This is a genomic window from Corynebacterium silvaticum, assembly GCF_002162115.2.
GTDB classification, from domain to species: Bacteria; Actinomycetota; Actinomycetes; order Mycobacteriales; family Mycobacteriaceae; genus Corynebacterium; species Corynebacterium silvaticum.
This window is the reverse complement of sequence record NZ_CP021417.2, coordinates 1843531-1901201: the sequence shown is the minus strand read 5'-3', so window position 1 is coordinate 1901201 and position 57671 is coordinate 1843531. Positions and strand designations below refer to the sequence as shown.

At 55.9% G+C, this 57671-nt stretch carries 48 protein-coding genes and 9 pseudogenes (2 of these 57 only partly in view); 35 read left to right on the top strand and 22 right to left on the bottom strand.

Features of this window, described 5'->3' with window-relative positions:
- Nucleotides 1-438: pseudogene (locus tag CBE74_RS21370) on the top strand (ABC transporter permease subunit); it begins 1302 nt to the left of the window's first position.
- Here CBE74_RS21370 and CBE74_RS21365 read toward each other — a convergent pair.
- From CBE74_RS21365 to CBE74_RS24840, 3 genes and pseudogenes are all read right to left on the bottom strand, one after another.
- Nucleotides 439-1134 carry an ABC transporter ATP-binding protein gene (locus tag CBE74_RS21365; protein WP_225870398.1) on the bottom strand — a complete coding sequence of 232 codons (696 nt, stop codon included), beginning with the start codon at nucleotides 1132-1134 and terminating at the stop codon, nucleotides 439-441.
- A 21-nt stretch (nucleotides 1135-1155) separates the two neighbouring features.
- Nucleotides 1156-1767, bottom strand: a complete 612-nt coding sequence (locus CBE74_RS21360) for an FtsX-like permease family protein (protein ID WP_225870269.1) — start codon at nucleotides 1765-1767, stop codon at nucleotides 1156-1158.
- Between the two features lie 273 nt (nucleotides 1768-2040).
- Nucleotides 2041-2556: pseudogene (locus CBE74_RS24840) on the bottom strand (FtsX-like permease family protein); the annotation flags it as partial.
- A gap of 477 nt (nucleotides 2557-3033) precedes the next feature.
- On the opposite strand from CBE74_RS24840, the pseudogene CBE74_RS21340 reads away from it, so the two are divergent.
- Nucleotides 3034-4355: pseudogene (locus CBE74_RS21340) on the top strand (YeeE/YedE thiosulfate transporter family protein).
- Here CBE74_RS21340 and CBE74_RS21335 read toward each other — a convergent pair.
- Nucleotides 4352-5050, bottom strand: a complete 699-nt coding sequence (locus tag CBE74_RS21335; protein ID WP_087454375.1) for a YggS family pyridoxal phosphate-dependent enzyme — start codon at nucleotides 5048-5050, stop codon at nucleotides 4352-4354. The pseudogene CBE74_RS21340 and the gene CBE74_RS21335 overlap by 4 nt on opposite strands.
- A 9-nt stretch (nucleotides 5051-5059) precedes the next feature.
- A complete protein-coding gene (locus tag CBE74_RS21330) occupies nucleotides 5060-5206 on the bottom strand; it encodes a hypothetical protein (RefSeq protein WP_166741038.1) in 147 nt (48 codons plus the stop codon).
- On the opposite strand from CBE74_RS21330, the pseudogene CBE74_RS21325 reads away from it, so the two are divergent.
- Both CBE74_RS21325 and CBE74_RS21320 read left to right on the top strand, forming a co-directional pair.
- Nucleotides 5196-6464 (top strand): annotated as a pseudogene (locus CBE74_RS21325) (alpha/beta fold hydrolase). The gene CBE74_RS21330 and the pseudogene CBE74_RS21325 sit on opposite strands and share 11 nt — an antisense overlap.
- 29 nt (nucleotides 6465-6493) lie before the next feature.
- A complete protein-coding gene (locus tag CBE74_RS21320; protein WP_256219704.1) occupies nucleotides 6494-6628 on the top strand; it encodes a hypothetical protein in 135 nt (44 codons plus the stop codon).
- On the opposite strand, the gene CBE74_RS21315 is transcribed toward CBE74_RS21320, so the two are convergent.
- Genes CBE74_RS21315 through CBE74_RS21300 form a run of 4 tightly spaced genes read right to left on the bottom strand, consistent with a single transcriptional unit; the run spans nucleotide 6620 to nucleotide 11397 of the window.
- Nucleotides 6620-8053, bottom strand: a complete 1434-nt coding sequence (locus CBE74_RS21315; protein WP_087454374.1) for an ATP-binding cassette domain-containing protein — start codon at nucleotides 8051-8053, stop codon at nucleotides 6620-6622. The genes CBE74_RS21320 and CBE74_RS21315 overlap by 9 nt on opposite strands.
- On the bottom strand, nucleotides 8050-8901 hold the full coding sequence (locus CBE74_RS21310; protein WP_087454373.1) for an ABC transporter permease: 852 nt from the start codon (nucleotides 8899-8901) through the stop codon (nucleotides 8050-8052). Before CBE74_RS21310 ends, CBE74_RS21315 begins: the two co-directional genes overlap by 4 nt.
- Before the next feature lie 4 nt (nucleotides 8902-8905).
- The gene (locus CBE74_RS21305; protein ID WP_087454372.1) at nucleotides 8906-9856 is read right to left on the bottom strand and encodes an ABC transporter permease; all 951 of its coding nucleotides are present in this window, start codon (nucleotides 9854-9856) and stop codon (nucleotides 8906-8908) included.
- A complete protein-coding gene (locus tag CBE74_RS21300) occupies nucleotides 9856-11397 on the bottom strand; it encodes an ABC transporter substrate-binding protein (protein WP_087454922.1) in 1542 nt (513 codons plus the stop codon). Before CBE74_RS21300 ends, CBE74_RS21305 begins: the two co-directional genes overlap by 1 nt.
- 90 nt (nucleotides 11398-11487) lie before the next feature.
- On the opposite strand from CBE74_RS21300, the gene CBE74_RS21295 reads away from it, so the two are divergent.
- The 3 genes and pseudogenes from CBE74_RS21295 (at nucleotide 11488) to CBE74_RS21285 (ending at nucleotide 14849) form a co-directional block, all read left to right on the top strand.
- Nucleotides 11488-12408, top strand: a complete 921-nt coding sequence (locus tag CBE74_RS21295; RefSeq protein ID WP_087454371.1) for an AEC family transporter — start codon at nucleotides 11488-11490, stop codon at nucleotides 12406-12408.
- A gap of 15 nt (nucleotides 12409-12423) precedes the next feature.
- Complete coding sequence (locus tag CBE74_RS21290) at nucleotides 12424-12972, top strand: hypothetical protein (protein WP_087454370.1); 549 nt, start codon at nucleotides 12424-12426, stop codon at nucleotides 12970-12972.
- 252 nt (nucleotides 12973-13224) lie between these two features.
- A pseudogene (locus CBE74_RS21285) lies at nucleotides 13225-14849 on the top strand (BCCT family transporter).
- Here CBE74_RS21285 and CBE74_RS24635 read toward each other — a convergent pair.
- The 4 genes and pseudogenes from CBE74_RS24635 to CBE74_RS21260 form a co-directional block, all read right to left on the bottom strand.
- Nucleotides 14830-16018, bottom strand: a pseudogene (locus CBE74_RS24635) (HNH endonuclease signature motif containing protein). The pseudogenes CBE74_RS21285 and CBE74_RS24635 overlap by 20 nt on opposite strands.
- Nucleotides 16019-16143: 125 nt before the next feature.
- Nucleotides 16144-17130, bottom strand: coding sequence for an LLM class flavin-dependent oxidoreductase (locus CBE74_RS21270; protein WP_087454369.1), 987 nt, complete (start codon nucleotides 17128-17130; stop codon nucleotides 16144-16146).
- Nucleotides 17131-17137: 7 nt separating this feature from the next.
- Nucleotides 17138-18457, bottom strand: a complete 1320-nt coding sequence (brnQ, locus tag CBE74_RS21265; RefSeq protein WP_087454368.1) for a branched-chain amino acid transport system II carrier protein — start codon at nucleotides 18455-18457, stop codon at nucleotides 17138-17140.
- A 136-nt stretch (nucleotides 18458-18593) separates the two neighbouring features.
- Nucleotides 18594-20441, bottom strand: a complete 1848-nt coding sequence (locus tag CBE74_RS21260) for an ABC transporter ATP-binding protein (protein ID WP_087454367.1) — start codon at nucleotides 20439-20441, stop codon at nucleotides 18594-18596.
- 123 nt (nucleotides 20442-20564) lie between these two features.
- On the opposite strand from CBE74_RS21260, the gene CBE74_RS21255 reads away from it, so the two are divergent.
- The 4 genes and pseudogenes from CBE74_RS21255 to idi all read left to right on the top strand — a co-directional run bounded on the left by CBE74_RS21255 (nucleotide 20565) and on the right by idi (nucleotide 24183).
- Entirely contained in the window at nucleotides 20565-21071 is a 507-nt protein-coding gene (locus CBE74_RS21255; protein ID WP_087454366.1) for a hypothetical protein, read from the top strand.
- Nucleotides 21072-21373: 302 nt separating this feature from the next.
- On the top strand, nucleotides 21374-22048 hold the full coding sequence (locus tag CBE74_RS21250; RefSeq protein WP_087454365.1) for a DUF3558 family protein: 675 nt from the start codon (nucleotides 21374-21376) through the stop codon (nucleotides 22046-22048).
- 3 nt (nucleotides 22049-22051) lie between these two features.
- Nucleotides 22052-23596 (top strand): annotated as a pseudogene (locus tag CBE74_RS21245) (hypothetical protein).
- A 33-nt stretch (nucleotides 23597-23629) separates the two neighbouring features.
- Nucleotides 23630-24183: pseudogene (gene idi, locus CBE74_RS21240) on the top strand (isopentenyl-diphosphate Delta-isomerase).
- Nucleotides 24184-24320: 137 nt separating this feature from the next.
- Here the strand turns inward: idi and CBE74_RS21235 are convergent.
- Nucleotides 24321-25592 carry a carboxylesterase family protein gene (locus CBE74_RS21235; RefSeq protein ID WP_087454364.1) on the bottom strand — a complete coding sequence of 424 codons (1272 nt, stop codon included), beginning with the start codon at nucleotides 25590-25592 and terminating at the stop codon, nucleotides 24321-24323.
- Nucleotides 25593-25624: 32 nt separating this feature from the next.
- On the opposite strand from CBE74_RS21235, the gene CBE74_RS21230 reads away from it, so the two are divergent.
- The 3 genes from CBE74_RS21230 to CBE74_RS21220 are packed head-to-tail and all read left to right on the top strand — an operon-like array spanning nucleotide 25625 to nucleotide 28110.
- Nucleotides 25625-27709, top strand: coding sequence for a M3 family metallopeptidase (locus CBE74_RS21230; RefSeq protein WP_087454363.1), 2085 nt, complete (start codon nucleotides 25625-25627; stop codon nucleotides 27707-27709).
- Entirely contained in the window at nucleotides 27709-27927 is a 219-nt protein-coding gene (locus tag CBE74_RS21225; protein ID WP_087454362.1) for a hypothetical protein, read from the top strand. The genes CBE74_RS21230 and CBE74_RS21225 overlap by 1 nt, the downstream gene beginning before the upstream one ends.
- 42 nt (nucleotides 27928-27969) lie before the next feature.
- A complete protein-coding gene (locus CBE74_RS21220) occupies nucleotides 27970-28110 on the top strand; it encodes a hypothetical protein (RefSeq protein ID WP_087454361.1) in 141 nt (46 codons plus the stop codon).
- 55 nt (nucleotides 28111-28165) lie between these two features.
- On the opposite strand, the gene malQ is transcribed toward CBE74_RS21220, so the two are convergent.
- Complete coding sequence (gene malQ / locus CBE74_RS21215) at nucleotides 28166-30352, bottom strand: 4-alpha-glucanotransferase (protein ID WP_087454360.1); 2187 nt, start codon at nucleotides 30350-30352, stop codon at nucleotides 28166-28168.
- 227 nt (nucleotides 30353-30579) lie between these two features.
- Here malQ and CBE74_RS21210 point away from each other — a divergent pair, with 227 nt between their 5' ends.
- Nucleotides 30580-32415, top strand: coding sequence for an AMP-dependent synthetase/ligase (locus CBE74_RS21210; RefSeq protein ID WP_087454359.1), 1836 nt, complete (start codon nucleotides 30580-30582; stop codon nucleotides 32413-32415).
- On the opposite strand, the gene CBE74_RS21205 is transcribed toward CBE74_RS21210, so the two are convergent.
- Complete coding sequence (locus CBE74_RS21205; RefSeq protein WP_134315978.1) at nucleotides 32412-32669, bottom strand: hypothetical protein; 258 nt, start codon at nucleotides 32667-32669, stop codon at nucleotides 32412-32414. The two genes, CBE74_RS21210 and CBE74_RS21205, sit on opposite strands and share 4 nt — an antisense overlap.
- A gap of 96 nt (nucleotides 32670-32765) precedes the next feature.
- On the opposite strand from CBE74_RS21205, the gene CBE74_RS21200 reads away from it, so the two are divergent.
- The 13 genes and pseudogenes from CBE74_RS21200 to CBE74_RS21140 all read left to right on the top strand — a co-directional run bounded on the left by CBE74_RS21200 (nucleotide 32766) and on the right by CBE74_RS21140 (nucleotide 45375).
- The gene (locus CBE74_RS21200; protein ID WP_087454357.1) at nucleotides 32766-33446 is read left to right on the top strand and encodes a hypothetical protein; all 681 of its coding nucleotides are present in this window, start codon (nucleotides 32766-32768) and stop codon (nucleotides 33444-33446) included.
- Between the two features lie 3 nt (nucleotides 33447-33449).
- A complete protein-coding gene (gene hemW, locus CBE74_RS21195; RefSeq protein ID WP_087454356.1) occupies nucleotides 33450-34604 on the top strand; it encodes a radical SAM family heme chaperone HemW in 1155 nt (384 codons plus the stop codon).
- 72 nt (nucleotides 34605-34676) lie between these two features.
- Nucleotides 34677-35723, top strand: coding sequence for a heat-inducible transcriptional repressor HrcA (hrcA, locus tag CBE74_RS21190; RefSeq protein ID WP_087454355.1), 1047 nt, complete (start codon nucleotides 34677-34679; stop codon nucleotides 35721-35723).
- Nucleotides 35724-35955: 232 nt separating this feature from the next.
- Nucleotides 35956-37092, top strand: a complete 1137-nt coding sequence (gene dnaJ, locus CBE74_RS21185; RefSeq protein WP_087454354.1) for a molecular chaperone DnaJ — start codon at nucleotides 35956-35958, stop codon at nucleotides 37090-37092.
- Nucleotides 37093-37109: 17 nt separating this feature from the next.
- A pseudogene (locus CBE74_RS21180) lies at nucleotides 37110-37868 on the top strand (16S rRNA (uracil(1498)-N(3))-methyltransferase).
- 47 nt (nucleotides 37869-37915) lie between these two features.
- Nucleotides 37916-38953 carry a PhoH family protein gene (locus CBE74_RS21175; RefSeq protein WP_087454353.1) on the top strand — a complete coding sequence of 346 codons (1038 nt, stop codon included), beginning with the start codon at nucleotides 37916-37918 and terminating at the stop codon, nucleotides 38951-38953.
- A 1-nt stretch (nucleotide 38954) separates the two neighbouring features.
- Nucleotides 38955-39545: an rRNA maturation RNase YbeY gene (ybeY, locus tag CBE74_RS21170; RefSeq protein WP_087454352.1), complete on the top strand. Its 591-nt coding sequence runs from the start codon at nucleotides 38955-38957 to the stop codon at nucleotides 39543-39545.
- Nucleotides 39542-40867 (top strand): hemolysin family protein, encoded by a 1326-nt coding sequence (locus tag CBE74_RS21165; RefSeq protein WP_087454351.1) that lies wholly within the window; start codon nucleotides 39542-39544, stop codon nucleotides 40865-40867. Before ybeY ends, CBE74_RS21165 begins: the two co-directional genes overlap by 4 nt.
- Nucleotides 40868-40926: 59 nt before the next feature.
- Entirely contained in the window at nucleotides 40927-41778 is an 852-nt protein-coding gene (gene pdxY, locus CBE74_RS21160) for a pyridoxal kinase PdxY (protein WP_087454921.1), read from the top strand.
- A 97-nt stretch (nucleotides 41779-41875) separates the two neighbouring features.
- Nucleotides 41876-42793: a GTPase Era gene (era, locus tag CBE74_RS21155; protein WP_087454350.1), complete on the top strand. Its 918-nt coding sequence runs from the start codon at nucleotides 41876-41878 to the stop codon at nucleotides 42791-42793.
- Nucleotides 42793-43521, top strand: a complete 729-nt coding sequence (gene recO / locus CBE74_RS21150; RefSeq protein WP_087454349.1) for a DNA repair protein RecO — start codon at nucleotides 42793-42795, stop codon at nucleotides 43519-43521. Before era ends, recO begins: the two co-directional genes overlap by 1 nt.
- Before the next feature lie 85 nt (nucleotides 43522-43606).
- Nucleotides 43607-44278: an isoprenyl transferase gene (locus CBE74_RS21145; protein ID WP_225870412.1), complete on the top strand. Its 672-nt coding sequence runs from the start codon at nucleotides 43607-43609 to the stop codon at nucleotides 44276-44278.
- Entirely contained in the window at nucleotides 44275-45375 is a 1101-nt protein-coding gene (locus tag CBE74_RS21140) for a VIT1/CCC1 transporter family protein (protein WP_087454347.1), read from the top strand. The genes CBE74_RS21145 and CBE74_RS21140 overlap by 4 nt, the downstream gene beginning before the upstream one ends.
- Before the next feature lie 44 nt (nucleotides 45376-45419).
- Here the strand turns inward: CBE74_RS21140 and CBE74_RS21135 are convergent, their stop codons facing one another.
- A complete protein-coding gene (locus tag CBE74_RS21135) occupies nucleotides 45420-45845 on the bottom strand; it encodes a Fur family transcriptional regulator (protein WP_087454346.1) in 426 nt (141 codons plus the stop codon).
- Nucleotides 45846-46124: 279 nt separating this feature from the next.
- Nucleotides 46125-46526, bottom strand: coding sequence for an ArsR/SmtB family transcription factor (locus CBE74_RS21130; RefSeq protein ID WP_087454345.1), 402 nt, complete (start codon nucleotides 46524-46526; stop codon nucleotides 46125-46127).
- Nucleotides 46527-46995: 469 nt separating this feature from the next.
- Here CBE74_RS21130 and CBE74_RS21125 point away from each other — a divergent pair, with 469 nt between their 5' ends.
- Together CBE74_RS21125 and CBE74_RS21120 are read left to right on the top strand one after the other, a co-directional pair.
- Nucleotides 46996-48381, top strand: a complete 1386-nt coding sequence (locus CBE74_RS21125) for a glycine--tRNA ligase (protein WP_087454344.1) — start codon at nucleotides 46996-46998, stop codon at nucleotides 48379-48381.
- A 49-nt stretch (nucleotides 48382-48430) separates the two neighbouring features.
- The gene (locus tag CBE74_RS21120) at nucleotides 48431-48958 is read left to right on the top strand and encodes a hypothetical protein (protein WP_087454343.1); all 528 of its coding nucleotides are present in this window, start codon (nucleotides 48431-48433) and stop codon (nucleotides 48956-48958) included.
- Between the two features lie 32 nt (nucleotides 48959-48990).
- On the opposite strand, the gene CBE74_RS21115 is transcribed toward CBE74_RS21120, so the two are convergent.
- Nucleotides 48991-49155, bottom strand: coding sequence for a hypothetical protein (locus CBE74_RS21115; protein WP_225870050.1), 165 nt, complete (start codon nucleotides 49153-49155; stop codon nucleotides 48991-48993).
- On the opposite strand from CBE74_RS21115, the gene CBE74_RS21110 reads away from it, so the two are divergent.
- Nucleotides 49154-49408 (top strand): hypothetical protein, encoded by a 255-nt coding sequence (locus CBE74_RS21110; protein ID WP_225870051.1) that lies wholly within the window; start codon nucleotides 49154-49156, stop codon nucleotides 49406-49408. The two genes, CBE74_RS21115 and CBE74_RS21110, sit on opposite strands and share 2 nt — an antisense overlap.
- Before the next feature lie 47 nt (nucleotides 49409-49455).
- Here CBE74_RS21110 and CBE74_RS21105 read toward each other — a convergent pair whose 3' ends face one another.
- Nucleotides 49456-51525, bottom strand: coding sequence for a TPM domain-containing protein (locus CBE74_RS21105; RefSeq protein ID WP_087454342.1), 2070 nt, complete (start codon nucleotides 51523-51525; stop codon nucleotides 49456-49458).
- 179 nt (nucleotides 51526-51704) lie between these two features.
- Between CBE74_RS21105 and CBE74_RS21100 the strand changes: the two genes are divergently transcribed.
- Entirely contained in the window at nucleotides 51705-52472 is a 768-nt protein-coding gene (locus CBE74_RS21100; protein ID WP_087454341.1) for a YdcF family protein, read from the top strand.
- A gap of 40 nt (nucleotides 52473-52512) precedes the next feature.
- Nucleotides 52513-53787, top strand: coding sequence for a deoxyguanosinetriphosphate triphosphohydrolase (locus tag CBE74_RS21095; protein WP_087454340.1), 1275 nt, complete (start codon nucleotides 52513-52515; stop codon nucleotides 53785-53787).
- Here the strand turns inward: CBE74_RS21095 and CBE74_RS21090 are convergent.
- Nucleotides 53784-54041, bottom strand: coding sequence for a hypothetical protein (locus CBE74_RS21090; RefSeq protein WP_087454339.1), 258 nt, complete (start codon nucleotides 54039-54041; stop codon nucleotides 53784-53786). The genes CBE74_RS21095 and CBE74_RS21090 overlap by 4 nt on opposite strands.
- The gene (locus CBE74_RS21085) at nucleotides 54031-54573 is read right to left on the bottom strand and encodes a guanyl-specific ribonuclease (RefSeq protein ID WP_087454338.1); all 543 of its coding nucleotides are present in this window, start codon (nucleotides 54571-54573) and stop codon (nucleotides 54031-54033) included. Before CBE74_RS21085 ends, CBE74_RS21090 begins: the two co-directional genes overlap by 11 nt.
- 149 nt (nucleotides 54574-54722) lie before the next feature.
- Here CBE74_RS21085 and glmS point away from each other — a divergent pair, with 149 nt between their 5' ends.
- Together glmS and dnaG are read left to right on the top strand one after the other, a co-directional pair.
- Complete coding sequence (glmS, locus tag CBE74_RS21080) at nucleotides 54723-56597, top strand: glutamine--fructose-6-phosphate transaminase (isomerizing) (protein WP_087454337.1); 1875 nt, start codon at nucleotides 54723-54725, stop codon at nucleotides 56595-56597.
- A gap of 179 nt (nucleotides 56598-56776) precedes the next feature.
- Nucleotides 56777-57671 carry the 5' end (the start) of a DNA primase gene (gene dnaG / locus CBE74_RS21075; RefSeq protein ID WP_167552598.1) on the top strand. 1022 nt of this gene lie beyond the right edge of the window, so 895 of the gene's 1917 nt are visible here — the first part of the coding sequence; the start codon lies at nucleotides 56777-56779; its stop codon lies off the right edge, out of view.

Sequence of the window (57671 nt, the reverse complement as noted above, 5' to 3'; positions counted from 1 at the left end):
TCGGCCTCATTCTGGCTGGTGTTAGGTCCTTCCACCACCACGGCTGCCGTTGCAGTGCTATCCGTTGGATGGATTCCGCTGGCCTCTCACTGCGCAGCGGTGGTGCAAGAGGCCAAAGCCAGCGGGCATTATCGTTTCGCTGCAACGATGGGAGCCACCCGATGGCATCTGCTGCGCCACCATGTTGTGCCGTGGACTGCGCCGGCAGTAATCCGCCACTCCGTGGGGAGAATCGCTCACAATGCGATCTCGCTGGCGGCATTGGGATACTTAGGCGTGGGGGCCAGCGTCGGAAGCCCTGATTGGGGCGTGATCCTGGAAGAATCTACGCGTTATCTAGAACGCGCCCCGTGGATGGCACTCGGGCCGATGGTGTGCCTCGTGTGCTTGGGGGTTGTGGCGGCTGTGGCAACCGATACTTTTGAGCGGAAGCGGTGATCACACGCCTTTATCCGCTGTCTGCCCATGAATGCGCGCAAAAAGCTCGGCAGAAGAGGGCGCGTTGAGGACGGCACTGTTGTGCCCGTTTTCCAGGACGATAACGCGATCGGCGGAAGCCGCAATGTCGAGATCATGGGTGACCATGGCTAAAGATGTGCCTGCCGACGTGACCCCGCGGAGCAGATCCATCACGGTGGAACTTGAAGTTACGTCGAGAGAACCTGTGGGTTCATCGGCGAAGAGCAGGGGTGGACGACGCAGCAGGGATCTCGCGATGGCAACACGCTGGCGCTGCCCGCCAGAAAGCTGGTGAGGGTGCTTTTTGCCGATGCCTGGCATCCCCACTTGCTCCAATACGTTATCGACCTTCTTTTTGCTCACTCTTTTCCCTGCCAGCTGCGAAGGGAGCCGTACGTTATCTGAGACATTGAGCGCACTAATCAGATTGAGATCTTGGAAAATAAAGCTCATCGTGGCGCGCCGAATACTGGCCAGCTGCGCCCGAGACGCGCCAGCGACGTCATGCTCGCCGAGACGTATGCGGTCTTCGTCAGCTTGGTGCAAACCGCAGAGGCAATACAACAGCGTCGATTTTCCGGAGCCGGACTTACCAACGATTGCGACGAACTCGCCAGGGTAGGCGTCTACATCGACGCCGCGTAGGACGTCGATACGCTGCGAGCCTGAGCGCAACGAGAAGGGGCCTATTCACGATTACTTACTCCCTATGACGATAGATACTGAATTCTTGCGTGCGCCCCTGGCCGCGATGACCAGCAGCATAATGAGCAGCAACACAATCCCAAGCACAATCACAGCCACTGGTTGCCACCCCGGGGCAGTGAAGGAAGCGACCGGGACGGGGCCGCTTTTAAGAGCAAAGACCATAGCAACCTCGTTGACCGCAACAATGATGCAGGCGCACACTAGCGCAGTTATACCGTACACAACGGATTCCGTTATCGCTTTGGAATACATCATCGGTGGAGTTGCCCCAGAGACCAACAACAGGGCGTTATCCTCGGAACGCTGGTTATACGTTGCAAAGACAACCGCAGCTGCCGAGACACATGCAACCACAATTGGACCACCCAAAAGAAGCGCCATCTGCTCAGGAGGCGCAGACACCGAATCCTCAGCACCATAACCTTGCGTGAAGACCGCTGTGAGTTTTCCTACCCACATGGTCATCACACCAACCGCAGCGGCAGCCAAACTGACTGGCATGACCAAAGAACGCGTAAGCGGTGGGCGAGCGGAGGCCTCCCGGGTGGCCAAAAACCATGCATTGGACTTCACCGGAATGAACCGAAGCAGTGAGATCACCGGAGGAATGACAGCCCCGCCTAGCATTGCGAAAACAAAGCAAAGCAAAATTCCCATACCTGGGTACTACGTAAGGAAATTTCCTACGGATTGAGCCGAATCTGGTTCCGGCGCGCGAGACAAAGCCACATAGAGGCTTAACACCCCGAGTATCAGGATGACTCCTTCCAACGCAGCGATGATGCGTCGAACACGAGATTTTGTTTCCCCGTGGGGAAACCCGGCTGAAGATGAGAAGGCGTGAACAAGGTTGGACTGGACAACCTTAAGCACACTGCGGATACCTGTGACCACATTTACTGCCGCGGTAAGCGAGACCCCTATGACAAGGGCAATCAAAGGGAGCGGGGCAGTAAGGACATCGCTCTGCGGAAGACCACTATAGAAGCCACGAAAGCGGCGTACGCGGGCCACACGGCGATAGCCACAAGGGCTCCGATCACCGCTGATAGCGCGCTCACTAAGAGGACCTCAAGGAGCAAAATACTAAAAGCGGCCTTTGGCATAACTCCCACGATCTGCCAAAGCGCGACATGCCGTTGTTGCAACCGGATACAAATACCGACCACCAGAACAAAAGAAGCAAAACCGGTAAGAGCAGTAAAACCAAGTGCCACGCCGCCCATAGCGATAAATGCCTGTTGCGCTTTACCATCGGGCTGCCACCCCAGCTGCAACAAGCCCGATATTGAGAGAAAGGACAACAGACAAAGCGATGGAAGAGATAAATAATGCAATCCAGGTGGTCGAAGACCGAACTACAGAACGAACAATGAGTTTCCCGAGCATGTAATTCCATCCTGCTTTGGCGATTGATCAACTTTAAGGGCTGTGGAGGGAGGGGTACATCTGAAAATTTCTAGAAATAGGACTACCAAAATACATTAGAGAAATTTCAGCGTTTCATAAGTTAAGGATATATATCTAAAAAGGATAAAGGAAGATGTGAGGGGTGCTTTGCTGAATAGGGGGTGCAACATTGTCGCTTTTGAGAACGCTAAAAATTGTGTCCTGGGGTTTTGTAGGGTGTGTACGCGCTAGCGTTCTCAAAAACGACAAACAGGTGAGGGAAAGGGGATGGAACTCGGCAAAGGGGAGGAGAACGCTGCACAGTTTCCCCACGGGGTTAAAGCTGAATTTTAAAAAATCGCAGCAAACCCCTATTTATTCAAAATAGACAGAATTGTCTTTAAAATCCTTGTAGTTCTAGACGGATAGGTCTACCGTGTGTGGGGTACGCAACCCAGACCAAAGGAATATCCCCTCATGATTGCAACAGGTCTTCTCCTTGGCGCAGTGCTCGGCGTTGTTTTACAGCGTGGTCGCTTCTGTGTCACCGGAATGCTCAGAGACATTTATCTTTTAAAAACGTGGCGTGGCTTTGTGGCGCTTCTTATTGTGATTTCCGTGCACGCGGTGGGCTTATCAGCGCTACGCACGCTCGGCGTCATCACCACTCCAGTGGATGCGTTCGCGCCTCTTGCTGTTGTTGTAGGTGGCTTTATTTTCGGTATCGGCATCGTGTTGGCCGGTGGCTGTGCTTCTGGGACGTGGTATCGCTCAGGGGAAGGATTGGTCGGATCCTGGTTTGCGCTGCTTTTCTATGGCATATCGGCTGCTGCGATGAAGACCGGAATTCTCCACGGGGGAGCGACCTGGCTCAAGGGATTTACCATTAACGCAACCACCATCCCTGATACGTTTGGGCTCTCCCCGTGGTGGTTCGCGATTGGGCTTTCGCTGCTTACGGCATATTCGGTGTGGTATTACCGCAGTAAAGACGGGGTGAGTGTGGCTACGCTGGGGCGCACCGGATGGAAGCGCCCGCTGAGCCTGAACACGGCTGGTCTCCTCGTGGGGATTCTCGGGGTGCTTGCCTGGCCGCTGTCGGCTGCTACTGGACGTAACGACGGCCTAGGCATCACCACCCCAACAGCGCACTTGACTAGCTGGCTCACCACGGGCGATGCAAAATTCCTGAATTGGGGGACGCTGCTTGTTGTGGGAATCCTTGTAGGGTCGTTTGCTTCGGCAAAGGCCACGGGTGAGTTTCGGGTGCGGGTGCCGGATGCGACGACCTCGATACGCTCGATCGCAGGCGGCACACTCATGGGCATAGATGCGGCGCTTGCCGGCGGATGCACCGTGGCAATGGCATGGTACAGACCAGTCTGTTTAGTTATCAGGGGTGGGTGGCGCTGCTGTTTATCGGCCTAGGAGTTGCTGCTACCGCGAAGGTATGGCTCAAGCCTACGCAGAAAACTCGCGTGAACAGCGCCTTTGAGGTGGCGCCGGCGGGGGTGAAGGTGGGCGTCGATAAGCAAGGATTGCGCGCAGTCGCACCGGGCACATACGTTATAGACACGCTGGGCGCGGTGTGCCCGTTCCCTCTTATCGACGCAAAAACCGCCATCAACCAGCTCAGCGACGGGGAAGCGCTCGTCATTGACTTCGACTGCACCCAAGCCACCGAAACCATTCCACGATGGGCCGCCGACGACGGTCACGCCGTCACCGATTTCCATGAGGTCGGCAGCGCCGGATGGCAGATCACCGTGGTGAAACACGGCGCCCTCCTGCGCACCTAACCCAGATATTCCCCACGGGGGCCAAACAGCGCGCTGCCTACCCGCACGCTCGTTGCGCCCTCCTCGATTGCCCATTCAAAGTCGCCGGACATGCCCATCGACAATTCGGTTGCGGTGGGGAAGTCCGGCTGGAGGGCATCGTGAAGTTCGCGCAGCTGAACAAACGACGACCTCACAATGGCTTCCTCGGGGGAATTCTGAGCCATCGTCATTAGTCCTCGTACGTGGAGGCGGTCATAGTCGGCTAGCTGCCCTAAAAACTTCGCAGCCTCGGCCGGAGCAATGCCACCTTTCTGAACCTCTCCGGAGGTATTGACCTGTACAAATACTTCTAACGTGCGGTCTGCGGTCTCTAGCCTTCGCTGCAACGCCTCCGCCAGGCGTATCGAATCCAACGCATGGAACTCCTGCGCCCACGCCGCCACCTCCTTGGCCTTATTGCGCTGCAGCCGGCCAATCGCGCACCACGTCACCCCCGACACCTCGCTGGCCTTAGCCGAAAGCTCCTGTGGCCTATTTTCTCCCAGCACCGTCATCCCCGCCGCCACTGCATCTCGTACGGTTGCCACCGGGTGAGTCTTGGTCACCGCGATAAGACGGACCTCTGCGGCGTCGCGGCCGGCGCGCTCGGCAGAATTGGCGATTCTTTCCAGGACGGCCTCGTGGGCGAGGCGGAGAGCTTCCACGTTTTCCATGCCCCAATCCTATCGTGGGGAAATAGAGATCTTGGTGCACAGGTGCGGGCCAGGCGCGAGTCCTGCGCGGGTGCGGGGCATGCGGTTCATGTGGTTCATGCGGTTTGGAGGTGCACGGCGAGGAATAAGGGTGCCTGCGAATACGATGGGTGCCATGAAGACCCGTTACCTTGGATGCACAGTTTATGAACACACCCTGGAGGTCCCTTGGGATCCGCAGAACCCGGAACTGGGGACGTTTGAGCTCTTTGCTCGCGAGTTAGTGCCCGCTGGGGAGAACACTATCCGGCCTTTTGTATCTCCAAGGAGGAACCGGTTTTCCGGCCCCGCGCCCGATTTCTATCAGTGGCGTGATCAAGGAAGCTCTGAAGACACATCGCGTGATTCTTTTAGATCAACGTGGAACCGGTCGTTCGCATCGCATCGATTGCGACACCCTCGGCACAGACGCAGACAAACTGCACCTTTTGCGCCAAGAATTTATCGTCCATGATGCAGAGGCATTGCGTAAAGCTTTGGGAATCTCCGCATGGACTCTGTACGGACAAAGCTTCGGCGGATTCTGCATTACTTCTTATCTTTCCCTGTACCCAGAATCGGTTGACAAATCCTATATCACTGGTGTTCTTCCAGCCCTTGAAGCTCACGTGGACGATGTGTATCGTGCCACCTACGCAGCCATCGCACGCCGCAGCGAGGAATTCTATAGCCAATTCCCGTGGGTTGAAGCGCGCATCAGGGAAATCTGCCATCACCTTGATAACTCCGACGAGAAACTCCCCACGGGGGAGCGGCTTAGCTCAAGAAGGTTCCGCACCATCGGCATTACTCTCGGCAGGTCGGCGGGATTCTATTCCTTGGGTATCTCCTTGAGAGTCCGTTTCAGAAAAACGGAGAGAAGAAACTCAGAACTGATGTCCTGGCAGAAATTGGTGCACAGGTCAGTTTTGCGAGTGCCCCGCTCTACGCCGCGATCCACGAGTCAATTTATGGCGGGATTGGCGGGTCGCAGACGGCGTGGTCCGTCCACCGCCTCCGTGGGGAAATAGAGGGGTTTGCGCAAGATGCTGATCCACGGTCTGCGGAGAAGTTTTATCTCACCGGCGAGCACATTTATCCGTGGCAGTTCGAGGAGGATCCGGCCCTGGTTCCGTTTACTCAGGCTGCGCAGGACTTGGCCATGCGTCGGTGGGATGCGTCACCGTATCGCCCGGAAGCGCTGACGCAGAGCCCCGTCGCAGCCGCGTGCGTGTACGTCGACGATGCGTTTGTGCCCTATGAGTATTCGCTGCACACCGCGGATAAGCTTTGCGACGCCCGCCTCCACATCACCAACCAGTATCAGCACGACGGCATCCACTGGGCTGGCGAGGAAATCCTGGCGCTTCTCAAAAACAAGGTTGCGGATCACTAATGTGAGCCCCGTGGTTTACACTCATTCTCATGAATAATCCCGTTGTTCTTTCCGCCCACGAAGTCGAGGCGTTTGATCAGCTGGCCCACGTGGTAGGAGGGCTTAACTATTCTGAGGAACACATTCTTGATCCCAGCGTGTTGCTGTATATAACGTCATCCTAAGTGGGGGATCGCCGCCAAGAGTTGCTTGGTGTATTCGGCCTTGGGATTGGCAAACACCTCGTCCACAGGGCCGGCCTCCACGATACGACCTTCGTGCATCACCACCACAGAGGAGCACACGGAGCGGATCACGTTGAGGTCGTGGGAGACAAACAAGAGGGTGAGATGGCGCTCGTGAACCAGCCGGTCTATGAGGGCGAGGACCTTCTTTCTTACTGAGACGTCGAGGGCTGAGACGGGCTCATCGGCAAGCAGAATATCCGGTGACGCAATCAGCGCGCGAGCTATAGAAATGCGCTGGCGCTGCCCGCCCGAGAACTCGTGGGGAAAACGGTCGAGAATCTCCCCACTGAGGCCTACTTCTTCTAAAACCTCAACGATGCGCTCGTCGCTGGCACGCGGGAGCGGCTCGGCGACGATCTCGCGGATGGTCATGCGGGGATCCAGAGACCGCATGGGGTCTTGAAAGACCATCTTTTTGGTGCCGGAGACGGAGATGCTGCCTGACGTGGGGCGTATGAGTCCCGCGATCATTTTCAACAGCGTTGTCTTCCCCGAGCCCGAGCCGCCCACGATTCCGACTCTTTCCCCACGGGAGACGTGGAGATCAATGCCATCGACCGCTTTGTGGCGTCGATAATGCTTGTCGACGCCCCGCGCCCGCACCATGGACTCATCAGTAATCATGGCGGGGCGGGCGGGAGGGAGCTGGGAGGCGTCGATAAGCGTGCGCGTATAAGAGTGCGCAGGGGAGTGGAGAACCTGCTCTACGGTTCCTTCCTCGATGACTGCGCCGCCTTGTATCACCAGAATGCGTTGGCACGTGGCGGCCACCAGACCCAGATCATGAGTGATAAAGAGCAGGCCAGTTCCGCGCTCGGCGACAAGACGCAAAATCAGGTCGACAATCGCCTTTTGAGAAGTCACGTCTAACGCAGTTGTTGGCTCATCGCACATCAACACGTCGGGGTCGTGGGCCAGGGCCATGGCAATCAATACGCGTTGACGCTGCCCGCCCGAGAGCTCGTGGGGAAAACGCTTGCCGAGTGCAGGGTCGAGTTCCACGCTCGACAGCAGCTCCGCAACCTTCCCCCGTGGGGAAACAGAATGAACTTTGAGCACCTGAGCGATCTGCTTATCCACTCGCATAAGCGGGTCGAGAGCCGTCATGGGTTCCTGGAACACCATGGCAATTTTGCGACCCCGGATACGGCACATCGCTTTCTCCGACAGCGCCGTGAGCTCTTGTCCGTCGAGTCGAATGGAACCTGACGCGTTGATGAGTCGCATGATGGACAGCGCGGTCATCGTTTTGCCGGAGCCGGATTCCCCAATCAGTCCGACGCGCTCGCCGCGGTCGACTGCCAGAGCCACATCCTTCAGGATTCCCGCAGCAGTGAGATTGCGGACTTGGAGAAGCGTCATGATGAAGACTCCTTAGAAAAACCTGCGGAACGGCGCGCGGAACGGGGGTCGGTGAGATCGCGGAGGCCGTCGCCAAGCAAATTAAAGCCCAAAACGGTCAGCGCGATAGCCAGACCTGGCCACACAGCCAACAGCGGTGCGGTAGCCAGCGATGATTGCGCAGATTGCAGCATCCGACCCCAGCTAGGATCGGGCGGCGGAGTGCCAAGGCCTAGGAAGCTCAGGCCGGCTTCGGCAAGAATGGCGAGGGCAAAAGCCACCGACGCTTGCACCACCACCACACTCAAAATATTGGGAATCACGTGGCGCACTGCAATGCTCAATTCCCCACGGGAGGAGTCGCGGGCTGCAGCAACATAATCCTGCGCCATCACCTGCATCGTCGCCGCGCGCGCCACACGAGCAAAAGCCGGAATATTGGCCACTCCAATAGCCATCATTGCGGTCAACGTGGTGGCCGAAAACATCGCGATGGCCACAATCGCCAGAAGCAGGCCCGGAAACGCAAGCAGCAGATCTGCGCCGCGCATGATCACCGAATCTATCCAGCCGCGCCGCATCCCTGCCCACACGCCGAGCGGCACCCCCACGAGCGCTGCCACAGACACTGCGACAATCCCCACGAGGAGAGTGATGCGAGATCCCACCATCACCTGCGACAACACATCTCTGCCATAGCGATCCGTGCCCAAAAGATGGCTTATCGACGGCCCCTCCAACCGCGACCCCGGCATAACCCGGAGCGGATCATAAGGCGTCCACACTAAGGAAACCAACGCAATAACAGCAACGACGATAACGATCCCCAGCCCGATCTTGCCGCCGAGCGAAAAACGACTACTACGCATGAACCTAGGCCTCCCTTCGAGTGCGAGGGTCCACCACAACATAAGCCATATCCACGATCGCATTGACCACGATGGCAAGGACAACGAGGATCATCACAATCGTCTGCACCGTGGGCAAATCGCGGTTTGTTACAGCGGTGAGCAGCAGACTGCCCAGGCCGGGAATAACAAAAACCCGTTCAATAACAACCGCGCCCACCAACAGGGAGGTGAGCTGCAAGCCCGTCACCGTCAGAACTGGCAGGGCCGCGTTGCGCAGTCCATGGCTGCGCAGGGCCTGCCACGAGCTCAGGCCAATGGCTCGTGCGGTGCGCATGAAATCTTCGCGCATCACATCCATGACGGCCGCCCGCACATATCGAGTCATAATCGCAGCCTGAACAATCCCAAGAGACACCACCGGCAGCACAAGGCGCGCCAGGAAACCGCTGAAATCTTCATTCGGCACCGACCAACCGTTGGTGGGCAACCAGCGCAAGCGAACCGCAAAAAAAGAAATGAACAGTATCGCAGCAAGGAAACTCGGGACCGCAATCCCGACCTGGCTGAGTGCGGAGATAAGGATGCCGTCGATATGCTCTGAGCGCCTGGCCGCCCACAAACCCAGCGGGACGGCAAGCATGAGGGCGAACAGCATCGATAAAACAGCGAGAATCAGACTGACCTGAAGCTGATCCGCGACGATGGGCGAAATATCCGTCGAGCTAGTCAACGAAGTCCCAAATTCCCCACGAAGGAGGCCACCGATCCACGACACATACTGCTCCCACAGCGGCTTATCGATCCCCATCGTGGCGCTTAGCTTTGCGACGGCCTCCGGCGTCGCGGTCACACCAAGTGCCACCTCTGCCGGGTTCCCTGGCACAATCCGAAGCGCGACAAAAATGACCACGCTGGCAATAAACAACGTAAGCGCGTACTTAGCTGCGCCTCGTGCAAGTCTCGCCGCAATCACTAGTGCGTTACCTTCCTTGGTTCTTCTTTTGCGATAGCAGCCAACAGGAGGCCGTCGCCCACAGCGTTGATGGGAACACCGCTGACGTTCTTCGCCGTCACCACAATGTTGGGCAGATTGAACAAGTTATCGGCCGCGGCCTGATCCAGGATCCGCGTGACCGCCTTTTTCATCGTGGGGACGTAGTCGGATTCATCCACGGTGTCTGCTTGGGCGATAAGCTCTTGAACTTTTTTGTCGTTGTACCCCAGGTAATACTTTGGGTTAGCAAAAATATTGGGAATATCGCGGGCCTCGGTATGCGCAATCACCGACATGCCATAGTCGTGGCCCTTATAAACTTTGGCCAACCACACGGACGGAAATTCGGTGGACTCGATGCTCACGTCGAAGCGGATGTCTCGAAGCTGCGAGTACAAAATCTCAGAAGCCGTGGCAGCATAGGGCAACGACGGCACCGAAATAGTTATTTTGGTCCCCGTCGCCCCGGCCTCATCCATCAACTGACGCGCACGGTCAGGGTCAAACGGATACTGCTCCGCCTTTTGATACCACGGATCCGTCGGCGGCACCGGCGCGCCCCCGGTGTCAATTCCGTAGCCCTCCCACGTGGTATCAATGATTGCTTGCCTATCGACGCCAAACATCACCGCCTGCCGGACGCGGAGATCATTGAACGGCGCCCGCGCATGATTCATCGTGAGCAGCACCTCACCGTTGGTCGTGCCCACGTTGACATCGAGGTCACCATCGCGCTGTATGGACTCCAAGAGCTCAGGAGACTGCAAACCGATCACAGCGTCAACGTCTCCGGAGCGCACAGCATTAGTCAGCGAAATCGCGTCCGCGAAATAGCGCAACACAGCCCGCTTATTCTTGGGAGATTCTCCCCAATATTCCCCACGGGAGGTGAAGGATAGTGACGTCCCCACCGCCCAGTTATCCACCTCATAAGGTCCCGTGCCCACCGGTTTCGTGGCCAACTCCGACACCCCCCGTGGCGACATCATCGCGCCAATCAATGTGCCCATCGACCACAACCAGGTGTTTGAGCGCTGCGCGAGCGTGACTTCGAGGGTGTGGGTGTCGATAACCCGGGTGTTGGTCACCTTAGACATTTGGGCTTTTAGGCCATTAGTCCAGGCGTCGGAAAGCACCCGATCGATGGAAAACTTTGCAGTGTCCGCCGTGAAAGCGTCGCCGTTGGAGAAGCGAACGCCCTCGCGAAGGTGAAACACATACCGTGTGCCGTCCTCCGACACATCCCATGATGACGCAAGCAACGGCTCCACCTCACCACTTTGATTAACCCGAACCAGTCCCTCATACACATTGCCCATCAGCGCCTGCGGAATGGCAGCGCCAGAGGTAGTAGTGAAATCGAGGGAGCTGGGGGGTGCCGTCAAACCAAGAGTCACACTGTGATCATTGGACTCACGCACCAACGAATTTTGCGACGCCGTCGAACCAGCAGAGCACGCACTCAAACCAAAGATCGCCAAAGTCATCATCGCGACCACGCGCCGGGGGAAAGAGAACATGACAAGCAGACTAACCGGTGAATGCATGAGGACAAACTTGTTTTTAGCGGGGGGTGCCTCCCGTGGGGAAAGTAAAGCACAATCTACGGTATGGAGAGTATTTTCCGTGGATTCTTTGTGATTTTTCTTGTGATCGGCTTAGGCGCGATCCTCGGCAAGAAAAACGTATTAGGCAAAGGCGCTGCCGCTTCGCTAGGGAATTTTGTCTATGTTGTCGCCACCCCGGCGCTACTGTTCGACAAAATCCTGCACTCCGAGCTCTCTGAAATTGTGTCGACCAATTTTATGGTTGTGTGCATCAGCGCCACGGGCATCGCGCTTCTCTCCTTCAGCATCAGCACTGTGCTCCTGCGCCGCCGCGTCGACGACGCCATAATCGGGGCACTGGCAGCAAGTTATGCAAATGGCGGCAATCTTGGAATCCCCATCGCCACCTATGTGCTTGACGACGCCACCCTCGTCATCCCGCTCATGCTCTTCCAAATTGCTTTCTACGCACCACTAGCCATGACCTGGCTAGATTTTCTCCACAACAAAAAAGACGCCAACCTCCTAGGTAATCTCGTGCGGACCCCGCTGCGCAACACAATGTTCCTTGCATCAATAACCGGCCTAACGATTGCAGCAGCCGGACTGCACGTGCCCGCAGCCCTTGCCGAACCGATCCGACTGCTTGGCGAATCATCCGTGCCGCTGGCCTTGATCCTCTTTGGGATGTCCCTGTCCACCACCTTTCCCCGTGGGGAAACAAAGGTGATAGACACCATCGTGGCTTGTGGGCTTAAGAACTTTGCTCATCCCGCTCTAGCGTGGGGAATTGCTTCGGCGATGGGGATGACGGGCCGGGCCTTGCTCGTCGCGACGTTCTTGGGGGCGCTGCCTACCGCACAAAATGTGTATGCGTATGCGTTGAGGCATGGAACGTCGGAAAGCTTGGCCAGAAACAGCGGCATCATCAGTACACTCGTTTCTTTACCGACCCTCATCGCAATCATGTATTTGTTGGGATAAACCTGTGAAGAAACTATGATGTGCTTGATGGCGATAACAGTGAGAACTTCCTACCGCGCTTTGGCCCAATCGAAGGCCACGATCACGTGCGCGCTCTTTGTGATTCTCATGACGAGCCTTCTTGGCGTGCTCCTCGTCGCGCATCACAACGCAACAGGAACCATGCGAATGCTTTACGCCGCCTCCAGTGTTGCACCTACCGTGGGGATTATCAGTGCTCTGGCTTCGCTCGGGGCTTTCTTTGCTCGACGACGCCGCCCCATTCTCAAAATCAGTGACAAAGTGCACATAATACACTCCGGTGCGGCCTTCTCCATCGAGGACCTTGCTCACATTCGGATCTGGAGCGACGCAAAAGCGAGCTTTCTTACGATGCTGCCGACCAATGCCATCCAGCAAAGAAGAAGCGAAAACCTCTACACAGTCGAATTCCCTGCAGGAGCGACGCCGCGGCCCTACGAAATAGCAGATGAGCTGGGGCGGAGGAATGCTGGGGTTGTGGTTGATAAAGTCGGCCTGCTTCCCCCGTGGGGAAATGAAGTTCGAAATCCCCCACGGAATTAGTAACGTGTGACCGGTACCTGTAGGACTACCGGAAACGTTTATTTCATGAATTCCCCGATTTCTTCGGAGCCAATACCGCAAAGAAAGCCCTTTTTAGGGCTTAAGACTGACCCCTTTATTTTTCTCGTATCGCTAGGCTTTGTCACAGTGTTTGTCATCGGGACGATCGCCCTAGGAAGTGCTGCACGAGACACTTTTACACGAGTGGCCTAGGGACTTCTCACAGGGACCGGATGGCTCTACATCGGTGGTGTGAGTTTCATTTTTCTTTTCTTGGTCGGAGTGTTCATCTCACGATTCGGTCGGCTGCGTCTTGGCGACGACAACGATGAACCTGAGCACGGCCTTATCGCCTGGTTTTGCATGCTTTTCGCAGGTGGGGTGGGCGCAGTACTAATGTTCTGGGGCGTGGCTGAGCCACTGAACCATGCAGTGAACGTCCCACGGCAAGATGCAGAGCCGCTACCGGAGAAAGCGATAACTGAAGCTTTTGCTTTCACTTTCTACCATTTCGGTATTCATATGTGGGCTATTTTTGCGTTGCCTGGCCTTGCGCTCGGTTACTTCATTTACAAGCGCAAGCTTCCCCCACGGGTGAGTTCTGTATTCGCGCCGATTCTGGGCTCGCGTATCTATGACATTCCCGGAAAGCTTATCGACGCCCTCTCCATCATCGCAACGACTTTCGGCATCGCAGTCTCTGTTGGTTTGGGCGTACTGCAAATCAACTCTGGACTCCAACGTCTGTGGGGATTACCAGAAGTAAGTTGGGCGCAGCTGCTTATCATTTTGGTCATCACAGCAATCGCATGTGTGTCCGTTGCCTCTGGACTGGAGAAGGGCATCAAAATTCTGTCGAATGTCAACATTAAACTCGCAGTGCTGCTGATGCTTTTTGTCTTGATTTCTGGCCCGACACTGACGCTGTTACGTTTTGCCACTGAATCGTTCGGTATTTACGCTAAAGCGCTTCCCGACATGATGTTCTGGGCTGACTCATACGGAGATAATCCAGGATGGCAGGGAAAATGGACCGTGTTCTATTGGGTATGGACGATCTGTTGGTCTCCCTACGTGGGGATGTTCGTTGCACGCATCTCCCGTGGGCGAACGGTTCGTGAATACATTGGCGGGGTGTTGGCACTACCAGCCATTTTCTCTGTGATCTGGTTCGCGGTTTTTGGGCGTGCAGGAATAGAAATTGAGTTAAATGAGCCAGGTAAGTTGTCTGGCCCTGTCGTTCACGAGGGGAATGTTCCCTTTGCCCTGTTTGGGTTTTTCCAAGAATATCCTTGGACAAGCGCTGTCTCGACGTTGGCTCTTGTAATCGTGGTGATTTTCTTTATTACGTCTATTGACTCAGCCGGCATGGTGAATGACATTTTTCGACAGGGGAAGAAGAAGTATCGCCCGTCGGCTATCGAATCCTGTGGGTGGTAGCTATTGGCGCTGTCGCAGGAGCGTTGTTGATTGTGTCTCCGTCTTCCGGCATTGCGACGCTCCAAGAAGTCGTAATTATTGTTGCATTCCCGTTTTTTATTACGCAGTTCATCATGATGTACTCACTGATGAAAGGGATGATGGACGATTCAGCTGCAGAGCGCAGAATTCAGACTCGTCAGTGGCAGAAGACAGATACTGCGGAGAAGCTAGAAGCACATGGGGCTATGCCTGCTCTGGGATACGATGAAGATGGCAATGAGCTGCCTGTTGTTTCATTGGCACACGATGAAGACGGGAACATTGTTATCCCAGGAAGCGTAGTCATCGAAGGGGATCTTGGGATTACCGGCGATGTTGTCGATGATCAAGAGGATTCTGCAGGAGTTAAAATCGTGGAGCAGTCCCGGCCCCAGCCTAAGGAGAATTGGGAGTAATTTCCCCACGGGAGAAGTGGTGGAGCGCCCACATCCTGGCTGATTTGTTGGCTAAAGGGTGTTCGTTAAATTGCAGAGGTGCCTCGGGATCGGGTGGTTGCCAGCCAACACGCCCGGTCGTGGGGAATTTTGCGTAGTGCCCATTGCGATGCTTGCCGAGGATATGATCGTCGTCGTTTTGGGCGTTATGAGAACCGCATACCATGGCTAAATTTTCCAGGTTTGTGTTTCCTCCGTGTTTCCATGCATCAATGTGGTGACATTGTGCTCAGAAGGCGGCGCGGCTGCAAGAAGGGTAAGTGCAAAGAAGCTGGTCGGCTGTAAGGATGATGCGTTGTTTTGTATTTGCTAAGCGCTGAGTTCGAAAGAGATCGACGGGTTCGGCGTTTTCGTCGTATAGCAGGGCGTAGCCAAAATCAGCGAGAAGATGATTGGCAAGATCAGCGGTTTTGATTGTGGCCCCATCAGTGGTGGCTAGTTCACCGCCGCCATTGTTTTTCCAACCATCCGCTGGCAAGAAGGATCAGGCCTTCGCGAAGTGCGTTGCCATCGGGGGAGCGGGAGTCGTCGTGAAGCAAAGTGCCAGTGATAGCGTCAGCGAGCGCTTGCTGGCTTGACACGGTTTTGTTTTTAAAGCGGCGTGCGTAGTCAACCATGCGGGATTCGATGGCGGTCATGAGTTCTTCAGGGAGAGATAAGAATAAATACCGCATATTGTTGGCATCGGGGGCATGGGAGAAACGTGCGTAGCGCAGCGCCTGGGAGTGCGTGGGGGAAGGATTGTTTTCTTCCTGTAGACGAATGTCGGCATGCTGCTTTAGGACTGTGAATGGGTGTTTGCATGCGAATAATAGGAGCTCAACTCGAAACGCTTCTTGGTTATCAGGGTCGCGTAGGCGTGAGACTTTCGTATTAATCAGTGCGATTGTGTCTAGCCACAGATTTCCTTGTCGAGCAATAGCCAGGGCTTCTTCCCGCATAGCGCTGTCCCTCGTGGGGCCAAACAGAGCTTTTGCAGTTTTGATGTATCGGCCCATAGTCGTTGGATCAATGCCAAATAGCGCAGAAAGCTCCACCTTTGCTCGAGGTTTTTGGGAAACCGAAAAGATATATTCGGCTAATGCAACTCCATTTGCGGCTAAAAACTCGAGGCATTCCTTGACGTTCATGCCTTGGAAACTAAAAGGTGGAGGTGTTAAAAGCTAGGGGCGCGCGATAATGCTGTGGATAACTTGTTTTTGGAGCGAGAAGTAGCCGGAGTTATCCACAGGTGTGGCCTGGGATATTTACCTAACTAAATCCATGTGCTACCGAGCTCTTCTACAGCTTGTAGCTGATTGCCCCACGAAGAAGTACGGAATAAGAGCATCAGTTCGTCGGCATTTGTGCGCGCAACAAATTGCTGCAAATAATCCACCACTGTTTGGGTAGTGCCGACAGCACTGAAACGTAGCATTTCGCGGACGTTATCTCCGGCGTGAGTATTGGCTAATGCGTCCAGTTGAGAATCGCTAAGAGATTCCCCACGGGGTGAGATAGAACGAAGGGTGCTGCGGAAGACTTCATCAAACTCTTCGTGGGCTTTCTGCATGGTTTCTGCCCAAGTGACGTTTACTCCAGCGATCACATACGGTTTATCTAGGTGCGATGACGGGCGAAATTCCCCACGGTAGGTGCGAATTGCCTCATTGAGATACTTAGGTGCGAAATGAGACGCAAAGGCGTATGGAAGCCCTAGTTCTGCCGCAAGACGTGCACCAAATAGTGACGAGCCCAAAATATAAAGCGGTACTTGCGTGCCGGCGCCGGGGATTGCGCGAATACCCGGAATTGGAGATTGATCTGAGAGATACGCCTGGAGCTCGGCCACATCGTGGGGAAACGAGACAGAGGAGTGAGGTGAGCGTCGAAGAGCTTTGCCAACGGTGTTTTGGTCCGTTCCTGGGGCACGTCCGAGGCCTAAATCTATGCGCCCGGAGTGGAGCTCAGCGAGGGTGCCAAATTGTTCAGCCACAATATAAGGCGAATGGTTAGGCAGCATGATGCCGCCAGCGCCTAGCCGGATGTGATGGGTGTGGTTGGCAACGTGGGCGATGAGGATTGCGGGTGACGACGAAGCGATCGTCAGCACGTTGTGGTGTTCGGCGTACCAAATGCGCGAAAACCCCAGTCGCTCTGCGGCACGAGCCAGTTGGATTGATCTGGTGAAACTTTTTCGTGCGGTTTCCCCACGGGGGATGGTGACAAAGTCAAGTATTGAGAGCGGTACTGGGGTTTTCATGTGGGGATTAGCTTCTTCGCGTGTAGTCGATTATTCCGCCGATTGCGAGGAACGTGAAGGCGGGGAGTAGCCAGGCGAGGCTGACGTCGTGAAGCGGTGCCCAGCTGACGAGGCTTTCTGCCGCGGTGATGCCTTGAGCGCCGAGAGTGGTCAGTGCTGACCAGATGGTGACTGCCCAGACGGGGAGTCGGAAACCCCACAGGAGCTTCAGTTTCCCCACGGAGAGTTCCAGGATGGTGATTGCGACCAAAGTAATCGCCACCGGGTAGATAAAGGTGATGAGCGGAGCCGCGATGCTCAGAACTTTAGCGAGCCCCATGCTGCCCACGAGGAAGGAGATCAGGGAGAAGATCACCAGCCATGCTTTATACGAGATGCCTGGGAGCAGACGGTTAAAGAATTCGCTTGTGGCCGCGAGCAGACCCACTGCTGTGGTCATGCAGGCCAGGAGGACGATGAGTCCGAAGACGACTTGGCCGGGAGTTCCCATGGTGAGTCGTGCGGCACCGGAAAGTAGGGATGCGCCATCTTGGTAGCTTTGGCCGTCGGGCATGATGCGCCCCACGTAGCCGAGTCCCAGGTAGATGATCGCGAGCAGAGCAGACGCTATCAGCGATGCAATGATGGCCGGTTTGATGAGTGCCTTGCCTTCGCTACCACTCTTATATTTGAGTGAAGAAATAACGAGGATGCCGAATGCAAGTGCAGCGAGGGAATCCATCGTCATGTAACCCTCGAGCAGTCCGGTGGTCAGCGGCGCGGTGGCGTATTTTTCGGTGGCGGGGGAGACGTCGCTGTGCAGATTGAAGATCGCCAGCACCACCAACACAGCCAGCAAGATAAGGAGCGCTGGGGTGAGGAATTTGCCGAGCTTGTCAACGATCCCCGTGGGGTTAAGCGCGAGAAGTAACGCCACGGCGAAGAATAACGCGTTGAACCCCACGGAAGCCAGTGTGGAATCTTGCTCAAGTACTGGTTGGACGATCATCGAGTAGCTCACAGCGCTTGTACGCGGCATTGCGTAGAAAGCACCGATGGAGAGGTAGACGATGACAGCAAATGCGATATTGAACCAGTTTCCGGCGCGGACGCCAAGATCCCGGATGTCGCTTCCCGACATAGTCATCGCAATGATGGTGACGGCGGGGAGCGCTACGCCTCCGAGAAGGAAGCCGATGATGGCTGGCGTGAAATTTTCGCCAGAGCTCGTGCCGAGGACCGGCGGGAAAATGAGATTTCCAGCGCCGAAGAACATCGAGAAGAGCATGAGCGCAGTCGCGACGATAGCGCCGGTGGTGAGCTTACTTTCCTTCGTGGGGAGCGTCATGATGTGGATCATCCTTCTTATCTAATGGATGACCCATACCCTACAACCTCTTTTCCCACATAGTGGAATTCTGGTACCAAAAAAGGGGCAATATGAGATGTAAGTCACTATTTTGTGGGGCTTTGTCTTCGTAGTGTTACGCCTGGAAACCGAATTTTTTCAGTTTCTCCTTGTTTGCCTCGCTGGCATCCGCTGTCAATGCGAGCAACTCGGCGTAGATGCCGCCGGAATGTGCGAGCTCTGCAGGGGAGCCGATTTCGTCGACGGTGCCGTCGCGAAGCGTGACGATAGTGTCCACATCCGCAATCGTGGAGAGTCTGTGGGCAATGATGATCGTGGTGCGCCCCACCATGAGTTGTTCAAGTCCCGCCTGAACCGCAATTTCTGACTTTGTGTCCAGTGCGGAGGTGGCTTCGTCGAGAACGAGCACGGGAGTGTCTTTGAGCATCGCGCGGGCGACTGCGATTCTTTGTTTTTGGCCGCCGGAGAGGCGAAGGCCGCGTTCACCGATCAGCGTGTCGTACCCGTGGGGAAACGCGCTAATAAAGTCATGCGCATTTGCGCGCTTTGCGACGCCCACCACGTCCTCCAACGTCGCATCAGGATGGGAATACGCAATATTTTCTCTAATAGTTCCGGAGAACAGGCTCGATTCCTGGAAGACTACGCCAACCGATGCGCGCAGCTGCTCTGAAGACAATTTAGATACATCTTCACCGCACACCGATAAATGGCCGGTGCTCGGCTGGTAAAGACCAAGCAGTAAGTTGACGATCGTTGATTTACCACCACCCGATTCCCCCACGAGGGCAATGCGCTGCCCTCGGCCGGCCGCAAAGGACACCTCGTTGAGGACTTGTTCGCCTTCGTTGTAGGAGAAGGACACGTTTGAGAACTTGACCACCGGTTGCTCTCCCCGTGGGGAAAGCGGCGGGATGGTGTTGTCGTGGAGGAGTGGTTCGTCGGAGGCTGTTGTGGCGGCGGCGATGTCTGGGTTAACGGTTGCTTCGAGGTCCTTTTCCATAACCTCGAAGTAGTCTTTGGAGCCGGCGATGGCCCGTTGTGTGGTGTCTACAACCCAACTCATCATCGTCATGGGTATGCGGGCCATGTTGACGAGTTGGATGAGCAACACCATGTCGCCGAGCGAGAAGTGCCCGTGGAGGGTTCTATAGAAGAGGACGAGGTAGATTCCGAAGAAAATAACGTTCATGGCCCCAGTGCGGAGGGCGTCCATGAAGTGCCAGAAGGTTGATTGTTTGCGAGTGAATTCAACGGTTTTGGCGTATTTGTGGCTGAATCCTTTGAGCTCGCGGACCTCGGCGACAAAGCTTTTGACTACTTTGACTTGACTTACGACTTCTGCGAAGCGTCCGCCGGCAAGGTCGACTTGTTCATTCTTTTGTCCCTCGATGACTTGCCATTTTTTACTGGTTAGTGATGTCAAACACATGTAAACGGGGATGATGATGGCAAGCAGGACTGCCAATGGCCAGTAGTAGCTTGCAGAGATGCCCAGTACTGCCACCACGGTGATGATCATGGGGAAGAAGTTGTTGGACATCGCTTGCAGCGCTTGGGTGATTGATGTGATGGAGCGGTCGAGACGCGCGATTATTGTGCCGGTGACTTGGTCGTCAAAATATCGCTGAGGCATGCCTAGGAGTTTGGCAAAGTAGCGCGTGGACAAGATCTGCCGCAGCCGTGCTGCCATCACGTCGCCGATATAGCCTCCGACATTGGTAAAAGCCGTGTTTGCGAGTTGCGTGATAAGCAACGCGACGGCAAGCCACATAACGTGGGGGTTAGCCTTTTCGACGCTCATCTCGCCATTGACTGCGGAAACGATGGTGTCAGTGGCGTCTTTGATAATGAAGGGGGTGGCTAGCGCGAGTATGGCAACAAATACTGCGGAGAAGATAACTCCCAGGTAAAAAGGCCAAAGGGCGGAGGCGCTGCGGAGGATTCTGAGGATAGATCGCACGGGTGGGGTGACTGCTCTCTGAATAAAATGGCTGGTTGGGAGACATGTAATGCTCTCACATCGTCTCCGTTGTTAAAATTATGGGAAGTTGTTCGTTATTCGTCGTAAGCGTGAGGATATTTGATGCGTATTTCCCGATCTCGGCTTGTTGCTGGTGCTATGGTGGGCGTCGCAACGCTAACTTTAAGCGCTTGTGGCGGTGATGACGTATCAACAACCGTCTCTGTTACTCCAACGACCACAACGTCCGTTCAGTTCCAGCCCAAGCAAGTTTCGCCGATCAAGGTCGACCATATCAATGCCCCTGAGACTGATCCGGGGCTCAATGTGAAGTGGGAAATCCTTGGCACCAGCGCCAATAGTCAGGGTTCCGGTTCGGTGATCTATGTGAAGATTACTAACCTGAACGATCTTGCACTACCCAAAGACGCATTCCCTGCGCCCACTTTGCGCGTGAATGGGGCGGATATGTCGCAAGTGGACGCTGGCACGGTGGGGCTGGATTTGCCGCTGGGTGCTGGTGCGTCGACGAACCTACAGTACGCATTCAATACGTCCTATGGCACGCTTTACGACGCCACCTTCCAGATAGGCAACGCAATTTTTGAGGGAAATCTCAATAGCATTTAGCAATATATTATATTTCTCTTGGTCTAAACTCCCCCGTTTGGGTGGAGTGTATTTTTTGTGGGGAACGGAAGAATAGGACTCCTACCTGCGCTATTTAGATGCCCAAAGGCTAATTCTCCAAATGGCGTAACCGATCGAGGTCCTTCTGTAGTCTAAATAATCTGAGTACGGCTGTTGCGGGCTTCCACAAGGAGGCCGGTGGCCGGCGGACCGCACAAGTTACACCGTGGTGACCGCCTCCGGACAGCGCCCTCACTCTGAATTGGAGGCACCAGAGTGACAGCGCGAAGGGGGAGTCCGACATGGGCACAGGGGGTTTTCTCATGCACTGGCTAAACCTTGGGACTGACTCGCAGCAGTCGTACTCTTTCATGCGTCGATGTTCATTACTACTGACGCTCATGATTATCTGCGCACTCATGTTCACCGCATGCGTGCAGAACTCTCCTAAAGAATCTGTGTCTGTGGAAGCACTCCGCGCGAATCCGACAACGGAAAACACACATCCTGATTTTCCTGAGGTTAGGGAACCGAATCCGGCAGACCCCAATTTCTCATTTTTCGACCCGTGCACGGATGTGCCGGCGGAAACTTATGAGCGGGCGGGGATCGTTGCTTCAGGGTCACGTTCTCCACAGTTCAATGGCTATAAAAGATCGTATTGCCATTATAGGTTTAAAGTCACGCCTGATCCTGCTGCCGTGATTCAAATAGGTGCGGATGTCCTTACAGATTCAGACATCAATAACAGTAATGACGTTCTGCTAAATGTTAAGAACATTCAAGGAGTTCCGACTGGGGTTTATTTTACTTCTGCGGAATTAGGGGAAGAAGATTATGAGTGTACTGCAGTAATGCCAACGTCTAGAGGTCGGATTTGGGTTTCCCATTTGTTCTTTGGAACTGGGAATTTTACTCAAGAAGACGCTTGCCCTAAAGCATGGGAAATATTAAAAGAAATAACAAGGGGGATCTAGAAAATGGATATGCAGGTAAACAAGGATTTGTTAGAGCGACTTTGCCAAGAACTAAAGGAAATAACTTTAGTTGCGGGAGAAATCAAGAGTCATCTAGCAAAAGCCAACATTTCCGGCGCGTATTCTCCGCTCATTGGGCTTGATCAAATCGGGGCAAATCACGGGATAGTTCTTAAAGGGGGAGCTGGGTCGGCGTCAACGGTGCTGCAATCGCTGACACAACAGATCAGTTGGCTGCATGATGCGCTTCGTGCAAGCCATGGGGCATTGACCGGCCAAGAAGATCATGGTCGGCGAGGAATGGATATTGCGGATGAAGGCGGTTCGGTGGGGAGAGAAGCAGTCCGTTTCCCCACGAGGCCAGAGACTGCTTATGAAAATTTCTCTTTTTCGCATCCAATAGTCGTACAGCCAGCGACAATGGATGCTCTTGTCCAGGGGCTAGCCGCTACCCAAGAGCAAGAGGTGTTTTTTGGAATGCAGAGCTGGTCAGATATGTCTCGACTGGCTTCAGAGGTTGCGATGCGGCTTCGTAAAGTGGCAACAGATTTGTCTGAGGGAAATAAGGGTGAGGTGATTGATCGGGCTGTCGAACGGATCAATGAGGTAGCTCAGACCAGCGAGGTTTTCTCCGGCAACGCGAAAGTCATGGCGGGGGAGGTCTCTAAGCTCATTGGTATTAAGACAATGCTGTGGTTGGAAGCTGCAACGGCGAACTCAGGGATTAAAGCTATGACGGATCCTGCCGCGAGAATTGCATCGGAAAGGGCCGCTCTTCTGCATTTTCAACAGAAACTTCAACGTATCGTCGATCGTTCGGTGCCGGACATTCGCAACTTGATGGATATGAACACTTCGACTGCAGGCGGCGGAGGCGGCACCGAAATTGGCATGGATGATATTGCAGGTAATGGGCGGGTCTCTACAGCTGGACTTGGTGCGATAGGAGTCAACGCGGGGGACCGCGTCGATACGCAAAGCACGCATTTTTCAGCGCCGTAGTTTGATTCTGTGAATAATGCTCAGCATCAGTTACAGAAAGTGGGAGCAAACAATGTGGGAACTCACATGGCGCAGGCGGCTGGATTTCCCCACGATGTACCTCGATTTGGGGCTGCACACACCGTCCCGCATGCGGTCGGGGGTGCAGCTACTAGCAACGGATTGAACGCGTTAGGCCTGCCACTTGCAGGCATGAACGCACATAAGAGTTCGCCGGGTACATCGCGTTTCACCGTGGGAGGAAAGAACCACATTCCTCATGGCATCCACCACGCTGCAGAGGCTCTGCGTCAGACTGGAGCCAGACAGCAGTGGACTGGGCATCCAATGCACGGCGAACCTCCCGGCAGCGCCACCCGCCAAAACCAAGCGGGAGGACACATGATGCCGATGATGGCGGCACCAGCCGGAGTATCGCAGGGTGATAAACGCGGAAAAGTTAAATCAGTGACGAGCGCAGTCGAAGTCGACAAAAATATTGCCGCTCTCATCGGAGAACGCAGCGCCGTGGTCCCCGGAGTCATCGGCAGCTGGGTGAGGCAATAATATTTTGGCGCGGGAGCGGATAATGTGGGAGGAATGAACGACGTCGAGCTCGTCGTGCTTGTCGACGCACAAGGTAACCCGACCGGCACCGCTCCCAAATCTACAGTCCACACCAACGAAACGCCTCTCCACCTGGCGTTTTCCTGCTATGTCCTGGGGTCCGATGGAAAAATCTTGGTGACCCGGCGAGCATTGAGCAAAAAACATGGCCGGGTGTGTGGACTAACTCAGCCTGTGGACATCTACTTCCCCACGAAACAGCCGCCGAAGCCGCCTTACGACGCGTTCCCCACGAGATCGGCCTCTCCCGTGGGGAATTAAAAAATCTGGTGTGCGTTTTGCCAGATTTCCGGTACCGAGCAACTGATTCCCAGGGAATCGTTGAGTGGGAAATCTGCCCTGTTTTTGTCGCATACATTGACGAGCCTCTTCTCCTGCAACCTAGAGCAGACGAAGTGGATTCACTTGCTTGGATGAAACCCGAAGACCTTTTCAATGCCGTGGACTCTGCGCCTTGTGCCTTTAGCCCATGGATGATCGAACAACTTAGGCATGAAGCATTACGGCGCACACTAATCGGCAAATAGTTCGCCAGCTTCTCACAACGGCTTCTGCCCCACGATGGGCGGTGCCGTTTTTCTTATGCGACTGCACAAGAACCTACCGTTGCGGGGTTGAGGATCCAGAGGATGGGACTTGGCCGAGCAACGTTCGTGGGGAATTTTTACTCAAATTCCCCACGAAGGGGGTCAACGAGCAACTGGGCCCCCACCCCATCAATACAGATCCCCAGCCCGCTGCCGTCTTTACGATAACGGGGCCAATCCGGTGCGCCTCCGCGAGCGAAGCTCAGAAGTATCCCCCGTGGGGAATCGGGCTGGTTGTCTCTGGATTGGAAGAGGAGGCTGAGGTCGCTGCAGTGGGTGGCTTCGCGATTGTCTGAGCTGGTGTAACGGATGTACCAGGTGTCGCCGTATGTGCGCTTGAGTGTTTGCTTTACCCAGCGGTGGATGAGCGAAGTTCCGGTGAGGGCACGGAAAAAGTCGGGTTTAGTGCAGTTTTGGTGAATGTAGTCGGTTGTGGCACCCATGTGTCGGGCGATGCGCGTGCGCGGCGGGTGCAGCCATGATGAGGCGTCGGCTCGTTGAGCGGCGGGCAGTTGGTAGAGCTCGCGGTCGGTGGAGCTGACGATGATGGGTATTGCTGTGAGTTCGTTGGGGTCGTAACCCCAGGGGCCTAGGGCTAAGTCGGTGGGGAAGTAGCGTTTGTAGTGGTTGTAGCCTTTGTTGAGGCGTTTGCGACGTAGTCCTTCGAGGTCAGTTTGGGTGATTGGCGCGGATAGCGCCCACCTGAGTGCTGCTTTGCGGCGTTTCATTTCCCCACGGGGGAAGCTTGGCGACGCCGCCCACACCCGCCGAAATATCCCTCGATAGTGGTCGCGCCGGGCGAGCCAGAGTGCGATTCCTGCTCCTGCGGATTGGCTGAAGAGGGTGACGTTGGTGGGGTCGCCACCAAAGTCTTCGATGTGGGTTTGGATCCATTCGAGGGCGAGTGCGCAGTCGTCGATGCCTCGGTAGTGGTGCGGGGCGTCGTCGTGAAAGCGCGCAAAGCCTTGAATACCGAGGCGATAGTCGATGCTGACCACGATGATTCCCGCTTGGGCTAGCTCGGCGCCGTCGAAGGAGGGTTCGTTGCGGGAGCCGGAGTCGTATCCGCCACCGTGGATCACCGCTAGGACCGGAAGGTCGTTGAACTTTGTGGCGTGAGCTGGGGCCGTGACGGTGAGGTGGAGCTGTGTGCACAGGTTGTTGTGCGCTGCGGGGTCTGCGCTCTCCGTGGGGGAATACACGTGGAGCGCGGGGGCAAATTCGCTGATGAGCTTCCCGTAGACGATGGGGTCATAGGTTGCCACGCTGCCATTGGCGTGTTGGCGGACTGTGCCGGTGAAGGTGCCACCGGGGCAGGTAATGAGCTGCGAAGATGCGCTTTCGGACATATCGGTTACTTTAGCAACTACGATTGTGATCTATGACGTTACCTGTATCGAATCCTTTGCTAAAAGAGTCCTCGCTGCCGTACCAGCTTCCGCCATTCCGATATATTTCAGTGGAGCATTTCCTCCCAGCATTTGAGGCAGCGCTGGCCACGCATGACCAAGAAATCGCACAGATAGCAGACAACCCAGAATCTCCGTCGTGGGAAAACACGGTGGAAGCGCTGGAGCGCAGCGGGCGAGACTTAGAGCGCGTGGCGTCGGTATTTTTTAATCTTCATGCGACGGACTCTTCTGAAGCCATGGACAAGATCGCAGCTCGGGTTGCTCCTTTGCTGGCTGAGCATTCGGATGCGATCTATCTGAATCCTGCGTTGTTTGCGCGTCTAGAAGCGGTCGCGGCTCCGGAGGACGCCGAGTCGAAGCGGTTGCACGCGCATGTGCTGAGGACGTTTCGTCGGCACGGCGCAGATTTAGATGAGTCCGATATGGCGAGGTTACGAGAGATCAATGCGCGCTTGTCCGTGCTTGCCGACGCCTTCGGCCGCAATCTACTCGCCGATACTAAAGCACTTGCCGTCCAGTTTCCCCACGGGGAGGAATTGGAGGGGCTGAGCCCCGGACGCCTCGCCTCGGCGGCAGCGGACGCACAGTCGGCAGGTGTGGACGGGTTTGTCATCCCGCTTGAACTTCCCACTGTGCAAGCTGAGCAGGGCAGTCTTGCTCGGCATGAGGCGCGGGCGCGGTTGTATGAGGCGTCGCAGCGCAGGGGCGCTGAGTCGAATGTGGGCATTGTCGTGGAGACCGTGCAGCTGCGGGCAGAGCGGGCTGCGCTATTGGGCTATGAGACTCATGCCGACTATGTGATTGCGGAGGAGACAGCGGGGTCGGCTGCGGCTGCGCGAGACCTGCTGTTTGATTTGGCTCCGGCAGCGGCGGCGAATGCGCGTGGTGAGTACAAGCTTCTCGACGAAGCCTCCCGTGGGGAATCTGAGGAGTGGGTGCAGGAATCGACGATGGATGGGGCGGATTGGCCTTATTGGGAGTCGAAGGTGCGCGCTCGTGATTTCGCCCTCGATGAGGAAAAACTCTCACAGTATTTTCCGTTGCAACAGGTGCTGCGCGACGGAGTCTTCTACGCCGCTAATCGCTTGTATGGAATTACAGTGGTTCCGCGCTCAGATTTGGAGGGCTACGCGGAGGGCGTCGAGGTGTGGGAGGTCAAAGACGCAAGCGGTGAGGGCATTGGCCTGTTTTTGACGGATTATTTTGGGCGTTCGTCGAAACGCGGTGGCGCGTGGATGAGCAGTTTTATGGATCAGTCGGATTTGCTGGGAACCAAGCCCGTCGTGGTGAATGTGATGGGCATTACCAAGCCCGCAGATGGCTCTGATGCTCTGCTCAGCATCGATTCTCTCCGGACGGTGTTCCACGAATTCGGCCACGCGTTGCACGGGCTGCTGTCTCAGGTGCGGTACCCCACGTTCTCGTGGACTAATGTTCCGCGGGATTATGTGGAGTTCCCTTCCCAGATTAATGAAAACTGGGCGTTTGACCCCGCCATCTTGAAGAATTTTGCGCGCCACGTGGATACAGGTGAGGTCATCCCGGACGAGCTGGTCGCTGCGATTGGGAAGGCTCGTCAGTTTGGGCAGGGATTCGCCACGACGGAATATCTGTCGGCTGCCGTTATCGATCTCGCATGGCACTCGTTGACCAAGGAAGAAGCGGCGCAGCTGTCCCCGGCAGACATTGCGGAATTTGAGCGCAAGGCTTTGGAAGACGCGGGATTAGACGTGGAACACGTTGAGCCCCGATACAAGTCCACCTACTTTAACCATATTTTTGCCGGTGGATATTCGGCGGGGTATTACTCCTACCTGTGGGCCGAGGCGCTGGATGCCGACGGCTTTGACTGGTTCACCGAGCAGGGGGCCGCAGGCGTGGCGGCGTCGGAAAGCGCTGCCAGGGACGCGGGGCAAAAGTTCCGCGATCTTGTGTTGTCGCGCGGCGGTGCGGATGACTTCACTGCGGTATTCGAGTCACTGCGGGGTCGCGCTAAAGATGTCGGGCCGTTGTTGCGTCGTCGTGGTTTAACCGGTGCGGTGCAACAGGGGTGATGGAACAGGTGACGGGCTTTCTCGACTCGGTGAGCCAGTTTTTAACGTCAGCGCCCTTGTGGCTGCAAGCACCACTCGTTTTGATCGTTGTGGTGCCGGTGTGCGGCGTGCTGGCTTTAGCGTGGCTTCGGCTTATCGACGTCCTGGGCGCCCGCATTCTTCGCATCCTCACGGTTGTGCGGGCTAGAGTAGAAGCTCGAATGAGGTCAATTAAGTAACTGAGGGGCTTGCACGCCCCACGTATGTGGAAAGTGTGAATAATGGCTAATCCAGAGGAGCTGCGTAAGCAGGATCAGCAGCTTCCGCGTAGGAAGCGGAAGTATCCACAGTCTCGGGTAACTCAGGCTTTATACTTGCTTATTGCGTTAGTCGTGATCGCCTGGTTAGTCAGCCTGATATAGGTTGCACACAAAGGCCCATTTCCCCACGGGGAAATGAGCCTTTGTTCGTACACCGTTAGCGCTTATTTCTCTTTGACGCTTCCGCTACCGCTTGGAACAAGGGGAGGTCGGCGATGTCTTCGATGGTGAGGGCTTGGGTATTGCCGTCGCACAGGGGGATGCACCAGTTGGGATACATATCGGAGGTTGTGCCGGGCTGGTTTTGAGCTCGGCGGTCGCCAACAAGATCCACGAGGGCGGTGCAAGTGAGTGCGGAGGGAGTGCTGGCTAGGAACTTGTGAATAGCCGGTAGGAGGGTATCTGCGGTTCCTCGCTCTTCCCGCGTAAGACCCTGGAAGGTTTCTGGCACGGTGTCGCCGGAGAATGCACCGGAATTTTTGATTTCGTCGAGAATCTCGCTTTGCCAACGAATATCTTGCTCGTGTTCTTGCTCTGGATCGACGGTGAGAATACCGAGATCTTTACGCAACTCGATATGTTCGCCGGCAAGGAGCCCCGCCGTGGGGGGAAGATCGTGTGTGGTCACGGAGGTGAGTGCGAGTTCGCGGTACTCGTTTTGGTGCCGTGGCCCTCCCGTGGGGGAACTCTCAAACCAGAGCACCGACGTGCCCATGATGCCGCGCTGCGCGAGGAATTCCTGCACCCATGGTTCGTATGTGCCAAGGTCCTCGCCGATGACTACTGCGCCGGCGCGTTCGGCCTCAAGCGCGAGGACACCAACCAAGGCATTGTGGTCGTAGTTGACGTAGGCCCCGGTGGTGGGGGAATGCATGCGGGGAATCCAGAAGAGTCGGAAAAGCCCCAGGATGTGGTCTACTCGAATGCCACCGGCGTGCCGCAAGACAGTGCGCAGCAGATCGCGCCACGGCACGTAGCCGGCCTCGGCGAGGCGGTCGGGGTGCCATGGTGGCTGGGACCAGTCTTGCCCTTGTTGGTTGTAATTATCGGGCGGAGCGCCAACGGATGCGCGTGGCGCTAGGGAATCTGCGAGGCTTTGGGCGTCGGCACCGCCGGGGTGGATCCCCACGGCGAGGTCGGCGATAATTCCGATGCTCATGCCGGCGTCGATAGCCGCAGATTGCGCTGCGCCCAGTTGCTGGTCACAGATCCACTGAAGCCACATGTAGAATTCTGCGGCGTCCTCGGGGGTCGGGATTGCAGCGTGAGAGCTGGACTCCATAAGGTGGGCGATTTCTTGGTGCGCGCACCACAGCGCGAAGTCGTAGAGGCCGTCGCCTTCAGCAGCTACGAAGTCACGGAAGTCCTGTTCACGAGCGGGATCGCGCTCGGCCTCAAAAATCGCATGAAGGACCTGGAGCTTTGCGTCGTAAATCGGGTTGCGTTCAATTTTATCGCTGGAGTGATTGAGAGTTTTGAACTCGGAAGAGATCTCCGCGATTTCCTCTTGCAGTTCGTCGCTGAGGCTGAGGTGCTCGGGTATCTCCTCGACACGAATGTAGATGGGATTAATAAAGCGTCGCGTGGTGGGGAGATAAGGAGAGTCCTCGACCGGGGGGAATGGCTCGGCTGCATGCATCGGGTTGACCAGGATGTAGTCCGCGCCAGCCTTGTCGGCCACGACCTTAGCCAGCTCGCCGAGGTCATGGAAGTCTCCCATTCCCCACGAGTCGTTGCTGCGCACAGAATAGAGCTGAGCCATCACTCCGGTGGCTGGGTTATCCACAAACGTGCGTGCGGTGGAGAGCTGCTGTGGAGTGATGATAAGGAAACAGCTGGCAGTGAGCGTGTCGGAGGTCAGCGTGATGGTGTGCCAACCGAGCGGAAGGTCATTGGGGATCTGGAAGGAGGCCTCACCCCAGGTGATGCCGTCGACAGTGCGCGGTGGCGTCCAGTTTTCAATTTGGGTGACGTCTGCTGCGACTGAGCCGTCTTCCAGCGTGATGGTGATGTCCGCGGGGGAGCCGTCGTGAACATGCACGTTGAAGACGTAAGGGTTTCCCTGCGTTGCGACGACGCAGCGGGGCAGCGGGCGCGTGCCTTCTTCGTCGTGACGCCTGTGAAGAGCGGCACGGATCTGTTCCTCACTCGGCAGAGGTGCGTCGAGCGGCATGTGATCGTTTGGACTGTCCTCGGGTTCATTACCAAAGCGAACGCCCAACGCACGAAGTGTTTTTACCAGCGTATCCTCGCTGACTTCGGTTACTTCGCCGCCGAATCCGGTAAATGACCAAGAAACTGCATGTGCTGCTGCGAGTTCGCGCAGCGAATCTGTATAACCCACGAAACTTTATTCTGCCATTGCGGCTACCCATCTGTCCCGTAGTCCGGAGTTTAATTTGGAACACGTCTACCCCAGTGATGACTCTGGGAGCATAAAGGCTGTACATTCGAAGTCTATCAACGGTGTGAGTAAAACATCAGGTTTTGCGATGCACCGGCCCCGTGGGGAACTACGGCGCATGGTGCACGCTGGCAATGCACAATCAAAACAAATGAGGTGTTGAGAAAGTGGTTCAAGAGTCAACCACCGAGGCCATATACGAGGTAGGCGAAAACGAAACCTGCCTAACTGCGTTGCTGGATACGGCTAAAGCGCGTCCTTTTGGAGTGATGTACACCCGGCCGAAAAACTACGAGTGGGTCAACGTCACGTCTAAAGAGTTCATAGAAGAGGTCTATGAAGTTGCCAAAGGCCTCATCAACGCAGGCGTTCAGCAAGGGGATCGGGTGGCTTTGCTCTCGGAGACCCGCTACGAGTGGTCTCTGCTGGACTTTGCCATTTGGGCTGCCGGTGCTGTGTCAGTTCCGATCTACGGATCATCGTCGATTAGCCAAATCGAGTGGATTATCGAGGACTCGGGGGCAGTTTTTGCCATCACCGAGACTCGCGAGCATACGGAATTGATGAAGAACCTGGTTCTGGGTGCGGATGGAAAACCAACATTGAGTGGTTCGCCGTCGCAGCTGCGCAGAATTCTGGAGATTAATTCGTCGGCAGTGACAACGCTCAAGTTTGAGGGACGCTCCGTTGCGGACTCCGAGGTAAATGAGCGCATCGCCAACACCAAGGGCTCCGATCTTGCATCGCTGGTTTATACGTCTGGAACAACAGGCCGCCCCAAAGGGTGCCAACTCACTCACTCAAACTGGCTCTCGGAGGTGCGCGCGCTTCTGACCCACGACATCGGAGCTATCGCAGTCCCCGGTTCGCGCGTTTTGACCTTCCTGCCACTTGCCCACGTCTTGGCTCGCGCAGTGTCTTTGGCTATGGCTATTGGCGGAGCCACCCAGTCGCACTGGTCTGATTTCTCCACGATCGCAGTGGAATTCCAGCGCGCTCGGCCAAACCTGATCTTGGGCGTGCCGCGCGTCTTTGAAAAAGTCCGCAATGGTGCTGTGGCCAACGCTCAGGCCGACGGCGCGCTCAAGGCTGCAATCTTCCGTCAAGCAGAACTGACTGCTCAAGAGTATTCACGGGCACTCGATACCGCAGAGGGGCCAAACCGAGCCCTTACCCTTAAGCACAAGACCTTTGACAAGTTGGTGTACTCAAAGATCCGCGCAGCTATGGGCAATGCGGTGAAGTACTGCATCTCCGGTGGTTCTGCGATGAGCCCAGATTTGATGCACTTCTTCCGCGGCATCGGCGTGCCAATTTATGAAGGCTATGGCTTGACCGAAACCACTGCTGCCGCCACTGTGGACTTTACTAATCAGAAGATCGGTACGGTTGGCCCGCCCGTTGGCGGCGTGTCGATACGCATTAACGACGACGGCGAAATCCTGGTGAAAGGATCGACCCTTTTCGACGGCTACTGGAAGAACGATGAAGCCACCGAATCCTCGATGGAGAACGGCTGGTTTAACACCGGTGACCTCGGCGAAATCCTCGATTCCGGCCACCTCATCATCACCGGACGTAAGAAAGACCTGATTGTCACCGCAGGCGGCAAGAACGTCTCGCCGGGGCCGCTGGAAGACAAACTGCGTTCGCATCCGCTCATCAGCCAGGCGATGGTGGTGGGTGACGGAAAGCCATTTATTGGTTTGCTCGTGACGCTTGACGACGACGCCCTGAAACGCTGGAAACTTAATCGCAACGTTCCAGAAGGCCGTTCGATCCGAGAACTGGCACAGGACCCGGTCCTCAGAGCCGAAATCCAAGACGCGATCAATGACGCCAACGCTACGGTTTCTCACGCGGAATCCATTAAGAAGTTCTACATCCTGGACCGCGATCTCACCGAGGAAGACAACGAGCTCACACCTACCATGAAGGTGAAGCGTAACGTGGTGGCTCGCCGGTACTCCGACGAAATCGAGGCGCTGTACACCAAGCGCTAGACGCGTTTTTCGCTCCTTTTTCCTTGTGACTTCAGGGAAAAAGGGGCGATTTTTTTATTTTTGCCTCTAATTTTGTCGTTTTTGAGAACGCTAGAAATTTCATCCTGGGGTTTTGCAACGCGCATGCCGGCTAGCGTTCTCAAAAACGACAATGCCTCCCCACCGAAGGGAGAAAGAAGCTTCTTTTCCCCACGGGATTTTGGTTTTGCTCGGCGGGGCGCCACCGCTTTCGTCGGTTCCTGTTTTAAAGTCATTACTCGTAACGCATCGCTGCGACTGGCTCCCTCAGATACCCAGTAGCAGCGATGGTGAAGGATGCCTAAACATATGCCTGGAAGGGGGTCAGCTGAATGCAAGTTTTTGATGCCACACTGCGTCATCGTGAGCTGACCCAAGAGATTTTTAACATTGGCGATGAGGTTGCAACCTACATCGAGAATCTCGCTGAGGCCATCGCGGATTGGGATGCAGAGCTGGTTGACGATTGCGTTGCCGAGCTGGAAGAGATCTTTGAAGACGCGCGCCAGGATTCCCGTTCTGTGGTTCGGGAACTCGTGGGGCTGCGTCAGGCGCTGACGTCGGGGCTGGCTTCGGGGACTGTGGCGGCGTCTGCTGCTATGGAAGATGCGGTCGAGCGTCCGGTGTTGCTCAACTCGGAGTCGTTGCGGGAGAGGTTCCCGATTCAGAATTCTCCCGTCATTGTTCGTGAGCTTTCGCAAGCGTTGCAGGCTCGAACCGACTTGGTGGGCGAGTACCTTGCTCACATCGTGTCGTGGGAACTGTCGGAGACGGAAAAAGCGGCGCGCGATTTGGATGCGCTTAATTTGCCGATGTTGTATTCGCGTACGGCCGAGATTGTTTTTGCGGCAGCGCAGGCATGGACTGAAGCCGTGGCGACGGAACACCCGGGGTATACGCGGACGATGCGCGGTTCACATCCGCCGGCATTCCTCAATGAGCGCGCGCGTATCGACGCCGTCGTGGCTAGGGTCATCGCTAAGCGTGCGGGCTCCGGCGAGTATGTTGGCTAAAACATGAGCCAGAAAAACACGCCTTTTGGGGTGTACGTCCATGTGCCGTTTTGTTCTTCCCGCTGCGGGTACTGCGACTTTAATACGTACACCCCCGGTGAGCTGGGAAGTTCTGCTTCTCCAGAAAGCTATATGGATGCTCTAGAAATAGAGCTGGACTTAGCTGCGCAGATTCGGGTGCGCTCGGGTGACACCAGGGAAGCCAGTACGGTTTTTGTGGGAGGCGGCACCCCATCGATGCTCGGGGCCGCTGGCCTGGATCGTGTGTTGCGCGCCGTCCGTAACACCACGGGTATAGCGCCTGGTGCGGAAGTGACTACGGAATCAAATCCCGAATCAACGAGTCCTGAGTTTTTTGATGCCTTGCTGAACTCGGGCTTTACGAGGATCTCTTTGGGCATGCAATCGGCTTCTTCGAGCGTGCTAAAAGTGCTGGAACGCAAGCACACTCCTGGGCGTGCATTTGCGGCGGCTAAAGAGGCGCTCGCCGCTGGATTTCAGCATGTCAACCTCGACATGATTTACGGGACTCCCACAGAAACAGATGAGGATGTTCGTGAGACGCTCGCCCGAGTCGTAGACACGGGCGTGGATCATGTGAGTGCGTATTCGCTGATTGTGGAGGATGGCACGGCGATGGCTCGTAAAGTGCGCCGTGGGGAATTACCGCCTCCCGATGAAGACACATATGCGGATCGTTATTGGATGATTGATCAGGCCCTGTGTCAAGAAGGTTTCTCTTGGTACGAGGTCTCTAACTGGGCTCGTGAGGGTGGCGAGTGCCAACATAATATGGGGTACTGGCGTGACGGCGATTGGTGGGGTGCTGGCCCCGGTGCGCATTCGCATATCGCGCAGCGTCGTTTCTACAGCATTAAGCATCCGGCTAGCTACTCCACCGCCCTCGTGGGCGGGGAATTGCCGATCAAGGAAGAAGAGACCTTGAGTGATGTGGAGCGGCATGAGGAGAAAGTAATGCTGGGCTTGCGTCTCAAAGAAGGCGTGAGCGTTTCGGAATTTTCTGCTGGCGAGTTGGCCGTGATCGAGGCGCGGGTTCAGCAAGGGCTGCTGCTTGTGGAAGCGGGGCGGGTGCGGGTGACGTCGAAAAGCAGGCTATTGGCGGACGGGATTATCGCCGACATCTTGGTTGCTGACTGATACCGCCGGGGCAACGGTTAAGCTGGTGTGCGGTAATGGCGAGTCGAGGCATCCACGAGGAGGGACACCACCATGGCGGGATCTACTGAAAAACGCAGACGTGAAGTACTTCGCGCGATAGTGGCAGGCTACATCCAGTCCCAGGAACCTGTGGGGTCAAAGGCTCTTCTAGAGCGGCATAACTTAAACGTCAGCTCGGCGACCATCCGCAACGATATGGCGGTTCTGGAGTCCGAGGGGTTTATCATGCAACAGCATGCAAGCTCCGGGCGGATCCCCACGGAAAAGGCATACCGTGCGTTCGTGGATTCTTTGAGCGACATCAAGCCCATGTCGGCGGCGGAGCGTCGTGCGATTTTGCAATTCCTTGAAGGCGGAGTGGATCTTGAGGATGTTTTGCGCCGCTCTGTGCAATTGCTGAGCCAGTTGACTCGCCAAGCGTCGGTGATTCAGCTGCCTAATCTTAAAGTTTCGCGGGTTAAACACTGTGAAGTTGTGTTGTTGAGCCCGGTGCGACTTTTGCTTGTGCTCATCACTGATAACGGGCGAGTAGAGCAGCGCAATGTGGAACTAGACCAGGTATGCGAGCAGGAGCACGTGCTAAAGCTTCGCGACGTCCTCAACCGGGCCTTAGACGGTAAAACCCTCAGCGATGCCTCTGTTTCTTTAGCAGAACTTGTAGACCCCACGAACACGGACATTTTAGTGTCACCGGAAATCCAACCGATGGTGCTCAGATGCGCGACCGTGCTCATTGAGACCCTGGTGGAACAACCGAATGATCGTCTCATCCTTGCTGGCGCATCCAACCTCACCCGGATCGCCCGCGACCTGCCCGTGGCGTTGCCGTCCATGCTGGAAGCGTTGGAAGAACAAGTAGTGGTGCTGAAGCTGCTCACCAATGTCCAAGACCTAGGCCACGTGAGCGTTTTGATCGGCCGGGAGAACGAAGACGAACAATTACGAGGCACATCGGTCGTGACGACCGGCTACGGTGCACAGGGAGAGACCCTAGGCGGCTTGGGGGTAGTGGGCCCCACGTTCATGGATTATTCCGGAACGATGTCCAAGGTCTACGCGGTGGCTCAATATGTGTCGAGGGTCTTGAGCGGGGAGTAAGGCCCCGTGGGGCGGTTTCCCTTTTCAGTACCGTTCGCCGCTAGCGAATTAGGGGCCCTAGTTTTCCCTCCTTAGCATGAGCATCGTTATCATTGTTGTTTCGGTCCTATCAGTTCATATCATGGTGTTTGTGCTATTGCTGTAGATAGCCAGATATGAATGCCAAGAAAAGATTGAGCTTGGCTGGGTTGGATATTTCTCAAAAGATAGCTGAAGGAAGAATTCTTTTACTGTGGCTCGTGACTATTACGCAATCCTTGGCGTCGAACGTGACGCCACTGATAACGAGATTAAGAAGGCATACCGCAAGCTTGCCCGTAAGTACCACCCGGACGTTAACGGGTCGGACGAGGCCGCGGAGAAATTCAGCGAGCTCTCAATCGCCCAAGAGGTGCTGCTAGACCCCGATAAGCGCCGCATCGTGGATATGGGCGGAGACCCCATGGAACAAGGCGGCGGCGGAGGCTATGGCGCCGGCGGCTTTGGCGGTGGTGGCCTGGGCGACATCTTTGAGGCATTCTTTGGCGGTGGCGGTGCCTCGCGTGGCCCTCGGTCGCGCGTTCAGCCCGGAAACGACGCTCTCCTACGCACCTCGCTGACGCTGGAAGAGGCATTTTCTGGGGTAAAAAAGCCCATCACTATCGATACTGCTGTTCTCTGCGATCTGTGCGAGGGAACGGGTTCAAAGACCAAGGCAAAACCCAACGTGTGTGGGCATTGCGGCGGAACGGGTGAAATTCAGCAGGTCCAGCGTTCCTTCTTGGGCAACGTGATGACGTCCACCCCCTGCCCGGTGTGCCAAGGAACCGGCGAAGTTATCCCTGATCCCTGTGATAAATGTGCAGGCGATGGTCGCGTGAAAGCACAGCGTGATCTGGTCGTCAATGTTCCGGCTGGCATCTCAGACGGCATGCGTATCCGCATGGCGGGCCAAGGCGAGGTAGGCCACGGTGGCGGACCCGCCGGCGATCTCTACGTGGAGATCCACATCCGACCGCATGCGGTATTCCAGCGAGAAGGAAACGACCTGCACTTGAAGGTTCATGTGCCCATGGTCGATGCCGCATTGGGTGTTGAGGTCAACGTGGACTCCCTGGACGGGGAAACCGTTGCGTTCACGATCCCTGCAGGTACTCAGCCCGCCGAGCGTATTGTGGTGGAAGGCAAAGGCATGCCACAGCTACGCAATACCGGCAATGGCAATATGATCGCTCACGTTGACGTGATGGTTCCGACGGCGTTGGATGAGACGTCGAGAAGCCTGCTCACCCAGCTGCGTGAACACCGCGATGAGGCCGCAAAGGTTTCGCAGGCCGAGGACGGCGAGGAATCGCTGTTTGGGCGCATACGTAACAAGTTCCGTAGATAATGTGAGGACTCCATCTGATGTCGTTGCCTACCTTTGTGTACGACCTTGACGCTGTTCTCCACGGCCAGCGCCCTCACCTTCCCGAGGTGGGGGAGACCGCTCGTCTGGATGGGGCTGAGGGGCGCCATGCTGTGAGCGTGAAACGCATCGTGGTCGGGGAACGCAACGCATCAAGCTTATCGACGCCCACGGGGCTCACGTTGAAGCGCTCGTAACGGAAACTTCTGGGAAAGACAGGCTCGCAGCGCGCGTTGAATCTAGCGGAATGCAAGAGTCTGCGACCCCGTCCGTCACTGTTTTCCAGGCGATTCCTAAATCGGAGCGCTCGGAACTGGCTGTTGACCTGCTCACCCAAGGTGGGGTGGATGCGATAGTCCCGTGGGAAGCCCAGCGGTGCGTCGCCAAATGGACGGGAGCTAAACGCGAAAAGAGTGTGCACAAGTGGCGGGCGGCGGCGGTCGCGGCGTTCTGCTATACCGACGATTGACTCTCCTGTGACTACACCGGAGTTGGCGCGGCGGCTGGCAACAGAGGGCTTTGACCTGGTGTTAATGCTGCATGAGGATGCACAGCAGGCTTTTGCGACTCTTCCCCTGCGCGAGGCAACCTCGATTGCCTTGATTATTGGCCCTGAGGGCGGCATCGGACAAGAGGAAGCGGCCGAGTTGCAGGCCGCGGGGGCGCGATTGGCCAAGCTAGGACCTGAAGTTCTGCGAACCGCCTCGGCTGGAATCGTCGCGCTCGCGGCAATCGGCGCACTGACTTCACGCTGGTAGAATCCAGTACAGACAGACAACAACTAGAGATAGGTTGAATCAGCATAGTGGCTAGTGAGCAACAAACCGTGCGTGTCCGCAGAGGTGCTGGCATCATCACCAAAACTGTTGAACTAGATGAGCAGCACTCCCAGACGGTGCTCGGGGTCACCGACGAGAACCTGAAAATACTAGAGAATCAACTCGAATGCTCTATCTTTGTTCGTGGTACTCAAGTCACGCTCACAGGTCCTGATTATGAGGTCGCTCGTGCAGTCAAAGTGCTCAAGGAGCTGCAATCTATCGCTAGGAGGGGGCACGTGATTAGCCCGGCCTCCGTGAAACATGCCATAGGAATTGTGACGGTCGAGGCGCCGCAGTCCGTGTCACAGGTACTTGCAAGCGACATCATCGCGCGCCGCGGAAAAGTGATTCGGGCAAAGACACTAGGCCAGAAGCACTACGTCGACGCTATAGATGAGAACACTATTGTGTTTGGCCTGGGTCCTGCGGGTTCTGGAAAGACCTACCTCGCCATGGCCAAAGCGGTCCAAGCGCTGCAAACCAAACAGGTCAGCCGCATCATCCTCACGCGTCCGGCAGTGGAAGCGGGGGAGAAACTTGGATTCCTTCCCGGAACCCTCAACGAGAAGATCGACCCTTATCTGCGCCCGCTCCATGACGCGCTAAGGGACATGGTTGATCCAGAGATCATTCCCAAGCTCATGGAGGCCGGTATCGTCGAAGTCGCCCCGCTTGCGTACATGCGAGGTCGCACCCTCAACGATGCCTTTGTGATTCTCGACGAGGCGCAGAATACGACTGCGGCTCAGATGAAGATGTTCCTGACTCGTCTGGGTTTTGGGTCAAAGATGGTGGTCACTGGAGACATTACTCAGGTGGACCTGCTGGGAGGCCAAAAATCTGGTCTTAGACTGGTGCGCGATATCCTTCGCGGCGTGGAAGACGTGGATTTCTGCGAGCTTACGTCAGCGGATGTGGTCAGGCATCAGCTCGTGGGGCGCATCGTGGAAGCCTACGACGTCTATGAAGAAAACCTGGAGCGCGCGGCGCGGGCGCGTCGACAAGCAGAAAGCGAGAGCTAAGTTGAGCATCGAAGTCGTTAATGAATCAGGTTTTGACGGGGTGAACGAGGAAGCTCTTATCGACGTAGCCACGTTTGTTCTGGGCGAGATGGATGTGCACCCGGATGCGGAGGCCACCATCTCAGTCGTCGATATTCCCACCATGAGCGATCTTCACGTGCGGTGGATGGACATTGAAGGCCCCACGGACGTGATGAGTTTTCCCATGGACGAGCTCACCCCCGGGATGGGACGCCCCGACGCCGGCGCCCCAGGACCTGCCCTGCTCGGAGACATTATTCTCTGCCCGGATTTTGCGATGAAGCAAGCAGAGAAAGCCGGGCATGACCTCGGGCATGAGCTTGCACTGCTCACCACCCACGGATGCTTGCATCTTCTGGGCTATGACCACATTGAACCGGCGGATGAGCAGACGATGTTTTCGCTGCAAAATGAGTTGCTATCCGACTGGTATGCGTTCTGCGAAAAGCGCGGTGTGGAGTTTCAGCCAAAGCCTTCCAACGCTGGGGCGTTTCCCACGGCCGCAGAACGGGCGGAGCTCGATAAACACGTGCCCGGTGGCGGAATCCCCGATATCGGGGAGCCACGATGACCCCTCTCATATGCGGGATCGCGACGCTAGGCGCGCTTCTTCTCTCTGGTTTTTTGGGGGCAGTGGAAGCCGCCGTCAGCTCGATTTCCGTGGCACGGGTCGAGCAGATCAACAAAGACACGGAGTCACGTGCTTCGCGCACATTACTGCACGTGCTGGAAAACCGTGCCGAACACATCAACCTCTTGGTTTTATTGCGCACGCTTCTCGATGTCACCGCGGCTGCCTTTGCAGCACTGCTAGCGATTGACCTTATTGAATCCAGTGCTTGGGCACTGACCGCAGCGATTGTTGGGGTATCGCTCATCACGTTTACTGTCATCGGGGTGTTCTCCCGGACCGTAGGCCGAAAGAACCCCTATACCGTCTCTTTATCCTCCGCATGGTTGCTCAGAACGCTATCCGCAGTCCTGGGCCCGATCCCACGGTTGCTCATCAAGATCGGCAATATCATTGCGCCCGGCCCGGGGTTTCAAGACGGGCCGTATTCCACCGAGGTGGAGTTGCGCGAAATGGTCGACATAGCTCAGGAACACGGGGTTGTGGAGGTTGAAGAGCGGCGGATGATCCAATCCGTTTTCGACCTTGCTTCTACCACAGCCCGCTCAGTGATGGTTCCGCGCACGGACATGGTGTGGATTGAGTCCGGAAAGACCGCAGGACAAGCGACGAGCCTGTGCGTGAGATCGGGGTTCTCCCGAATCCCAGTGATCGGCGATACCGTCGATGACATCATTGGCGTGGTCTTTCTCAAAGACCTCGTGCAGCGAACGTACTATTCCACCGACGGCGGGCGCAGCGTTACCGTCGACGAGGTCATGCGTCCCGCGACCTTTGTCCCAGACTCTAAAAATCTTGACACGTTGCTACACGAGATGCAGCGCGATCGTAACCACATCGCCATGCTTGTCGACGAATTCGGCGGGATCGCTGGACTCGTATCCATTGAAGACATTCTGGAAGAAATCGTCGGTGAAATTGCGGATGAATACGACGATCGAGAAATCGCCCCCATTGAGCGCCTTGATAACGAGCCCCTTCCTACTTATCGCGTCGTCTCACGTCTTTCCCTCGAAGACCTGACAGAAACCATCGAGGAAGACCTTGACCGGGAGATCGAGTTCTCCGAAGACATCCGGGACCAGGTGGACACAGTAGGTGGTCTCATAGCTTATGAAATGGGTCGTGTGCCCCTTCCTGGGTCTGTGGTCAGTACTAGCGAAATACAGCTGCGAGCCGAGGGCGGTCGGGATCGCCGCGGACGGATTCAAGTAAGGTCCGTGGTCGTCTCAGTCTTGCCGGAAGAACCAGACGCGGAATAACGCGCCACGCGGGGTACAACAAGTTTGTAATCTGTTGCGTAACGCGCATGATTAAACACATGAATATCCTCTCCATCCAGTCGCATGTCTCGTACGGTCACGTGGGAAATTCCGCCGCCGTTTTCCCGCTGCAGCGCATCGGCCACGAAGTCTGGCCTGTCCACACGGTGAACTTTTCCAATCACACCGGTTACGGCGAATGGGGAGGCGAACTGATCCCCGCGTCCCGGGCGAAAAGCGTGATCGACGGTGTTGCCGCCCGTGGGGCGTTTCCCCACATCGATGCAGTGCTCTCTGGGTACCAAGGCGGCTCAGATATCGCAGACGTGATTATTGACACCGTTGCGCAGATCAAAGCCGCAAACCCCAACGCTCTCTACGCGTGTGATCCAGTGATGGGAAACGCTAAATCGGGTTGCTTTGTTTCAGAGCTCATCCCCCCACTCCTACGCGACCGCGTCGTGCCCGTCGCCGACATCATTACCCCCAACCAATTCGAGTTGGAGTACCTGACCAAGGTTCCCGCACATGACCTGGATTCCACGCTGGAGGCCGTGGCCGCCGCTCGCGCTATGGGGCCAAACACCGTCTTGGTCACTTCGGTGCGCAGGCCAGAGACTCCCGCCGACGCCATCGAAATGCTCGCCGTCGACGATAAAGGCGCATGGCTCGTCCAGACCCCATTCCTGGACTTTAAACGCAACGGTTCAGGCGACGTCACCGCCGCCCTGTTCACGGGGCACTACATCCGAGACCATGATGCCGCATCAGCATTAGCCCGCACTGCCTCGTCTGTCTTCGACCTTATTCAGACCACCTATCACTCAGGCTCGCGCGAGCTGCAATTGATTGAGGCTCAAGAGGCTTATGCGAACCCTCGGATGCAGTTCACCGTGGAGCAAGTCGGATAACCCGTGGGGAATTACGCCACGTAGTGTAAGAAGGCGTGCCCCATGGCTTACTATGGGAAGAGATTAACTTTGGATTTCCCCACGTAGAAGGAGACAGGTGAGTTTCACCGAGACCCCCGAAGGATTCCGTTCGGGATTCATCAGCTTTGTTGGCCGACCTAACACAGGCAAGTCGACGTTGACCAACGCTCTGGTCGGCGAGAAAATCGCGATTACGGCTAACCAGCCAGAGACCACCCGCCATCCTATCCGTGGCATTGTGCATCGACCCGACGCACAGATCATCGTGGTGGATACTCCCGGTCTGCACCGCCCCAGGACTCTCCTTGGTGAGCGCCTTAATGAGGTGGTCAAGGACACCTATGCCGATATGGACCTCATTGGCCTGACCATTCCGGCCGATGAGAAGATCGGCCCGGGTGATTGTTGGATCCTTGATGCCGTAAAGAAGGTCGCCCCCAAGACTCCGATTTTGGGCATTGTTACAAAAGCAGACAAAGTGTCTCGTGATCAGGTCGCGGTGCAGCTGATGGCGCTTCACGAGCTGCTGGGAGGGGAGAGCGAGGTCGTCCCAGTCTCGGCCGTCACAGGCGAGCAACGCGATGTGCTTCTCGACGTCATCACCGGGCTGCTCCCTGAGGGTCCAAAGTTCTATCCAGATAATCACGTGACTGATGACGACACGGAGACCCGCATTGCGGAGCTTATCCGCGAAGCGGCTCTTGCAGGCCTCAAAGACGAGCTTCCGCACTCTGTTGCCGTTCAGATAGATGAAATTCTGCCCAATGAGGAACGCGAGGATGTCTTGGATGTCCACGCAGTGATCTATGTGGAAAGGCCAGGGCAAAAATCGATCATCATCGGCAAAGATGGACGACGGCTTGGACGCATTATCCACAACGCTCGACCGGAAGTCATCAAGATTCTGGGCCAGAACGTCTTCCTTGATCTGCGCATCAAGGTCTTGAAGAATTGGCAGCAAGATCCTAAGCAGTTGGGACGACTAGGCTTCTAGTGCGCCGAGACAGCTACCGAGAACGGGCCTTGGTGGTTCGTACTTACGATTTTGGGGAGGCCGACCGCATCGTCGTCCTCCTCACCCGTGGTCGAGGCATTGTCCGCACTGTAGCCAAAGGCGTGCGACGGGCGAAAAGCCGTTTCGGTTCGCGCTTACAACCTTTTGTCGAGCTTGACGTTCAACTCTATGTCGGAAGAACCCTCGACTCGATTACCTCAGCGGATACAGTGGCATATTTTGGCTCGCAGCTTATCGACGACCCCACCCGCTACGCCGCCGCCTGCGTCGTCTTAGAATCCGTGGAAAAGATGTCCATCGGGGCAGAACCCCAACTCTTTGACCTTGCTGTGGAAGCGTTGCGGGGTCTGCAAACCACAGAACAACCCCTGTATGACCTAGATGCCTTCTTGCTGCAGGCCATGAACTTTGCCGGATGGGCACCGAGCCTTTTCGACTGCGCCCAGTGCGGTGCCTCCGGTCCCCATCATGCTTTTCACCCCGTCGCCGGGGGAGCGGTATGCGTGCACTGTAGGCCGCCGGGGGCTGTGGAAGTTGATCCTGAGACGCTGCATATGATGTGGCTGATGGCTGGGGGATTTCGGGAAGCAGCTCTCTCCGTGGGGAATCAGGACAGATTTCTCCAGGCGCATCGGCTTGTGCGTTCGTATCTCTATTTTCACCTTGAGAGAGGGCTGGCAAGTCTCAATGTTTTGGATCAGGTGTGATGATGGCAGAATATAGGCCGTGAATCAGCTACCTGCGCCGCCAAATATTCCTGCGGAATTTCTTCCTCGTCACATTGCCCTTGTCATGGATGGCAATGGGCGCTGGGCCACTGAGCGGGGTTTGAAACGAACTGAGGGGCATAAGCGGGGTGAGGCCGTCTTGCTGGAGATGGTTGAGGCCTGCCTTACCATGGGGGTGCCCTACTTATCGGCGTACGCATTTTCTACAGAGAATTGGCGTCGATCCACAGATGAAGTTCGCTTCCTCATGGGATTTAACCGGGATGTGCTGCAGCGACAAAAAGAACGGTTGCATGAGCTTGGGGTGCGGATCCGATGGGCGGGGCGTCGTCCGCGTCTGTGGCGCAGCGTGATCAAAGAGCTGGAATCGGCAGAAGAGCTGACCAAGAACAACACAAATATGACACTCGTGATGTGCGTTAATTATGGTGGTCGTGCGGAAATCGTGGATGCAGCTAGGGAGATTGCGCGGCTCGCTGCCCACGGGGAGTTGCGTCCGCAAGACATCACGGAAGCGTCGTTTTCGCAGTTTCTCGACGAGCCAGATATGCCCGACGTCGATCTTTTCTTGCGACCCTCCGGAGAAAAACGCACCTCGAATTTCCTGCTTTGGCAGTCGGCTTATGCCGAGATGATTTATCAAAATAAGTTATTCCCGGACTACACGGCGCATGACCTGTATTGTGCTGTGGAGGAATATGCCCGCAGGGACCGTCGGTTTGGAGGAACCAAGTGACAATCGACTCCACGCAGCCTACGGCTAAGCAGCTGAGAAAATGGCGCCAATATTTGGCCAATGAGCGCGCCGAAGCAGCCGTGTATCGGGAACTCGCCAAGCGAAAAGACGGCGAGGAACGAGAGATTCTTCTTTCTATCGCTGAAGCAGAGGCACGCCATGAGCAGCATTGGCGTGATTTGTTGGGCGATGACGTCGGCATGCCGCAGCGTCCAGATCGCTCGACACGGACTTTGGCCTTTCTTGCGGAGCATTTTGGTTCGGTATTCACGCTTGCGTTGATGCAATCTGCAGAGCAGCGGAGCCCCTACGCTGACGACGAGGACGCCACGGCGCAGATGAAAGCCGATGAGGCTATTCACGCTGAGATTGTGCGTGGTTTGGCAGCACGTGGCCGGGAGCAGATGAGCGGAAATTTCCGCGCCGCAATTTTTGGTGCCAACGACGGCCTTGTCTCTAACCTGGCGCTCGTTCTCGGTGTGATGGCTTCAGGGGTGAGCTCACATATCGTGCTGCTTACTGGAATATCTGGTCTCTTGTCTGGTGCTTTGTCGATGGGCGCCGGCGAATACATTTCAGTAAAGAGCCAAAACGAGCTTCTCGACGCCTCCTCGCCGCATCCCAGCACCAAATCCGTTATCCCGCAGCTCGACGTGGACGCCAACGAATTAGCTCTCGTTTATAGAGCGCGTGGCATGAACCATGAAGAAGCGGAAAATAAGGCTGCCGAAGTATTCCGGGTGCTCGAATCCCAAGGGAACGCAGGAAGCGTGCCAGAAAAATATTTTGGTGAGCTGCATGACTCGAAAGACCTCTCCAACAATGGGGCATGGTCTGCAGCGGTATCGAGTTTCCTGTGCTTTGGGGCAGGCGCCTTGGTGCCGATTGTCCCATTTTTCTTTGGATTATCCAGCGCTGCAGCGGGCATAATCGCCTTGGTACTCGTGGGGATTGCCCTGATGGCAACCGGTGGTATCACAGGGATTCTGTCTGGAAAGCCGCCGTTGAAGCGGGCTTTGAGGCAACTAGCTGTTGGCTTTATCGCAGCAGCTGTTACCTATGCATTAGGAAAGCTTTTCGGGGTGGCCTTAGGCTAAAACGCTACAAAAGGGGGCGGCAGGTTATGCCGCCCCTTGTCGTATTATGCGCTGAGCTTGCATTTCTGGCAGAGCCCGTAGATTTCTGCGTCATGTCCGGTGAGCTCAAATCCGTGAGTGGCCGCAACTTCCTTGGCCCATTTCTCCACGGGGCCGCCGTCGATTTCTACGGTTTTGCCGCAATGCGCACACACCAGGTGATGGTGGTGGTCGTTGCTGAGGCAATGGCGGTATAAGGTCTCGCCATTGGACATATGGAGAACGTCGACAGCTTCAATGTCTGAAAGCGATTGGAGCGTGCGGTAGACAGTGGTGAGACCAACTTTGAGGTCTCGCTTTGTCAGTTCTTGGTGGATGGCCTTGGCCGAAGCAAAGTAGTCAAGGTCTTTGAGGACGCTCACAACGGCGGTCCGCTGGCGAGTACTACGTACCCCTAGCTTTGGCACATTTCGGTCGATAGTGCGATTCATGTCTTGTCTTCCTTTCTCGGCAAACGCCGAGAGCGAAAAGCGGAATGCTTTGGGCATGCACCCGCGGGTGGTGTGGCAGTGTGGGAGGACAGCCAGAGGCACATATTAAGGACTGGTCATGCCTGTTGACTGCACTAGCGTTGTCAATAAGCTGTGAATTTTTCCTCCTAATGACAATATAGTCCATATGGAGGATCTTTCCCATTCCGTCCGCTAATGAAAAAGGCCAGTCTAGGGCCCTTAAAGAAGGACCTTAGACTGGTCTTGGGTGTCGGCTCCCTACGCCGACTGCTTATCAATGGCTATTTTTTCAAAGAGCCTAAGCGTTTTTTCCACAATGAGCATGGCTTCTGGCTGAAGCAAGCGATAGATGATCTGACGACCACGGCGCTCGCTAGTAATCAACCCTGATTTCTTCAACACCCGTAAGTGTTGACTGATCAAGGGCTGACTGCACTTAAGTGCATCCACAAGTTCGAATACAAAATGATCGCGCTCCGCCAAGAGTCCAAGAATCTGGAGACGAAGAGGTGAATCAAATGACCCAAACAACGATGCCACTCCCACGTAGTCGAGGGATGGATCGAACGGTTGACCTACGCCAATGGCGCGGTGAGTCTGCGCGTTGATCTGATCCGACGACGAAGCCATGAAAGTGGAAAGGCGCGGGCTACTGTCCATTTCCGCCTAACCTTCCTAATGTTCCAATTCTGATTTTTTCGTTTCATCTTGAGGGGATTGCAATGAACGAAACCTCAGAAAAAACCTATGTAGCAGTTATGCGACCTATGGTTCAACTATGCCACATTGTTTTTCCAACCTAAATTGCTTCACCCTAATTGGGTAGTGCAGTTGATTGACCAAATCGATTTTTTGCTGCATGGGGAGGTGCTAAATTAGAAGGAAACAATATGAATTAAATAGGCTGGACTGGCGGAAACTTAAAAAAGAGACGCAGATTTGCAGCCCGCCGTTTCTCTGCAAACCGTATTGCGGGAGCGGGGGAGGCTACGGTGTTGCATAGAGAGTTTTTTTCGGGGTTTACTAGTGGAGTATCGATACTTTTAAGCGTCGATAAGCCATGCCGGCTAGCCGTACTGGGTACAAAGCCATTGTGCTTAGGATCTATTTAAAGGAGTTGTTCAACCTCGTGGCTCAGAACAATGTCATCGACACCGTCGTCAATCTGTGTAAGCGACGTGGACTCGTCTACCCCTGTGGTGAGATTTACGGTGGAACGCGATCTGCATGGGACTACGGTCCGTTGGGCACAGAGCTCAAGGAGAACATTAAGAAGCAATGGTGGCGCACCTTTGTTCAGGGGCGTGCGGATGTGGTCGGCCTAGACTCATCCATCATTCTTCCGCGTCAGGTATGGAATGCATCTGGACACGTTGCAACCTTTACTGACCCTCTAGTGGAGTCTCTGCACACTCACAAGCGCTACCGCGCAGACCACTTGCTTGAGGCCTATGAGGCAAAGCATGGACATGCGCCGGAGAATGGTCTGGCAGACGTACCGGATCCTGAGACCGGACAGCCAGGCAACTGGACTGAGCCGCAAATGTTCTCTGGTTTGATGAAGACCTTCCTGGGGCCTGTGGACAACGAGCAGGGGTTGCACTACCTGCGCCCTGAGACCGCACAGGGCATCTTTGTTAACTTCAAGAATGTGATGACTACCGCGCGCATGAAGCCGCCATTCGGCATCGCGCAGGTGGGCAAGTCCTTCCGTAACGAGATCACCCCGGGCAACTTCATCTTCCGTACTCGTGAGTTTGAGCAGATGGAGATCGAGTATTTCGTCCCAGAGGATCAAGCAGACGAGAAGTTCCGTGAGTGGGTTGACGCTTGTTGGAATTGGTTTGTGGACCTGGGCATTAACCCGGAGAATATGTGCCAGTTTGACGTGCCGGAAGAAGAGCGTGCGCACTACTCCAAGGGCACCATCGACATGGAGTATAAGTTTGGCTTCCAGGGCAACCCTTGGGGCGAGCTCATGGGTGTGGCAAACCGCACAGATTACGATCTCGGCTGCCACATCAAGGAGTCTGGCGAGGACCTAAGCTACTTCGACCAAGCTACCGGCGAGCGCTATGTTCCATGGGTTATCGAGCCGTCCTTTGGCCTAACCCGTGCTTTGATGGCTTTCTTGGTGGATGCGTATTGCGAGGATGAGGCTCCCAACGCTAAGGGTGGCGTCGATAAGCGCGTAGTGCTCAAGCTGGATCCTCGTCTGTCTCCGGTGAAGGTAGCGGTTCTTCCGCTGTCCAAGAAAGACACGCTAACGCCTGTGGCAGAAGAAGTTGCCGCCAAGCTGCGTAAGTTCTGGAATGTTGATTATGACACGTCCGGGGCGATCGGACGCCGCTACCGCCGTCAGGACGAGATCGGTACCCCGTTCTGCGTTACCGTCGATTTTGACACTCTTGAGGACAATGCGGTGACCGTCCGTGAGCGTGACACGATGTCTCAAGAGCGGGTAGCACTCGATCAGCTTGAGTCCTACCTCGCAGCTCGTCTGCTGGGCTGCTAGCCTCATCTCTTAGATTCCCAGTTCACTACCGCTTAAAGGATTGAGTTCAATGGATTACACAGCTTGGGGAAACCGGGCTAAAGGCACCGTAGAGCTTCTCGACGACGCCAATAACACTCTAGCCACCTTCCCCGCAGACCACTGTGATTCTGAGCATGTGAACGTCCGCGGTGTGGACTGGGTCGTGAGTCGATCCAAGCAGCAGATCACAGCTCAGTTGCCTGACGGGAGCGCCTTTGTGGCGGATGCCTCACCGAAAGGCTTCGGCCGCGCCAAGGCCATCGATATTGATGTTGCTGGTCGTAAAATGCGTGCGATCAATGAGGATAAAAACGACTGGGTTTATGTAGACGCAGATCCAGAGGAGACCAAGCTAGGGCAGTTCTCTGGGGGCAATAACGGTGTCCGGAAGAGCTACACCGAGTTCGAGCCAGACAACGCCCTGAGCAACGATCAGAAAGCCTTTCTCTCCCTCGTCACTCGGACGGTTCTGGAGTCAAAGTTAAGCAGCTTTACCTTGATGCTTATTGCTTTCCTGATCCTGCTGATTCCAGTGGTCATACTCGCGCTTCTCTAATCAGCTAAAAGCGCCTCCCCATGTACACAGCGTTATGGAAGAACGACGTTCTTTTCGACGACACCGGGGAGGCGCTTGCGCATATATGCAAAGATCGCGTGGGTACTTGCGCATTCCCAGATTCGGGTGAGCATAGAGCGAACATTCCCCACGGGGATAGTGGTGCGCGGGGAGTCGTCATCTGGCCAAAGGCACATGCTTACAACCTCAGGACTGAACGTGCATCGGCTAAAAGCACGCTGCGGCGAATCGTTATATCACCTTGAGCGATCGTCAGTGCTGCGGACTCATCGGCAGATAGTCCGCGCGGGCGAGGTGATCGGGACACTCGCTTTTTCGCGTACCGGGACAGGCCAGATTGTCTTGGAACAGCCCATCCCTACTGAAAGCCTTGCCTTTTTAAGTTACGCGTGCAGGCTTATCGACGCCCCACACGAGGTGCGAAGCTAAGGCCCACCCGTGATAAAAATCACGAGTGGGCCTTAGACGTAGCCTGCTTAGAAGGAACCTCCACGGAAGCCTCCGCCGGAGAAACCACCACCTCCGCCACTAAAACCTCCGAAACCGCCGCCGAAGCCGCCTCGGCGTCCGTTGGAAAGAATCTCATTAAGCACCATTCCTGCGACGAGAGCGCCGGTGCCTCCCGAGCTGTTGTTGTTGCGCTGCTGGTAGCGGTCTACGTCGCGTTGAGCTTTGTCTAGAGAGGCCCTCGCAGAGGCGCCAGCCTGTCGGGCATGGGTCGTGGCTGTGCGAAGATCCTGTCCCTGTGCTTGCTGCGCGAGCGCGATGAGCCGTTGGGCGTCGGCAAGCTTTGTGCGGGCTTCTGCGCCGATTACTCGGCCGCGGGTGCTAATGAAGTCTTGCGCGGCCTGAACACTTGCAGAAGCCGCACTGAACTGCTGATTAAACAGCTGTAGTTGCCGTGCATGATCTGTCGTGGTCTTGCGGACAATATCAAGCTGGTCATCAAGATGGGTGTCTGCATCGGTGAGCGCGGACCACGTACCAAGGGGATCAACGGTGCCTTGAGATTGCGCTTGACGCACTGCTTCACGCGCATGTGTCACGGCGTTGTCCAAAGAATCCCAGTCTAATTGGGTGCCCTGCTGCATTCCTTGTTCGCGCAGCTGGGTGGCTTCAGCGATCTCAGCGTCGATTTCTGCGATCAGCGCGGGGATCCCAGTTTGGGCGGTCATGATGGTGGACTCTGCGTGTTCGATTGCGACGATCAACTTCTCAGCATTAGTGAGGGCATTTTCGGCGCCTCGGATTGCATCCGCCATGCCGCTTTGTTCGCCGGCGGGGCGGTTTTGTATCTCACCTGCGGTATCCAGGCATCGTTCTGCCTCGGCGACGCTGACTTTAGCCATCTCGGCGTTGTGCTCGATCGAAGCGATCATCGTGGGGGAATACTTCGCTTTTAGCTCGCTCAGGGTCTGCTCTGCGACGGGGATGCGGGCACTCACATCAACGGTTGATTGCGTGAGCTTAAGGATCTGTTGGGGAGCGTTGACCAAGAGGTTGCGCAGCTCTGCAAAGTTAGCTGCCTCGGCATCAAGAGCGGCATCGGCGGTGCCGCAGCTAGAGATGATCTCGATCAAAAGGGAGCGCCGTTCGAGCTGATCCATGGAAGACGTAGTGTCTAGCTGGTGCTTGAGCTGGAAAGCACGTTGCAGCGTGGTGGTGGACTCATTCATGGCGCGGTTAAAGCTTCTCGTGCGCTCTGCGCTGAATTCAGCCACCGCAATGCTGAGTTCCTCTTTGCCCCTTTGGATCGACTCATCGGTGCTTACCAGCTCTTCTTGCGCAAGCGTCTCAAGAGCCGGGGTGGGAAGCTGAGCCAGGCTAGTGGCATCCCCTGGTTCGATGGCGCGTCCTTGTTCGAGCACCGCTTGGTCGTCAGCCTTGCGTTTACGCCGTGACCACACCCAGAGTCCGCCTCCCACGCCGGCAATGCCCACTGCTCCGGCGCCCAGCCACGCCGCTGATTGCCCATCGGCCTGTGTAGATGCAGAGGATCCACCGGCAGGACTTGCGCTGGATGTATTGTCTGCGTTGGCTACAAGCGCCAGCGCGGAGCCCGCCCAATCTTGTTGCTGAAGCTTGTCGTAGACAGCGTTATACATATTGTCGAGCGAGTCTGGCCACTGCGCTCCAGCATCGATGCCAAACTCGTGGCTATCGAGGGCCAACGCATAGACAGCGACGTTTGCTCCGCCGTTGGACTCCACTGCTTTTTTAGTCCAGGCTTCAGGTGTTAAGCCATCAAAGGTATGGACAAAGACGACCCTAATCTGCCTGCGATGGGCTTTTTGGAATTCGGAGATAGCGGTAGAAATTTCTTCGATCTGCGCCTTTGTCAGCGTTCCCGTGGCATCTGTGACCGGTTTGGTATATTTTTGCGGCGCTTCAGCCTGCACGTGGACGTGTTCCGCGGTTGCTAGCGGCGGAATGAACGCTAGCGGTGCTATTCCCAGTAGTGGCGTTAAAAGTAGAGCGCTGCCGCAGACGGTAGCAGCGGAACGTCGGACTGATGGAACCCATGTGGTTTTCACGCGCGTGTGCATGGGAGCTAGTTTAGTCGTCTTAGCTCACAGCGTGTTCTGAGCAGCGTGGTCTGCGAGTGCGGAAACCCACGAGGTGGGGATACGAGGAGAGACATGGAAAGGCCTAGTGGTAGGCACATATTTTTATTTTTTGGCGTGGATCTGTTGGTCATCCCAAGGTTTTTGGCAGACTAGGTCCTATGAAAACCAGACTTCCGGGAAAGCGTTTCCTGCACCGCATCAATGGTGACAGCAAGACACAGCATCTTCGGTTTCCTCATTCGCGGAAAAATGCGTTGTGTTCGGCGGGATTTCTTCTTGGCGTAGCGGCGTTGCCGTCGGTTGTGATGGTGATCCGTGGTCAGATTCGCCCAAAGAATAAGCGGGGGCGCTTTGGCTCAATCGTGGTTCTCGGGACAGCACAATATGATGGTGTGCCATCACGGCAATTTGCGGCTCGCTTGCAGTGGGCAGCAGAGCAATGGCAGACAGCGCGAGTACAAAAGGTGATTACGGTGGGTGGGAATCTACCCGGCGACCGTTTTACAGAAGCTCACGTCGGGCGAGAGTATCTGTTAAAGGCCCACGTCGATTCAGACCTTGTGGTCGAAATTTCCCACGGTAATGACACCTGGAGTTCCCTCAAAGCCGTTCAGGGAGCTGTCAAAGAACCCGTGATCATCGTGACAGACCCCAACCATGCGTTGCGATCTGAACTTATTGCTCGGTTGCAGGGGATGAAGGCGGTCGCATCGCCGACTCCCTACAGTCCCACCCGCTTTCCTTCTAAACCGTGGTGGCTTACCGTTCTTCATGAAACCGGAGGGCTGTTTGTGGTAACAGTGTCTGCGGTGTGTGGTCGTTCTGCAGCAGTTGAAGTGGAGACTAGATTGCGAGACCTCCAGGCCAAAGCACGGCCGTCGAGACGCGCCAGGATTCGATTTTTAAAAGAAACGCGGAAGCGATAAAGCAACTATCCGCTTTAAGCCCTGAGGAAAAGACATAAAGATGTATGAGTATTCGCTGGAGGACGTTGCTCGTCGGTGCGTAGAGCCTGGCAAGAAAAGCCAGATGCTGCACCACGACGATGAGCGCGGGCCGTTTGCCCGAGACCGCGCACGGGTGCTGCATTCGGCTGCGCTGCGTCGCCTGGCGGATAAAACCCAGGTGGTGGGGCCGCGTGATGGGGATACTCCGCGCACTCGCCTGACCCACTCTTTGGAGGTCGCTCAGATCGCGCGGGGGATAGGGGCTGGTCTGGGGCTTAACCCCGATCTCTGCGAGATGGCGGGGCTTACCCATGACATCGGGCACCCGCCCTATGGGCATAACGGAGAGACAGCGCTTAATGAGATAGCCACGGAGTGCGGTGGGTTTGAGGGAAACGCCCAGACGCTGAGAATTCTGACCAAGCTTGAACCCAAAATTTTGTCTCCCCACGGAGAGTCTTTCGGCTTAAACCTCACTCGTGCGTCTTTGGATGCAGCATGCAAATATCCGCGCACAAAAACCAACCCTGACGGCAGCGTTAATCGGAAATACGGATGCTACGACGAAGACCGTGAGATCCTTCATTGGATCAGGCAGGGACACAGCGACCAGGCCCCTCCCGCGGAGGCACAAGCCATGGATTTTTCCGATGACATAGCTTATTCGGTGCATGACGTGGAAGACGGGATCGTCTCCGGGCGCGTCAACCTCAGCGTGCTGTGGGACTTTGTGGAACTGGCTGAGCTTGCGGAAAAAGGCGCGCGCGCATTTGGCGGTGACCCCGCTGCGCTTATCGACGCCGCCGACCGCCTGCGCGATCTCCCCGTCGTCGCTGCCGCTGCGGATTTCACCGGCACGCTCAAGAGCTTTACCACGCTCAAGTCCATGACCTCGGAGCTGGTGGGACGCTATATCGGAGCAGTCATTGAAGCATCCCGTAGCGGCAATACCGAGCAACAGCCCTTAGGACGCGGCACCGGGAGAATCGTGATACCCGCCGATGTCATGGCGGAGGTGACCCTGCTTAAAACAATCGCTGTTTTATACGTGATGGATACCCCCACGCATGTGAGTCGGCAAGACCGGCAACGCGAGCGCATCTATCGGGTGTTTGAGTATTTAACCGCTGGTGGGTGCGGAGCCTTGGACCCTATGTTCCGGACCTGGTGGGAGGAAGCCAATACCCCAGCCGAGCAACAGCGTGTGATTATTGATCAGATTGCTTCGATGACCGAGTCCAGATTGGAGCGGGTGGCTAAACAATCTGCTGATCTTGCAGGATTTTTTGGCTAGTCCTCCAGGGTGATGGCCAAGGTAACGCGCTCAGAAGTCAAAGCTGCGAGGAGCGAGGCCGCCTCATGGGCCGGTATGTGCCATCCAGCGCAGTGGATTCGGGTGACGTGGAATTCGCGCAGCATATCCACAAACGCGTCGATAGTGCGAGGCGGCTTACGATCAGGCGTGTACAGCTGTGATGCAGCCTGCTCGTAGAGTGCCTTCCGGCAGTGAACGTTATGAACACGAATGGTGTTGTGGTTATTCGGCATCAGGGATCTCACAGAAGCTTTCGTAGTGATCGTCGGTGTAGTACCACGTGTCTGGGTCGCGTTGGGAACCACCGCCGGTGATAACGCGGCGCTCGCCACGGTGACGTAACCCAGGTGTGTCCACTGTGTATTCGCGGTAATAATTACGGGATTGGTGGGGGAGGATGCCCTCATAATTGCCAAACCTCACGCCGTCGTTATCTGGGTGGGGGAAAGGCCCACCCGCAAGAATCGTGTTGATGGTCTTCTCGGCTTCCTTGGGCAGTGAGTCCACAGTACAAGAGCGCAGACCGGAGGTCGGCGCGGCAGTGCTTTGAGCAGAGGCGGTTTTAGCAGGGGCAGCTGTGTGCTTTTGAGTCTGAGAAGCCGCCACAGCAGACGTGGAGGCTGGAGCGTGACTACTGTCAGTTTTCCCCACGGAGGAATCGTGCGAGGACAAATTTAATCCCAGCGCCCCCGCAACAATCGCGATGAGCACCCCTGCGATCGCGGTGGGGAGAGCTTTTTTAGGGGACGGTGAAGAAGCAGGCATGGACTTATTCTGTCATGTTGCTGGGTGGGATTGCGGGAGGCGTCGGCAAGCTTTTATGCGCTTTTGCGTTATCAGCGTAGAGAGCTGGGAAAAATTGTTGTGAACAGTGCAAACGTCGCTACCAGCGACGATGCGGTAGCATGAGGCGCATGTGTGGAATCGTAGGATTTGTTGGCACTCCCAGTGCGTCTGGGCGTGAATATTATGCTCTTGAAGTGGTTCTTGAAGGGATGCGGCGGCTCGAATATCGTGGGTACGATTCTGCGGGAGTAGCGGTCCTTGCAAACGGGGAGATCAATTTCCGCAAGAAAGCGGGCAAGGTCACGGCCCTGGAACAGGAACTGGACAAGAGCCCAATGCCTGATTCTGTGCTCGGTATTGGACACACTCGTTGGGCGACCCACGGCGGTCCAACAGACGCGAACGCGCACCCGCACGTGGTGGACAACGGTCGGTTGGCAATGGTTCACAATGGCATCATCGAGAATTTCGCTGAGTTGAAAAGGGAGCTCGTAGCGCAAGGCCACAACTTTGTTTCCGATACGGACACCGAGGTAGCCGCGGCTCTGCTAGGAAGCATCCTGGCAGGAGAAGCACAGGGCGACCTAACCCGGGCGATGCAGCTGACCTGCACACGCTTGGAAGGCGCGTTCACGCTTTTGGCTATCCACGCTGATAGCCCTGATCGCATTGTGGCTGCGCGTCGTAACTCGCCACTGGTCATCGGACTGGGCGAAGGCGAGAATTTCTTGGGGTCGGATGTCTCCGGTTTCATCGACTACACCAAGAACGCCGTGGAGATGGACAACGATCAGATCGTAACCATCACGCCGAACTCCTACGCGATCACTGACTTCAACGGCACCCCAGCAGAGGGCAAGCCGTTTACCGTGGAGTGGGACGCGGCCGCAGCGGAAAAAGGCGGCTACCAGTTCTTCATGGAGAAAGAGATTCACGAGCAGCCGGCAGCTATCCGCAATACCCTCATGGGGCGTTTCGACGAAAACGGCAAGCTCACCCTCGACGAAGTGCGCATCGAGGAGTCGCTGTTGCGCAGCGTAGACAAGATTATCGTTATCGCTTGTGGCTCCGCCGCATACGCGGGACACGTGGCACGCTACGCAATCGAGCATTGGTGCCGCATTCCTACCGAGGTGGAATTGGCTCATGAATTCCGCTACCGGGACCCGATTGTCAACGAAAAGACACTGGTTGTGGCCCTATCCCAGTCTGGCGAGACAATGGATACGCTCATGGCCGTACGTCACGCGCGGGAACAAGGAGCCAAGGTTATCGCCATCTGTAACACCCACGGCTCATCCATCCCTCGGGAATCGGATGCCTCGCTGTACACCCACGCGGGCCCCGAAATAGCAGTGGCTTCCACAAAGGCCTTCCTCGCTCAGATCACCGCTACCTACCTCCTAGGGCTGTACCTAGCGCAGCTGCGGGGCAACATGTTTGCGGATGAAGTTAACGCAGTGGTGGCTGAGCTGCGTGCAATCCCAGAGAAGGTCGAGGAGGTGCTGAAGAAGGAAGACGACGTTAAAGCCTTGGCACAAGACCTGAAAGACGTGAAGTCGGTGCTCTTCCTTGGCCGTCATGTGGGCTTCCCCGTAGCTTTGGAAGGCGCGCTCAAGCTGAAGGAACTCGCATACCTTCATGCAGAGGGATTCGCTGCCGGCGAGCTCAAACATGGGCCTATCGCGCTTATCGAGGAAGGTCAGCCCGTTTTTGTGGTTGTTCCTTCCCCACGGGGACGCGACTCCCTGCACGCGAAGATCGTGTCTAATATCCAGGAGATTCGCGCACGCGGCGCAATCACAATTGTTATCGCCGAGGAAGGTGATAACGCCGTGGAGGCCTACGCCAACCACATTATCCGCGTCCCTCAGTCGCCGACGTTGATGCAGCCGCTGCTAGCCACGGTGCCGCTGCAGATTTTTGCTTGTGCAGTTGCCGCAGCAAAGGGATTTGACGTGGATCAGCCGCGAAACCTGGCCAAGTCAGTGACCGTGGAATAAGCCGGAGGGATAACCCACCGGAATACTCTGCGTGGGATATTCCGGCTGCACGTCGTCTGCGCGTCGTCAGCCTTATAGCACCTGTGCTCAGCTCTGCCCAGCTACGAAATTCTTTTTCGAGCTGGGCATTGTGCTGCTCAGATGGTTTCCCGTTTGGATAGACCGCTAATGTAGTGCCTATGGCAAAGGGACGGATACCGGACAGTGATATTCAGGCGATCAGGGAGCGCACACCCATCGAGGGGATCGTGGGGGAATACGTACAGCTCAAGCCAGCCGGAGCGGATTCCTTGAAAGGTCTGTCCCCCTTTAAGGAGGAGAAAACTCCGTCGTTCCACGTCCGCCCCAACCATGGGTACTTCCACTGCTTTTCCACCGGCAAGGGAGGCGATGTTTTTAGCTTTCTCATGGAGATGGAGCACCTCACTTTCCCCGAGGCCGTAGAAGCCTGTGCAGAGAAGATCCACTATCAGATCAACTATCAAGGCGGAACCACCGGTGCGCGCCGGGAGGAGCCAGGAACACGCCGTCGTCTCATTGAGGCGAATAAGGCGGCTCATGCCTTTTATCGGGAGCAATTAGAGACCCCTGAAGCCGCTACTGCGCGTCAGTTCCTGCTGGACCGAGGGTTTTCGCAGCAGCATATTTATGCGTTTGAATGCGGATATGCGCCCGATGGCTGGGACATCCTTACAAAACATTTGCTGCGCAAGGGCTTTGATTTTAAGGAGCTTGAAGCCGCGGGGTTATCCACAATGGGGCGGCGTGGGCCAATCGATAGGTTCCATCGTCGTTTGCTATGGCCGATCAAGAGTGTTTCTGGCGACGTCATTGGGTTCGGGGCGCGCAAGCTTTTCGACGACGACAAGCTGGGCAAATACATGAACACCCCCGAAACCTTGCTGTATAAAAAATCCAAGGTTCTTTTCGGCTTGGATAACGCTAAGAAAGACATCGCGCAGAATCACCAAGCCGTGGTGGTGGAAGGCTATACCGATGTTATGGCCATGCACGCGGCTGGCATCACTACGGCTGTCGCCGCATGTGGTACAGCCTTTGGCGAGGAACATCTCC

Bases quoted from the DNA above. Each gene is read 5' to 3' on its own strand.
- CBE74_RS21335 (WP_087454375.1), bottom strand. From the start codon at position 5,050: ATGGAAAACGTGGAAGCTCTCCGCCTCGCCCACGAGGCCGTCCTGGAA.
- CBE74_RS21330 (WP_166741038.1), bottom strand. From the start codon at position 5,206: ATGGCACCCATCGTATTCGCAGGCACCCTTATTCCTCGCCGTGCACCT.
- CBE74_RS21320 (WP_256219704.1), top strand. From the start codon at position 6,494: ATGAATAATCCCGTTGTTCTTTCCGCCCACGAAGTCGAGGCGTTTGAT.
- CBE74_RS21315 (WP_087454374.1), bottom strand. From the start codon at position 8,053: ATGACGCTTCTCCAAGTCCGCAATCTCACTGCTGCGGGAATCCTGAAG.
- CBE74_RS21310 (WP_087454373.1), bottom strand. From the start codon at position 8,901: ATGCGTAGTAGTCGTTTTTCGCTCGGCGGCAAGATCGGGCTGGGGATC.
- CBE74_RS21300 (WP_087454922.1), bottom strand. From the start codon at position 11,397: ATGTTCTCTTTCCCCCGGCGCGTGGTCGCGATGATGACTTTGGCGATC.
- CBE74_RS21295 (WP_087454371.1), top strand. From the start codon at position 11,488: ATGGAGAGTATTTTCCGTGGATTCTTTGTGATTTTTCTTGTGATCGGC.
- CBE74_RS21290 (WP_087454370.1), top strand. From the start codon at position 12,424: ATGATGTGCTTGATGGCGATAACAGTGAGAACTTCCTACCGCGCTTTG.
- CBE74_RS21270 (WP_087454369.1), bottom strand. From the start codon at position 17,130: ATGAAAACCCCAGTACCGCTCTCAATACTTGACTTTGTCACCATCCCC.
- brnQ (WP_087454368.1), bottom strand. From the start codon at position 18,457: ATGACGCTCCCCACGAAGGAAAGTAAGCTCACCACCGGCGCTATCGTC.
- CBE74_RS21255 (WP_087454366.1), top strand. From the start codon at position 20,565: ATGCGTATTTCCCGATCTCGGCTTGTTGCTGGTGCTATGGTGGGCGTC.
- CBE74_RS21250 (WP_087454365.1), top strand. From the start codon at position 21,374: ATGGGCACAGGGGGTTTTCTCATGCACTGGCTAAACCTTGGGACTGAC.
- CBE74_RS21235 (WP_087454364.1), bottom strand. From the start codon at position 25,592: ATGTCCGAAAGCGCATCTTCGCAGCTCATTACCTGCCCCGGTGGCACC.
- CBE74_RS21230 (WP_087454363.1), top strand. From the start codon at position 25,625: ATGACGTTACCTGTATCGAATCCTTTGCTAAAAGAGTCCTCGCTGCCG.
- CBE74_RS21225 (WP_087454362.1), top strand. From the start codon at position 27,709: ATGGAACAGGTGACGGGCTTTCTCGACTCGGTGAGCCAGTTTTTAACG.
- CBE74_RS21220 (WP_087454361.1), top strand. From the start codon at position 27,970: ATGGCTAATCCAGAGGAGCTGCGTAAGCAGGATCAGCAGCTTCCGCGT.
- CBE74_RS21205 (WP_134315978.1), bottom strand. From the start codon at position 32,669: ATGACTTTAAAACAGGAACCGACGAAAGCGGTGGCGCCCCGCCGAGCA.
- CBE74_RS21200 (WP_087454357.1), top strand. From the start codon at position 32,766: ATGCAAGTTTTTGATGCCACACTGCGTCATCGTGAGCTGACCCAAGAG.
- hemW (WP_087454356.1), top strand. From the start codon at position 33,450: ATGAGCCAGAAAAACACGCCTTTTGGGGTGTACGTCCATGTGCCGTTT.
- hrcA (WP_087454355.1), top strand. From the start codon at position 34,677: ATGGCGGGATCTACTGAAAAACGCAGACGTGAAGTACTTCGCGCGATA.
- CBE74_RS21165 (WP_087454351.1), top strand. From the start codon at position 39,542: ATGACCCCTCTCATATGCGGGATCGCGACGCTAGGCGCGCTTCTTCTC.
- pdxY (WP_087454921.1), top strand. From the start codon at position 40,927: ATGAATATCCTCTCCATCCAGTCGCATGTCTCGTACGGTCACGTGGGA.
- CBE74_RS21145 (WP_225870412.1), top strand. From the start codon at position 43,607: ATGGATGGCAATGGGCGCTGGGCCACTGAGCGGGGTTTGAAACGAACT.
- CBE74_RS21135 (WP_087454346.1), bottom strand. From the start codon at position 45,845: ATGAATCGCACTATCGACCGAAATGTGCCAAAGCTAGGGGTACGTAGT.
- CBE74_RS21130 (WP_087454345.1), bottom strand. From the start codon at position 46,526: ATGGACAGTAGCCCGCGCCTTTCCACTTTCATGGCTTCGTCGTCGGAT.
- CBE74_RS21120 (WP_087454343.1), top strand. From the start codon at position 48,431: ATGGATTACACAGCTTGGGGAAACCGGGCTAAAGGCACCGTAGAGCTT.
- CBE74_RS21110 (WP_225870051.1), top strand. From the start codon at position 49,154: ATGCTTACAACCTCAGGACTGAACGTGCATCGGCTAAAAGCACGCTGC.
- CBE74_RS21115 (WP_225870050.1), bottom strand. From the start codon at position 49,155: ATGTGCCTTTGGCCAGATGACGACTCCCCGCGCACCACTATCCCCGTG.
- CBE74_RS21105 (WP_087454342.1), bottom strand. From the start codon at position 51,525: ATGCACACGCGCGTGAAAACCACATGGGTTCCATCAGTCCGACGTTCC.
- CBE74_RS21100 (WP_087454341.1), top strand. From the start codon at position 51,705: ATGAAAACCAGACTTCCGGGAAAGCGTTTCCTGCACCGCATCAATGGT.
- CBE74_RS21095 (WP_087454340.1), top strand. From the start codon at position 52,513: ATGTATGAGTATTCGCTGGAGGACGTTGCTCGTCGGTGCGTAGAGCCT.
- CBE74_RS21090 (WP_087454339.1), bottom strand. From the start codon at position 54,041: ATGCCGAATAACCACAACACCATTCGTGTTCATAACGTTCACTGCCGG.
- CBE74_RS21085 (WP_087454338.1), bottom strand. From the start codon at position 54,573: ATGCCTGCTTCTTCACCGTCCCCTAAAAAAGCTCTCCCCACCGCGATC.
- glmS (WP_087454337.1), top strand. From the start codon at position 54,723: ATGTGTGGAATCGTAGGATTTGTTGGCACTCCCAGTGCGTCTGGGCGT.